Origin of the sequence: Janthinobacterium sp. BJB401 (genome assembly GCF_013372745.1) — a bacterium.
In the GTDB taxonomy this organism is placed as follows: Bacteria; Pseudomonadota; Gammaproteobacteria; order Burkholderiales; family Burkholderiaceae_D; genus Janthinobacterium; species Janthinobacterium rivuli.
The window spans coordinates 111,338-167,891 of sequence record NZ_JABXFH010000005.1 but is presented as its reverse complement, the minus strand read 5'-3'; the positions used below and the strand labels follow the sequence as shown (position 1 = coordinate 167,891).

The following is a 56,554-nucleotide window of genomic DNA, read 5'->3' as shown; positions in this document are numbered from 1 at the left end:
CCCACGGCATCCGCCTGGGCCTGCCCCTCGACGAACACGCCTGGCTGCGCCTGCAGCAGGCCCTCACCACATGGAAGCACACATGAAAATCCTGAAAATATCGCTGCTGCTGGCTGGCTTGGTCTCGCTGCAAACACACGCCGCCATCAGCGTGCGCGACGACGACGGTAACACCGTGACCGTGGAAAAGCCGGCGCAGCGGATCCTGGCGCTGGCGCCGCACGTGACGGAGCTGCTGTTCGCGGCCGGTGGCGGCGAAAAGATCGCCGGCGTCGTCAGCTACAGCGACTATCCGGAAGCGGCAAAGAAGATCACGCAAGTGGGCGACAACCGCCAGTACGACATGGAGCGCATCATCGCCATGAAGCCGGACCTGATCGTCGTGTGGATGCATGGCAGCGCCGAACGCCAGATCGCCATGCTGCGCCAGCTGAAGGTGCCGATCTATCACAGCGAACCGCGCAAGCTGGCCGACATCCCCGACAGCATGGAGCGCCTGGGCCAGTTGATGGGCACGGAGAAAACCGCCAAACCGGCAGCCGCCCAGCTGCGCGCCAAACTGGCCAGCTTGACGGCGCAATACGCGCAGCGCCCGCCCGTGCGCGTGTTTTACCAGGTGTGGGACAAACCGCTATATACCTTGAGCGGCGCGAGCATCATCAGCGACTCCATGCGCCTGTGCGGCGGCCAGAATGTGTTCGCCGCGATGAAGGTGGTGGCGCCCGTCGTCACCCCGGAAGGCGTGCTGCAGGAAGACCCGGAAGTCATCTTCGGCACCAGCGAAAAAAGCGATCCGCGCAGCGAAGGCGGCCTGGCCATGTGGCGCGCCTTCCCGTCGATGACGGCCGTGCGCAAAAATAACCTGTTCCGCCTGAATGGCGATTTGCTCAACCGCGCCGGCCCGCGCATGATCGATGGCACGGCCGCCATGTGCGAACAGCTGGAGGTGGCGCGCCAGCGCCGCACCAGCAAGGCGGCGCAATGAGCCACGCTGTGAGTCACTACCAGCGCATCGCCTGTTTGTCGACGGAAGCCGTGGAGACGCTGTATGCGCTGGGCGCGGAAGACACGATCGCGGGCATCTCCGGCTTTACCGTGCGCCCTCTCCGCGCGCGCGAGGAAAAGACCAAAATCAGCGGCTTTTCGTCCACGAACCTGGAACGTATCCTGGCAGTGAAGCCGGACCTCGTGATCGGTTTTTGCGACATGCAGGCCGATATCTGCCGCGACCTGGTCAAGGGCGGCATCGAAGTGCACCAGTTCAACCAGCGCACGGTGGAGGGCATCCTGCGCATGATCGCCGTACTGGCCGCGCTGGTGCAGCGCGAGGCAGCGGGCCAGGCATTGATCGCCAGCCTGCGCGCCGACATCGCCGCCGCCCGCACCCGCGCCGCCGCCTGGGCGCGCAAGCCCGTGATGTACTTTGAAGAGTGGAACGATCCCCTGATGAGCGGTATCGGCTGGGCGGCGGAATTGATCGAGATCGCTGGCGGCACGGACGCCTTCCCGGAATTGTCCGCGCATCCCGGCGCGAAGGAGCGCATCATCGCCGATCCTTTGGCCGTCGTGACGCGCGCGCCCGACATCATCCTCGCCAGCTGGTGCGGCAAGAAGTTCCAGCCGGCGCAGCTGGCGGCACGCACGGGCTGGGATGCGATTCCCGCCGTGAAGAACCAGATGCTGTTCGAAATCAAGTCGCCCGACATCCTGTCACCCGGCCCTGCGGCGATTACCGAAGGGCTGCGCCAGATCAGCGACATCATCGCGCAGTGGCAGGAGAATCAGAAAGAGCAGCAGGCATGAAGAGTCCCTTTCCCGCCCTGATGGTGCAAGGCACGACGTCCGACGCAGGCAAGAGCACCATCGTCGCAGCCCTGTGCCGATTATTGAAACGCCGTGGCGTGACGGTAGCGCCATTCAAGCCGCAAAACATGGCCTTGAATAGCGCCGTGACGAGCGATGGCGGCGAGATCGGCCGCGCGCAAGCACTGCAGGCGCTGGCCTGCGGCATCGCACCCCACACGGACATGAATCCGGTGCTCTTGAAACCGTCATCGAACACGGGTGCGCAAGTGATCATCCACGGCAAGGTGCGCGCCGAGATGGATGCGCGCGACTACCAGCAATATAAAACCATCGCCATGGGCGCCGTACTGGAATCGTACGCGCGCTTGCGCCAGCAGTACGACGCCGTCGTTGTCGAAGGCGCGGGCAGCCCGGCAGAAGTGAACCTGCGCGCGCGCGACATCGCCAACATGGGCTTCGCCGAAGCCGTCGACTGCCCCGTTATTTTAGTGGCCGACATCGACCGTGGCGGCGTCTTCGCACACATCATCGGCACCCTGGCGTGCCTGTCCGACAGCGAGCGGGCGCGCATCGCCGGCTTCGTCATCAACCGCTTCCGCGGCGACATCTCGCTGCTTACGCCCGGCATCGAGTGGCTCGAACAGCAGACGGGCAAACCCGTGCTGGCCGTGCTGCCCTATCTGCACGGCCTGTTTCTCGACGCGGAGGACGCCGTCGAAGCGATGCAGGCCGAACGGGGCGCCTTCAAGGTGGTGGTGCCGCAACTGCCGCGCATCAGCAACCACACGGACTTCGACGCGCTGCGCGCCCACCCCGAGGTCGACCTGCAATTCATCCAGCAAGGGCAGCCGATTCCAGCGGCCGACATGGTGATCCTGCCTGGCAGTAAAAACACGCGCGGCGACCTGGCCTGGCTGCAGCAGCAAGGCTGGCCCGCCTATCTGGCGAAACACCTGCGCTACGGCGGCAAGGTGCTGGGCATCTGCGGCGGCTTCCAGATGCTGGGGCAAAGCGTGCGCGATCCGCTGGGCGTGGAAGGCGCGGTAGGAGAGTCAACGGCGCTGGGATTGCTGGACATGGTGACGGAACTGACAAGCGAAAAACGCCTGGAACAGGTGAGCGGCCGCTGCGCGTTTGCCGGCGCGGCCGATGCGGCCGTGGCAGGCTATGAAATCCACATGGGACTTTCGCATGGCGCGGCGCTGGCGCAGCCGGCCTTTGTCATCGATGGGCGGCCGGAGGGCGCCGTGTCGGGCGACGGGCAAATCCTCGGCAGCTATTTGCACGGCATGTTCGACACGCCCGCCGCGTGTTCCGCGCTGCTGCGCTGGGCCGAGCTGGACTCCGGCCACACGGTGGACACCGCCGCTCTGCGCGAGGCCAGCCTGGAGCGGATTGCCGACGCGGCGATGCCGTTGATGGATGCGCTGGAACGGCTGCCACGCTGATGGTGGTGTCGGGTTACGCCGTACCGGCTAACCCGACCTACTCACACAGGCACGTGGCAGCACCCCTTAATTTTTCAGGCACGTGCCCATATACGAGCGGTCGGTCGAGAATTCGACCGCCATGCTCGACGACACCGGCATGAACATCGAATAATCCGCCGGCACGTCGGCGGGATCCTTGAACACGGCGATGCCATCGAAATCGACGGCCTGCGCGCCCAGGCCCAGCTTGTTGACGGTGATGGTTTCGGCGTGCGTCTTGCCAGCGGTGTTGTTGGTGATGGTGGCGATGCTGCCGGCCACGACGATCTTCGCGCTGATGCCCGGCGCCGCACAGGCGTAACTGCCGGCGATTTCGGTGCCGATCTTTTGCTGTTTGGCCGCCACGATGGTGCCCACGCGCAGCACGTTCTGCTGGTTGCGGCTGTAGCGGTCGATGAACAGCGCCAGCCCACGGTCGCCCGCGTGCACGTGCACGATGCCGAAGTCCTGGTCACCCTGGCGGGCGACGAGCAAGCCATTCTTCGCATCCTTGACCAGGGTCAGGCTGGCGTTTTCCGCTTCCAGCTGCGGCGATACCGCGGAACACACGCCTTGCGCATTGAACACGCCGCCATTGCACAGTTGCGCGCTGCCATCGGCCGCCACCTTGAGACTGCCTTTCGGATTGAAACGGTCGCCGCCGTTCGAGGCATTGCGCATGGCGCCCAGGAAAATATAGCTGCCGGCCAGCTTGGCCACGTCCGTGACGGCATAGCCGCTGCCGCTGACATTGGAATTCATGTTGCCCAGTTTCACAGTCCCTGTCAGCAAGCGCGTGCGCGCGTCGACACTCAGGCTCAGGTCGGTGCCGGCATAGGTCGTGATACTGCCGGTAGTGGTGGCGCTGAACGTGCCGCTGCGGTCGACCAGGCCGAACTGCGTCGACAGCACCTTGACGTTGAAGGTTTTTTTGGCGCTGTCGAACGTGATGCGCCACGTGTCGCCGATATCGGCGGCCACGTCATACACGCTTTCATCGGCGCTGGCGCCGGCGATGACGCTCAGGCCAGCCTGCTTGGCCACGGCTTCCGATGCCACCGTCACGCTGTCGGCGGGAACGACGGGAGGCGTGACCACGACGGGCGGTGTGACGGGTGCTTCCGGCGTGCCGCCATCGCTGCCGCCACCGCATGCGGACAGGGCCGCGCCAAACAAAACGATCGAAATTGCATTCTTCATCAGTGACCTTCCAGGATTGCGGGACAAATTGCGAATGACACAGGACTCGCAACGACAACGCTCATGCTAGATCCGCCTGGAAGTTATTACTATAGGACAATTGTTCTATGGACTTTCTACGGCAACATCTCGGTCAGCACAGTCAGCGCCGCCGCCAGCGCCGTCTTGTTGCCGACATCGAGCTTGGCATATACGCTGTGCAACTGATTCCTGACGGTGGCCGGCGATACCCCTTGTTGCCGGGCAATATCCTTGTAACTGAGGCCGGTGGCCGCCAGGCGCGCCACAGCGCTTTCGACGCCGGTCAGCGACCGCCCCGCCGGGCGCTGCGCCAGCTGGATATACAGGTAGCCGCCCAGTTCCGTCACTTGCGCCACCAGGGTTTTGCCCGTGTAGCGGCCGAGGCCGGGGCGCCGCAATTCTGCAACAAAGTCCGCCGGCAACATGGGCGGGTCCCATTCGGGCCACTCCCGCTGCAGCATGTCGGCGGCAATCGGCTCCATATATTGCAGGCAGCCGTTCAGGCTGGCCAGCAGGCGCACACTGCCAGGTGACGGCTGCGTATCCGTTGCCAGGAACAAACGGCTGTTGATCGCCTGCGCCTGGGTCAGGTGCGGCAACAGCAGGTTACCGAGCTCAGTCTCGGCAGCGGAATAGGCGCGTTCCGGCCCTGCCCGCCACAAGGCAATCAAGTCCAGGTTGGCATGGTGGGTGGCCGGTGAAATCAGCACCATGCTGTGGGCAATCGCATACTTCCTGCAGTAGGCATGCAAGTCCAGGTAGCGCCGATCGATCTCGGCCGACGCCATCGTCACGCAGCGGCCGCGCGAACGGCAGGCATCGGCCAGGATCGTGTCCGGGCTGACGAGCGCCTTGCGGTCCGCCAGTTTCTCTATCGGTTGCTGATACATGTGCAGGCTGTGCAGCGAAATCGCCATGTCAGGAGAAAAAGAGGCGGCGATGATGGCGGCGGAATCGAAGGAAAGCGCCTGCCTCAGCATGTCGAGCGCCTGTCCCTGGAACTCGCCCGTCGTGCATTCCTGCGCACTGCCATACAGATTCAGGATCAGGTGATTCAATTCTCTCATCGTACCGAGTCCGTTTTCATCCAGGAATGGCGGCATTGTGCTGCGCGGCAAGAGGCATGTCAACATAGCAATTATGGCCAAGCAGAGGGCACGGACGGCACGCCTGCGCCATTTATGTGACAATTCGTCGTACTGTCGGCTCCGTTTTTCCTCCTCAGGCTCGCATCCATGACCAGTTCCCCGATTAAAAGCTACCTTCCCTGGGTGGTCGCCACCGCCCTGTTCATGGAGCAACTCGACTCCACCATCGTCAACACCGCCATCCCCGCCATGGCTGCCAGCCTGAACGTGACGCCGCTGAGCCTGAAGGCCGTCGTCACCAGCTACATCCTGAGCCTGGCCGTGTGCATTCCCATCAGCGGCTGGATGGCCGACCGCTTCGGCACACGGCGCGTGTTTTCCGCCGCCGTTGCCATCTTTACCATCGCCTCCATCCTGTGCGGCCTGTCCGTGAATGCGCCCATGCTGGTGGCCGCGCGCCTGCTGCAAGGGGTAGGCGCGGCCATGATGATGCCGGTGGGCAGGCTCACCATCATCCGCACCTTTCCCAAGTCGCAACTGCTGGCGGCCATGAATTTCGTCATCATCCCCGCCCTGATTGGCCCCCTGCTGGGCCCCACGGTGGGCGGGCTGATCGTGCACTGGCTGTCGTGGCGCGAGATTTTCTTCGTTAACGTGCCCGTCGGCCTGGTGGCGCTGTACCTGGCGCACCGCTACATGCCCGATTATTACGGCGACAAGCCCCGTCCGCTGGACCTGATCGGCCTGGTGCTGTTCGGCACGGGCATCGCGCTGCTGTCGTGGCTGCTGGAAATCTTTGGCGAGCACCGCATCGACGGCACCTCGTTTGCCGTGCTGCTGTTCATTTCCATCAGCCTGCTGGCCGCGTATGCCTGGCATTCGAGCGAAGTGCTGCACCCGCTGCTGCGCCTGACCCTGTTCAAGATCCGCACCTTCCGCGTCTCCGTCGTGGGCGGCTTCGTCACGCGCCTGGGCGTGGGCGGCCTGCCCTTCCTCTTGCCGCTGCTGTACCAGCTGGGCCTGGGCTTGCCCGCCTGGCAATCGGGCTTGCTGATGATGCCGTCGGCCGCGGCCGCCATGGGCATGAAATTCATTTCCGCGCGCGTGCTGGCACGCTTCGGCTATCGCCAGGTACTGATCGTCAACACCGTGCTGATCGGCGTCACCATCGCCATGTTTTCACAGGTAAGCGTGGGCACGCCCCTGTACGTGATCGTCGCCATCAGCCTGTGCATGGGCTTTTTCAATTCGCTGCAGTTTTCCAGCATGAACACCATCGCGTATGCCGACGTCGACAAGAGCGATTCGAGCATGGCCAGCACCATCGCCAGCTCGATGCAGCAACTGTCGATGAGCTTTGGCCTCGCCTTCGGTTCGCTGATCACGGGCTGGTACCTGGGCGACATGCCGCAGTCGGACCGCGCCATGCTCAGCACGGCCCTGCACCATACTTTCCTGACCCTGGCCGCGCTGACGGTGCTGTCTTCGCTGACCTTCTGGACCTTGCGCCGCGACGATGGCGAAAGCATCAGCAAGGGCACGGACAGCGACGAGGACGATGCGGCCGACGTGAAGGCCCAGGCCGTTGTCCAGACGGAAGTGCAAACCACGAAAGGCTGAGCCACATCAAGCTTGCCGCCAGCGCCGCTGGCGCTTTGGCTTGCCACTGCTACCGTGACGGCAGGAGGTGCACATGGCGGCCGAGCGGCGCTTTGCGTGGAAGGGCACGGACCGCCATGGCAAGGCGGTCGATGGCGTCTTGCGCGCCGCCGACGCCAGCGCAGCCAAGGCCGCACTACGCCGCCAGGGCATCCTCGCCAAGCGGGTGCAGGCTGCGCGCAGCGCGCCCGGCAAAGCCATCACGCGCAAGGATATCGCCCTGTTCACGCGCCAGTTGTCGACCATGATGGCGGCCGGCGTGCCGCTGCTGCACGCCTTCGACATCGCCGGCAAGGGCCACGCCAAACCGGCCGTCACCGAGCTGATGCGCGACTTGCGCCACGACATCGAAGCGGGCAGCAGCCTGCAGCAGGCATTTCGCCAGTTTCCTCTGCTGTTTGACGAGCTGTACTGCAACCTGCTGGCGGCCGGCGAACAGGCGGGCATCGTGCAGGAATTGCTGGCGCGCCTGGCCACGCACCAGGAAAAAGCCATCACCCTGCGGCGGCAAGTGCGCGGCGCGCTGATGTATCCGCTCGTCATCGTACTCGTCGCCATCCTTGTCACGGCCATCATCATGAGCGTGGTCGTGCCCGCGTTCCGCCAGGTCTTCGACAGCTTCGGCGCACCGTTGCCGCTGCCTACCCTAATCGTCATGGGCGTGTCCGCCTTTGTTGTCCGCTACTGGCTGGCCTTGCTGGCGGCGCTCGTGCTCGCTTGCCTGCTGCTGCACCTGGCCTGGCGCCGCTGGCCCGCCTTGCGGCGCGACACGCAGCTGCGGGCGCTGCGCCTGCCCGTCTTCGGTCCGCTCTTGCGCAAGGCGGCAATCGCCCGCTGGACGCGCACCCTGGCGGCCATGTTCTCCGCCGGCGTGCCGCTGCTCGACTCGCTCGGCCTGGTGGGCGCCGCCTCCGGCCACCCGCTGTACCAGGAAGCGACGACGCGCATCGAACGCGAAATCCGCGCCGGCGGCAGCCTGGCCCTGGCCATGGAACACAGCGCCGTGTTTCCCCCGCTGCTGACGCAGCTGGCCCTGATCGGTGAGGAATCGGGCGCACTGGACGCCATGCTGTCGCGCGCGGCCGACATCATCGAGGCCGACATCGACGCCACCGTGGCCACCCTTTCCACGCTGCTGGAGCCGGCGCTGATGGTCGTGCTGGGCGTGCTCGTCGGTTCCCTCGTGATCGCTCTGTATTTGCCGATTTTCAAGCTGGGGGCGGTGATTTGACCATACACCCTGCGCAAAACGTCCCCATGCATCGGCAGATGTTTTACACTGCGGCAGTGCCAGGCAATGTTTGCGCGGCAACACTCATCACCTCAGACTAGTCCACCATGCTGCAAGATACCCTGCTGTTCGCCGCGCCCGGCAATCTGCCCGTCGCCCTCGTCGCCGCCCTGTTCGGCCTGATCGTCGGCAGTTTCCTCAACGTGGTGATCCACCGCGTGCCGAAAATGATGCAGCGCGAATCCGATAATTACGTGGCGGAAGAAAGCGGCTTGCCCTTGCCGCACACGGACCGCTACAACCTGATGCTGCCGCATTCGAACTGCACCGCTTGCGGCCACCGCATCACGGCCATGGAAAACATTCCCGTCCTCAGTTACCTGCTGCTGCGCGGCAAGTGCAGCGCGTGCAAGTCGCCCATCTCTGTGCGCTACCCCATGGTGGAAGTGCTGACGGGGGCCCTGTCGGCCCTGTTGATCTGGCACTTCGGCAGCGGCTGGACCGGTCTTGCCACACTCGTGTTTGCCTGGCTGCTGATCGCCATGACTTTCATCGATGCAGATACGCAAATGCTGCCCGATGACCTCACCTTCCCCCTGCTGTGGGCCGGCTTGCTGGTCAATATCAACGGCACTTTCGTGCCGCTGCAAGAGGCCGTCATCGGCGCGGTCGCCGGCTACCTGGCCCTGTGGGGCGTGTACTGGGCCTTCAAGCTGGCGACAGGCAAGGAGGGAATGGGCTATGGTGACTTCAAATTGCTGGCCGCGCTCGGTGCGTGGCTGGGCTGGACCATGCTGCCGACGATCATCCTGTTGTCGTCGCTGGTGGGCGCCGTGGTCGGCATCGGCCTGATCGTGTTCGCCAAGCGGGGACGCGACAAGCCGATTCCGTTCGGCCCCTACCTGGCCGCCGCAGGTCTCATCGCCCTGCTGTACCGCACGCCCCTGTCACAACTGACGCTGGGCCTGGCCGGCTGATGGCCTTCCTTTGGAAACATACATGCACATACAAAACTATTTCAGCGTCGGTCTCACCGGCGGCATCGGTTGCGGCAAAAGCACGGTGGCCGACATGTTCGCCGCGCGCGGCGCTTCCATCGTCGACACCGACCAGATCGCGCACAGCCTGACGGCGCCAAACGGTGCGGCCATGCCGGCCCTGGTGGCGGAGTTCGGCGCCGACTATGCGGACGCGCGCGGCGCCCTCGACCGTACCAAAATGCGCAACCTCGTGTTTTCCGACGCCGCCGCCAAGGCGAAACTGGAAGCCATCCTGCACCCGCGCATTCGCCAGGCTACCCTGGCCGCGGCCGAAGCAGCGACGGGCAGCTACGTGATCTTTGCCGTGCCCCTGCTGGTCGAGTCGGGCGGCTGGGTGGAGCGGGTCAACCGGGTGCTGGTCATCGATTGCCTGGAAAGCCTGCAAGTGTCGCGCGTGATGGCGCGCAATGGCTTATCGGAAGAACAAGTCAAAGCCATCATGGCCACGCAGGCAACGCGCGCCATGCGCCTGGCGGCGGCGGACGACGTGATCGACAACAATGGCGATTTGGCGTCCCTGGAACCGCAGATTGCCCAGTTGCACGATTTATATCTGGCATTTTCAAAAAGAATGGCCGGAATGGCCCCGCAACGTTTGTAATTTGTCGACGCTTGGTTCAAAATCACGGGATTGTTTGCAGGTCCTTACTTAAGGGAATTATTTTGATTGTCTACGAATACCCTTTCAACGAACGCATACGTACCTTGTTGCGGCTGGAAGACCTGTACGACAAATTCAAGTTCTTCATCCAGCAAGAGCATGCAATGCAGCACCATGTTGCCTTGGCAACTATTTTCGATATGCTCGAAGTGGCCGGCCGCGCCGACCTGAAGTCCGACCTGCTGCAGGAACTCGAGCGCCAGCGCCAAAGCCTGCTCGGTTACCGCAGCAATCCGAATGTGGAGCCGGAAACCCTCGATGCCATCTTGGCCGAACTCGACAGTGTCAGCGGCGCCCTGGTGGCGGCGCAAGGCAAGACGGGCCAGAATATCCGCGACAATGAATGGCTGATGAGCATCCGCGGCCGCACCATCATCCCGGGCGGCGCCTGCGAATTCGACTTGCCGTCGTATTTTGCCTGGCAAAAACGCAGCTCGGAACAGCGCCTGACCGATATCCACGCGTGGTTCGCCCCGCTGGCGCCGCTGTTCGATGCGCTGGCTCTCGTATTGCGCCTGCTGCGCGATTCCGGCGGACCCGTTAAACTGATCGCCAATGGCGGCAGCTACCAGCAGATGCTGCAAGGCAAGGTGTACCAGATGCTGCGCCTGAGCCTGGATGAAAACAGCGGCGCCATCCCGGAAATTTCCGCCAACAAATACATGCTGTGGGTACGCTTCACCACCCAAGGCGGCGACTTGAAACCCAAGCCGCTGGAAGAAGATGTCCCGTTCGAGCTCACGCTCTGTAATTTTTAACTGTTACTTATTTGCCCCATCATGACCGTCGTTAACTGCCCAACCTGTGCCGCCAAAGTCGAATGGACTGAAGCCAACAAATTCCGCCCCTTCTGCTCGGAACGCTGCAAGCAGATCGACCTGGGTGCCTGGGCCGAAGAGAAATACACGATCCCCGCCGCCGACCCGTTTGAAGATCCTCTCGCGGACGAAGACAACAAGCCGCAGTAAGCCGTAATAAGCCACGATAAGCTTCAAATAAACGGATTTTCCAGGCGCAGCCCCTGCGCCGCGAAACTGTCGAGCCTGCCGCTGACCACCGTCAAGCCATAGGCGATGCCCATCGCCGCGATCTGCCTATCGACGCCGTGCGCGTGGCCACGGCCATGCAGGCGCGCGCACACGAGCGCGCAATCGAGGTCGAATTCCAGCAAACGGGGCGCATATTCCGCCAGCACGGCTTCCAGCCAGCCTTCCAGCGCCAGTGCTTCCAGCGCCGCCTCGCGCCGCCAGCTGTACTGTATCCCTGCGCGCAATTGTGCAATCACTTGCACCGGCACATAGCGCATCTCCGGCGCCACCCGCTCGAAAAAACCGGCCACGCCTGCCGGCACGGCGCTGCCCTTGCGCGCAGCAACGATCACATCGGCATCGAGCAGATAGCCGGGCATCAGCGTGGCAATTCAGGAGCGGCGCTCGAAATCCGCATCCAGCCCCACGTCGGGCATGCTGCGCAAAATATCGTCGAGCGGGCGCTTCGGCAGGGGACGCAAGGCGCTGCGCAGGATGTCGCGGTGCTCGTCTTCGATGCTGCGCCCATGCGCGCGGGCACGCTTGTGCAAGGCGGCGATCAGCAATTCATCGGTATCGGTAAAGGTCAGTGTCAGCGGCATGCGAGACTCCCCGGTGCGTGATGAAAGCACTGTAGCGCAAAGCGCGCGCGATACAAGGAAAGTAAGAGGAAAGCTTGCGCCAGCACGCAGCATGCTGCTGCCCGCTGGCACAAGTGTGGGGATCAGGCGGGCACGAGGGATTCCCGGCGTACCTCATCTAACCATTCCAGCAGGGGAATGGTGGCCGGCAGCAGGGGTTCCACGCCGACCGTGCCCTGCCAGGCGAACGCCTGCCCTTCCAGGCTTTGCGGCTCGCCCCGCCATTCGCGGCTGATGTAGAAATGCAGGCGCACATGGGCGTGGGGATACACATATTCGACGCCGCACCAGGCTTCGGCACTGTCGATATGCAGCCCCAGCTCCTCGACAAACTCGCGTTTCAAGGCATCAAAAATGGCTTCGCCCGCTTCGACTTTACCGCCAGGGAACTCCCAATAGCCGTCATATGGCTTGCCAGCCGGGCGCTGGCCCAGCAGAACGTCGCCATTCGGCTTCATCAGGATGCCGACGGCGACGTCCACCGGTTTGATTTTCACGTCGCTCATTGCGGCATCTTTCCCGCAGGAAGTTTCCCCGCATAATCGCGCGCGAATTGCCAAGCGACACGGCCCGAACGCGAACCGCGCTGCAAGGCCCAGCGCAGGGCATCGCCGCGCGCTTGCGTGATCTGTTCCTGGGTGCAGCCGAACGAAGCGAGCCAGTGCGCCGCGATATCGAGGTAATCGTCCTGCTTGAACGGGTAGAACGACAGCCACAGGCCGAAGCGCTCGGACAGCGAGATTTTCTCTTCCACCGTCTCACCTGGATGCAGATCGCCATCATCGTCCGTCTTGTAGCTGCTGTTGTCCGACATCCGTTCCGGCATCAGGTGACGGCGGTTCGACGTGGCGTAGATCAGCACATTGTCCGATTGCGCGGCGATGCTGCCGTCGAGCGCCACTTTCAGCGCCTTGTAGCCGCTCTCGCCTTCTTCAAACGACAGGTCGTCGCAAAAGATGATGAAACGCTCGGAGCGCGCCGCCACCAGGTCGACGATGTCGGGCAAGTCGGCCAGGTCGGCCTTGTCGACTTCGATCAGGCGCAAGCCCTGGTCGGCGAACTGGTTCAGACAAGCCTTGATCAAGGAGGACTTGCCCGTGCCGCGCGCGCCCGTCAGCAGCACATTGTTGGCCGGACGGTTACTGACGAACTGGCGCGTGTTCTGCTCGATCTGCGCCTTTTGCGTGCCGATATTGTGCAAGTCATCCAACGCGATGTTCGACACGTGGGCCACGGCCTGCAAATAAGGCAGCGCGCCCTGGCGCCGGCGCCAGCGGAAGGCAAAGCTGTTCCAGTCGGTGGCCGGCAAGGCCGGCGGCAAGATCGACTCGAGGCGCGCCAGCACCCGCTCGGCGCGGATCAGGAATTGATCGAGACTGGTCATGAGCGGTAGTCGGCGTTGATCGACACGTAGTCATGCGACAGATCGCACGTCCACAGGGTGGCCGTGGCATCGCCGCGCGCCAGCTTGACGCGGATGGTGATTTCGCTTTGCTGCATCACGCGCTGGCCATCCTGCTCCTGGTAGTCGGGGTTGCGGCCGCCGTTCTTGGCCACCCACACGTCGTCCAGGTACAGATTCAGCTGGCCCACGTCCAGGTCGTCCACGCCCGCGTAGCCTATGGCGGCCAGGATACGGCCCAGGTTCGGGTCGGAGGCAAAGAAAGCCGTCTTCACCAGCGGCGAATGGGCGATGGAATAGGCGATCTTGCGGCATTCTTCCACGTTGCGGCCGTCTTCCACCGTGACCGTCATGAATTTGGTCGCGCCTTCGCCGTCGCGCACGATGGCTTGTGCGAGAAAAGTAGACAGTTCGGTGACGGCCGCCGCCAGTGCCGCGTAGTGCGGCGAATCGATGGAATCGATCACCAGGCTGCCGGCGCCCGTGGCCACCAGCATGAACGAGTCATTGGTGGAGGTGTCGCCGTCGATGGTGATGCAGTTGAACGACTTGTCGGCTGTCTGCTTCACCAGCTGGTCCAGCACCGGTTGCGCCACGGTGGCATCGAACGCCAGGAAACCGAGCATGGTGGCCATGTTCGGCTTGATCATGCCGGCGCCCTTGCTGATGCCCGTCAGGGTCACCGCGTGGCCACCGATGGTGACCGTGCGCGAACCGGCTTTCGGCTGCGTGTCGGTGGTCATGATGGCTTCGGCGGCCGAGAACCAGTTGTCCGACGTCAGCGCGGCCACGGCTTGCGGCAAGCCGGCGACCAGGCGCTGGACCGGCAAAGGTTCGAGGATCACACCCGTGGAAAACGGCAGGATTTGCTGCGGCGTGCAGCCCAGCAGCTCGGCCAGCGCGGCGCAGCTGGCCTGCGCGTCGGCCAGGCCCGATTCGCCCGTGCCCGCATTCGCGTTGCCCGTATTGACCAGCAGCGCGCGGATAGGCGCGGCGCCGGCCGTCACTGCCGCCAGGTTGGCTTTCGAAATTTGCACGGGCGCGGCGCAAAAGCGGTTCAAGGTGAACACGCCGGCCACGGTGGCCGTCGGCGCCAGTTTCAATACCAGCAAATCCTTGCGATTGGGTTTCTTGATGCCGGCTTCGGCAACACCGATTTCAATGCCGGCGACGGCTTTCAAGTCGGCGGCGACGGGCTTGGGAGAATTGACGGCCATGGTGAGTTCTTCTGCGAGGGAAAATGGAAGCGCTATTGTAGCGCCTTCGCGGCGCCGGTGAACATGCGTGCCGACAGATGCGCGCGCGTCAATTGAAACGGCATAAAAAAACGGAGACCGCGGTCTCCGTTTTTGCTCAAGCTGTCAAACCGGCTTTACGCCAATTTTCCATGACAAGCTTTGTACTTCTTGCCGCTGCCGCAAGGGCATGGGTCGTTACGGCCCACTTTGACGCCCATGCTCACGCTCATGTCGTCGACGTTGTCCATGTTGCCGCCGGCCACAGGCGCCAGCAGTTCTTCCGGCGCCGCGTTCGGGTCGAATTCAGCGTGCTGGTAGTGCACGTTTTCCACGTGCGACTGCTGCATCGCCTGTTCGGCCGCATCGACTTCTTCACGCGACTGGATGCGTACCGTCATCACGTGTTTCGTGACGTCGTTCTTGATCATGTCGAGCATCTGGCCAAACAGTTCAAACGCTTCACGCTTGTATTCCTGTTTCGGGTTCTTCTGCGCATAACCGCGCAGATGAATACCCTGGCGCAGGTGATCGAGCGCCGCCAGGTGTTCGCGCCAGTGGCTGTCCACGCTTTGCAGCATGACATTGCGTTCGAAGCCGCCAAACGATTCCTTGCCGACGATGTCGATCTTCGACTGGTACACGGCGTCGGCCGCGGCCAGCACTTTGTCCAGGATCTCTTCGTCCGTCAGGGTCGCATCGGCTTCCAGCATTTGCTGCAGCGGCAAGTCGAGCTGCCATTCGCCGGCCAGGGTGTTTTCCAGGCCCTTGATATCCCACTGCTCTTCCACCGATTCATGCGGCACGTACTCGTGCACCAGGTCGGTGAACACGCCATGGCGCAGGGAAGCGATCATGTCCGAGATATCGGTCGTTTCCAGCAGCTCGTTACGCTGCTGGTAGATGACCTTGCGCTGGTCGTTGGCGACGTCATCGTATTCCAGCAATTGCTTGCGGATGTCGAAGTTACGCGCTTCGACCTTGCGCTGGGCCGATTCGATCGAACGCGAGACGATGCCTGCCTCGATCGGTTCGCCTTCCGGCATTTTCAGGCGATCCATCACGGCGCGCACGCGGTCGCCGGCGAAGATGCGCAGCAGCGCGTCGTCGAGCGACAGGTAGAAACGCGACGAACCCGGATCACCCTGGCGGCCGGCACGGCCACGCAGCTGATTGTCGACGCGGCGCGATTCGTGGCGCTCGGTGCCGATGATGTGCAAGCCGCCCGCATTGACCACGTGGTCGTGCAGCGATTGCCATTCATCGCGCAAGGTCTGCGACTGGGCTGCCTTGTCGGCGTCGCTCAGTTCAGCATTGGCTTCGATGAACTTGATCTGGTTTTCGACGTTACCGCCCAGCACGATGTCCGTACCGCGACCGGCCATGTTGGTGGCGATGGTGATGGCTTTCGGACGGCCTGCCTGGGCGATGATTTCCGCTTCGCGCGCATGCTGCTTCGCGTTCAGCACGTTGTGCGGCAAATTGGCCTTGGTCAGGATGCCCGACAGCAGTTCCGAGTTCTCGATCGAGGTCGTACCGACCAGCACGGGCTGGCCGCGCTCGTAGCAGTCGCGGATGTCGTTCAACATCGCGTTGTATTTTTCCGCCGACGATTTGTAGACCTGATCCTGGCGGTCCTTGCGCTGCAGCGGACGGTTTTGCGGGATCACGACCGTTTCCAGGCCGTAGATTTCCTGGAATTCGTACGCTTCGGTATCGGCCGTACCGGTCATGCCGGCCAGCTTGGCGTACATGCGGAAGTAGTTCTGGAAGGTGATCGAGGCCAGCGTCTGGTTCTCGTTCTGGATCTTGACGCCTTCTTTCGCTTCGACGGCCTGGTGCAAGCCATCGGACCAGCGGCGGCCCGTCATCAGACGGCCCGTGAATTCATCGACGATCACCACTTCATTGTTCTGCACCACATAGTGCTGATCCTTGAAGTACAGCGCATGCGCGCGCAGGGCCGCATACAGGTGGTGCACCAGGGTGATGTTGGCCGAATCGTACAGCGAAGCGCCTTCCGGCAGCAGGCCCATTTCCATCAGGATGCCTTCCGCCTTTTCGTGGCCCGCTTCCGTCAGCAGCACCTGGTGCGCTTTTTCATCCTTGGTGTAGTCGCCCGGCACGTCAACCTTGCCCTTGCCGTCCGGCGTTTCTTCGCCGATCTGCAAAGTCAGGCGCGCAGGCACTTCATTGATCTTGTGATACAGGTCGGTATGGTTCTCGGCCTGGCCCGAAATGATCAATGGCGTACGCGCCTCATCGATCAGGATCGAGTCGACTTCATCGACGATGCCGAAGTTCAGGCTGCGCTGCACGCGTTCGCGCGCTTCGTAGACCATGTTGTCGCGCAAGAAATCGAAACCGAATTCATTGTTGGTGCCATACGTGATGTCGGAGTTGTACGCCTGCTGCTTGGCGCTGTGCTCCATCTGCGACATGTTCACGCCAGTCGACAGGCCCAGCCATGCATACAGACGGCCCATGGTCTCGGCATCGCGCTGCGCCAGGTAATCATTGACGGTGACGATATGCACGCCCTTGCCCGACAGGGCATTCAGGTAGGCTGGCAAAGTTGCCATCAGGGTCTTGCCCTCGCCCGTGCCCATCTCCGCGATCTTACCGAAATGCAAGACCATGCCGCCGATCATCTGCACATCGAAGTGGCGCATGCGCAGGACGCGCTTGCTGGCCTCGCGGCAGACGGCAAATGCTTCCGGCAACAAGGCATCGAGCGATTCGCCAGCGGCGATGCGTTCCTTGAAGGCAGGCGTCTTCGCTTGCAGCTCGGCATCCGACAGCTTTTCGATGGCCGGCTCGAGCGCATTGATCTCGCGTACCGTTTTTTGGTATTGCTTGAGCAGCCGCTGGTTGCGGCTACCGAAAATCTGGGTCAGTAATGACATGCTTGAATTCTTGAAAAAACGCCGTTAAAAAAAGCTCGGTAGGGAACAACGAGGGAGTAATCGCGTCACCGCACGGAGTTCGACTATGGCAAAAGACGATGATTTTATCATGCGTTCCCGACATGGTTGGGGTAATGCGCCATATAACAATAGCTTAATGACAAACAAATGGCAGAAATTGCGGACATTTTCCATACTGTAAGGCAATACGGCCCGCCCGCCGCCGCCGCACTCGTCATGCGCGGGCGAGTGTGCTATGTTTCGGCCATGCGAACTCCCACTTATTCTCCGGCGCCGCGCCGCGGCTACGGCTTTGCCCGTTCAGGCCCGGCCGTCACGGGCGCAACCGATTTTCTGCGCGGCAACGCGACGATGGCATCGCTGATGCCCACCGTCACGCGCCTGGCCGCCTTGCAAAAGGATTGCGCCAAGGCCTTGCCGGCCATGTTCGAGCATTGCGACATCCTGCAATTCGAAGGCGGCCAACTGGTGCTGGCCACACCGAACGCGGCGCTGGCGGCCAAGCTCAAGCAGCAATTGCCGAAGTTGCAAGGGGAACTGGAAAGAAAGGGCTGGCAGATTTCAGGCATCAAGCTGAAAGTGCAAGTCATCAAGAGCATCGCGCCCATCGTGCATACGCGGGCGCTGGTCTTGCCGGAAAAAGCCATGTCGGCCCTGGAAGAGCTGAGCACGGCCCTGCCCGCGTCGAAGCAGAACGAGCAATTGATCGCGGCGCTGCGCAATATGGTCCGCCACCACCGCGAACCAAAGGACTGAGAATAACGGCGCTAAATTAACGCATATCGCGTAGGTCGGATTAGGCCCTTCGGGCCGTAATCCGACAACACCACGATCAGTGCCAACATGGTTGTCGGATTACGCGGGGCGTCGCCCCGCTCATCCGACCTAGGTCAGCGACCACTCACGCTCCATCTGGCGTAAGTAGGATTGCGGCGCCGCCTCGTTGGTGGCGAACGACACGATTTCATACGCTTCCGGCTGTTCCAGCAGCGCCAGCAGCAGCTGGTTGTTCAGCGCGTGGCCCGACTTGTGCGCCGTGTAGTACGCCAGCAAGGGGTGGCCCACCAGGTACAGGTCGCCGATGGCGTCGAGGATCTTGTGGCGCACGAACTCGTCTTCATAGCGCAAGCCGTCCGCGTTCAGGATGCGGTACTCGTCCATGACGATGGCGTTTTCCAGCGAACCGCCACGGGCCAGGCCCATGCCGCGCAAGCTTTCCACGTCCTGCATGAAACCAAAGGTGCGTGCGCGGGCCACATCGTGCACGTACGACACGTCGCCGAAATCGACCGAGGCGCGCTGCATCGTGCCATCGACGGCCGGATGATTGAATTCGATGAAGAAATCGAGCTTGAAGCCGTCGTACGGCGACAGGCGCGCCCATTTCTCCGCGTCGCCCTTGCCGTGACGCACTTCCACGGGCTTGACGACCTTGATGAATTTCTTCGCCGCCTGCTGCTCTTCCACGCCAGCCTGCTGCAGCAGGTAGACGAAGGACGAGGCGGAACCGTCCATGATGGGAATTTCTTCCGCATTCACGTCGATAACCATATTGTCGACGCCCAGGCCGGCCGCAGCCGACATCAGATGTTCCACGGTAGAAACCCTGGCGCCATCCTTGATCAGCACGGAAGCCATGCGCGTGTCGCCCACGGCCATGGCGCTGGCGGGGAACTCGACGATGGGATCGAGGTCGATGCGGCGAAACACGATGCCCGTGTCGATCGCGGCAGGACGCAGGATCAGCTCGACCTTGGTGCCGGAGTGCAAACCGACACCGATGGTGCGGACCTGTTGTTTGATGGTGCGTTGTTTTAACATCTGTCGATTATATCCAGTTGCGGCGTGGAATGCTGACCGGCAAAGAAATGCTAGGGATGCTCACTTTCCACATGCACGGCCTCGCGCCGCACCAGGTAGATGCCGCTGGCGATAATGATCGCCGCGCCAAGCAAGGTATAGCGATCCGGCAGCGCCTGCCACAGCAGCCAGTCTATCGCCACGCCCCAGGCCAGCGCCGTGTACTCGAACGGCGCCACGATTGACGCCTTGCCGGTGCTGAAGGCCTTGGTGATCGCCAACTGCCCGAAGAAGCCCGACAGCGCCAGCACCATCAAGATTGAGCCATGTTCGGCACGCACAGGCACCCAGATATTCCACGCCAGCGTTACGGCGCCAACCGACATCAGCGTCAGCAGCCAGAACATCATCGCCTCGGTGCTGTCGGTGCGCGCCAGCACGCGCGCGCTGATGGCCGACACGGCGTAGCAGGCAGCTGCCACCAGAATCGCCAGCCCGCCCAGCGACAGGAAGCCGGTGCCTTCGGGGCGCAGCACCACCAGCACGCCCAGCAGGCCGACGCCAATCGCCACCCACTGCCCGCGGCCCACGTGCTCCTTCAGCACCCACACCGACAGCGCCGTGATCAAAGCCGGCGCGATAAAAAAGATCGAATATGCCTCGGCCAGCGACAGCGACTTCAGCCCGAAGGCAAAGGTGGTCAGCATGGCGATGCCGAGTGCGGCGCGCAACAGGTGCATAGGCCAGCGTATGCGCAAGATGCCCTTGAACGCACCGCGGTACAGCATGTAGCCGCACAGCAGTGGCAACGAACTGAGCGAGCGCATCGCCGTGACCTGCGTGGCGGGATAATGGGCAGACAGCAGCTTCATGGCGGTATCCATGCACGAGAACATGGCGACCGCAATCAGCATCGCATAGATGCTGTGCAGATTTTCTTGACGAGAAGACAGGGAAAGCTCCTTGACGACAGGCCCGGGGCGGACCACTGGGAACGTCATTATGGCGACGTCCGGAGCCAGCACAGCGGAGGCGCTGCCGGGATTGATTATAGCAAGCCGGCCAGCTCATCAGGGGCGACGACGAAAACAGTGCCTGGATCAAGTACCGCCGCAATCGCGGCGGCGGTGCCTGAAATGCTTGATCCACATCATCGTTTTTTTAAAAGATGTATGTAAAATGTCTGTTTATAATTTTGCAACGATGGAGAACGAGAGATGGACAGCAAGAAGATGGATACCACCAACGACACGCCGTCGAGCCGCCGCGGCTTTCTCGGCAAGAGCGCCGCACTGGGTCTGGCAGGCGTCACGCTGGGCCTGGCCGGCTGCAAGGAGGAAGCTGCCGCCGGCGGCAAGAGCGCTGCCGCACCGGCCGCACACCACGGCACCGAGATCGCGCCGGGCCAGCTGGACGACTACTATGCTTTCATCAGTTCCGGCCATTCGGGCGAAGCGCGGGTGCTCGGCCTGCCTTCCGGGCGCACGCTCAAGCGCATCCCGGTGTTCAACGTCGATTGCATGGTCGGCTGGGGTATTACCAATGAATCGAAAGCCATCATCGGCACCAAGCCCGACGGCACGCTGAAATACATCACCGGCGACACCCACCACGTCCACGGCAGCTACAAGAACGGCACGTATGACGGCCGCTGGCTGTTCATCAACGACAAGCTGCATTCACGCGTGGCGCGCATCCGCATGGACACCATGGAATGCGACAAGATCACCGAACTGCCGAATGTGGCCGGCTTCCACGGCCTGTTCCCTGACAAGCGCGATCCGGTCGACCAGAAGATTGACTACACCACCCGCGTGTTCTGCGGCGCCGAATTCCATATCCCGCTGCCGAACGACGGCCGCGACCTGGACAATCCGGACAAGTGGGGTGCGTTGTTCAGCTGCGTCAGCGCAGAGACCATGGAAGTGATGTGGCAGGTGCGCGTTGACGGCAATATGGATCTGTGCGCCACCTCGTACGACGGCAAGCTGGCCGCCTGCAACCAGTACAACGTGGAAAACGCCGCCGACCTGAACGGCATGATGGCGGCCGAGCGCGATGCCTGCGTGTTCCTGCATATCGAACGCGTCGAGGCCCTGGTCAAGGCAGGCAAGTTCACCACCATCGGCAGTTCCAAGGTCCCCGTGGTCGATGGCCGCAAGGCTGCCAATGCCGATCCGAAAAGCGCGATCTCGCTGTACGTCCCGGTCAGCAAGAACCCGCATGGCGTCAACGCCAGCCCGGACGGAAAATACTTCGTCTGCTCCGGCAAGCTGTCGCCGACCGCCACCGTGATTGAATTGAGCAAGGTGCTGCAGTGGTTCGACGGTAACGTCAAGGATCCGCGCGACACCGTGGTGGCCGAACCGGAAATCGGCCTCGGCCCGCTGCACACCGCCTTCGACGGCAGGGGCAACGCCTATACCTCGCTGTTCCTCGACAGCCAAGCCGTCAAATGGAATGTGGATGCAGCCATTGCCCAGTTCAAGGGCGACAAAAACGCCAAGGTCATCATCGAGAAGCTGGACGTGCACTACCAGCCGGGCCATAACTACTCATCGATGGGTGAGACCAGGGAAGCTGACGGCAAATACCTCAACTCCGGCAACAAGTTCTCCAAGGACCGCTTCCTGCCAGTCGGCCCGCTGCATCCTGAAACCGAACAGTTGGTCGACATCAGCGGCGCCAGCATGAAGCTGATAGCCGATCACACTGCCTACCCGGAACCGCACGATGGCATTATCGTGCGCCGCGACGTGGTCAAGACGCGCCAGATCCACACCATGACCGACTTCCCGAATGCCGTCACGCCGGAAAACGCCGGCATCGAGCGCAAGGGCAACAAGGTGCATGTGCGTCTGATGTCGCAAGCGCCGGCGTTCAGCATGCCGGTCATCAAGGTCAAAAAAGGCGATGAAGTCACGCTCACCCTGACCAACTACGACAAGGTCGAAGATTTGACCCACGGTTGCGCCATCCCGACCTACAACATCAACTTTATCGTCAATCCGCAGGAAACCAAGTCGGTCACTTTCAAGGCCGATCACGCCGGTGCGTTCTGGTTGTATTGCACGCACTTCTGCCACGCCCTGCATCTGGAAATGCGTAGCCGTTTCCTGGTTGAAGCCTGAGTTGTCCCGCAAGTCCATGCCGGCTGATGCGTCAGCCGGCATGGCATATTCTCATGACGACTACTTTAAAAACCTTGTTCAATTCTCTGGCGTCGTGCTTGATGTTACTGGCTATGCTGGCGCCGCCCATCGCCGCCGCCAACATCTACGACGCTGAACTTTCCTCCGAACTGTTGCACGGCGCCGACCTGTGCGCGCATGCCGCCTGCCGCGACGTGATGCCGCAAGCACAGCGCTTCTCGCAGCGCATGGGTTCTCCACGCTATGTGCAAGCGCTGGACGCCGGCGGCAAGCTCGTTGGCTACGTTTTCCTGTCAACCGACGTGGTGGATATTCCCGCCTATTCCGGCAAGCCGGTCATTACACTGATCGGCATGGACACCGCAGGCATCATTACCGGCGTGCGCGTGATCAAGCATTCCGAACCGATCCTGCTGGCCGGCATACCGGAATCGGCGCTGCTCAAGTTCATCGGACAATATGTCGGCCTGCGCGGTGACGCCAGGCTGGAAATTGGCCGTGGCGGCGATGGCAGCGTGGGATTGGACGCGATCAGCGGCGCCACCGTGACGGCCATCGCCGAGAACCAGGTAATTTCCCGCAGCGCCTATGAGATCGGCCGCCAGGTCGGCATCTTCACTGCGGCGGCGCGGCCGCCAGCCCGCTTCACGCCGCTCGACGAGCGCCTCAACTGGGGCAAGCTGGCCGACGAGGGCTCGGTCGGCCGCCTGACGATCACCGCGCGCGAAGTCGGCGCCGACAGCGCACGCGGCGACTACATCGATCTCTACTTCGGCTACCTCAACACGCCGACGCTGGGCAACAGCCTGCTGGGCGAGGACAACTACCAGCGCCTGATGCGCGACCTCAAGCCGGACGAGCATGCGATCTTCGTCATCGCCAGCGGCCAGACATCGTTCAAGGGCTCGGGCTTTGTGCGCGGCGGCATCTACGACCGCATCCAGGTGCGGCAAGATCCTGAAACCTACACCTTCCGCGATACCGACTATCTCAATCTGTATCACCTGCAGCCCGGCGATGTGCCCCAATACCGCGAATCGGGCATCTTCATCGTCCGCTCGAAACACTTCAATCCGGCGTGGCCCTGGACGCTGACGCTGCTGGTCAATCAGGTGGACGCCAAGGGCGCCAAGACCTTCACCCACTACGACCAGACATACTGGCTGCCGGCCCGCTATCTGGAAGGCGGCCATCCGAAAGTGGTGACGGCGCGCCCGGCGTGGCAAAACATCTGGCTGGACCGGATTGCGCAAATCGGCTTCTTCGTCGCCACCCTGTTGTTTACCGCCATCTGGTACGCACGACGCGACCGGCTGGTGCGTGCATCGACGCGCAAGCACAAGCCTTTGATCAGCTGGCCGCGGCTGGTGCTGTGGATCATCAGCGCCGGCTTCATCGGTTTCTACCTGAAGGCGCAGCCCAGCATCACGCAGATCATGACCTGGCTCCATTCGCTGATCCATCAATGGCGCTGGGAGCTGTTCCTGTCCGATCCCTTCATCTTCCTGTTCTGGTGGTTCATCATCATCACGGTGCTGATCTGGGGACGCGGCCTGTTCTGCGGCTGGTTATGTCCATTCGGCTCGCTGCAGCACCTGATGCTGAAACTCGGTTCCGCCATCGGCCTGAAACGCTGGCAGAAACTGCTGCCAAAACCACTGCACGACAAGCTGCGCTGGCTGAAGTACGCCATCTTCTTCGGCCTGATCGGCGTATCCCTGTTCTCAATGGAGACAGCCGAACATCTGGCCGAAATCGAACCCTTCAAGACCACTTTCCTGGTCGGCGTATGGAACCGCAGCTGGCCATTCTGGCTCTTTATCGGCGCCATTCTGGGCCTGTCGCTGTTCAGCGAGCGCCCCTACTGCAAATACCTGTGCCCGATGGGCGCGGGCCTGGCGCTGCCCGGCAAGTTCCGTCTGTTCGGTCTGAAGCGCAAGGCAGAATGCACCAGCTGCCACGCCTGCGCCGCCGGTTGCGGCTCGCACGCCATCGACAGCCAAGGCAAAATCGATCAGATGGAATGCATGCTGTGCCTGGACTGCATGGTGATGTACTACGACGATCACGCCTGTCCACCGCTGGTGAAAGAGCGCAAGCGGCGCGCTGCCAAGGGCGAAGCGCTGACGCGTATCGGCGCCGACGGCTACTTCCTTACGCTCGACAGCTTGCGCTCAACGCTGCCGTCGCAAGGCAAGGAAGACGCATGAGGCTGGCGCCTTCCACCCTGCTGGCGCTGATGCGCGCGCTGGTGCTGGCAGTCATACTGGCCGGCTATGGGCCGGGCCTGGCCGCCGCCGTGCTGGAAGTGGCGCCGGGCACGTCGATCAATGCGGCCATCGCCAGTGCGCAGAAAGGCGACACACTGCTGATCGCACCCGGCAGGTATAACGAACACGTGCTGGTCGACAAGGCGCTGACGCTGCAAGGGCGCAGCCATCCCACCATCAGCGGCCAAGGGCACGGCGACACCATCCGCATCACCGCCCCCGACGTCACCCTGATCGGCCTGATCGTGATCGACAGCGGCGCGGACCTCACTGCGCAGAACGCCGGCATTTATATCGTGCCTGGCGCGCATCGCGTACAGATCAACGACTGTCGACTGATCGCCAACCTGTTCGGCATCTGGCTGCAAGGCGTTGACGATGCGCGCTTGCTGAACAACACCATCACCGGCCGGCGCGACCTGCAATCGGCGCAGCGCGGCAATGGCATCCAGGTGTACGACACGCGCGGAGCGCGCGTCACCGGCAACGAAATCAGCGGCACGCGCGACGGCATCTATGTCGACGTCTCGCGCGACGCGCAATTTCGCCACAACCGCATCCACCATGTCCGCTACGGCACGCACTACATGAACACCCACCACAGTACCTGGGAAGACAACGAGGTATATCTGAGCCGGGCCGGGCTGGCGCTGATGGAGGTGCGCAGCCTGACCGTGCGCCGCAATATCGCGTGGGGCAATACCGATCACGGCATCATGCTGCGCACCATCCAGGACTCGCTGATCGAAGACAACGTGGTGGCCGGCAACGACCGTGGTTTTTTCATCTATGACGCCGAGTACAACACGCTGCGCCACAACCTGATCATCAATAACCGCACCGGCGTGCACCTGTCGGCCGGCTCGTCGAACAACCAAGTCGATGGCAACGACTTCATCGGCAACCAGGAGCAGGTGCGCTTTGTTGCCGCGCGCGATGTCGAATGGGGCAAACAGGAAGGCAACTACTGGAGCAATTACAACGGCTGGGACCAGAACGGCGACGGCCAGGGTGACGTGGCGTATGAAGCGAACGACCTGGTTGACCGTCTGAACTGGCAATACCCGCTGCTCAAGCTGCTCGGCGCCAGCCCCGCGCTGCAGACGCTGCGCTTTGCCGCGCGTCAGTTTCCGCTACTGCGCGCGCCAAGCGTAGTCGACCGCCATCCGCGCATGCGCCCGCTCTCACAGAATTGGAAGAAATGGAATGACATCGCTCCCCGCATTGAATACAACTGAAGCCGCCGTCAGCCTGCGCGGCATCCGGCATCGCTACGGCGCGCTCACGGTGCTGCAGGACGTCAGCTTTGACATCGCCCATGGCGCCATGTTCGGCCTGATCGGCCACAATGGCGCCGGCAAGAGTACGCTATTCAAGCTGATGCTCGGTCTGATCACGCCCTGCGCCGGCACGCTGCACGTACTGGGCCAGAACGCGGCCGAACCTGCCTTTCGCCAGACGCGCCGGCGCGTCGGCTATCTGCCGGAAAGTTTTCTCACCTACGACAACCTGAGTGGCCAGGAAGTACTGCACTTTTTTGCGGACTTGAAGCACATTGCGCGCGCTGCTTGCGCACCGTTGCTCGACCTGGTGGGCCTGACGCATGCCGCCGCGCGGCCGGTACAGGGGTACTCCAAGGGCATGCGCCAGCGGCTCGGCCTGGCGCAGGCTCTGCTGGGCGATCCGGACCTGATCTTCCTCGATGAGCCGACCAACGGATTGGACCCGCAAGGCATCGCCGACTTTTACGCCATCTTGCGCACCGCGCAGGACCGCGGCGCCACCATCGTCATCACCTCACACATCCTGGCAGAGATCGAGCACAGGGTCGACCAGCTGCTCATCATGCAGAGCGGCACGGTGGCCGCGCAAGGCACGCTGAGGCAGCTGCGGACGGGTACCCATGCGCCCCGGATGCTGACCATTACCGCCACGATTGCGCCTGCGCTGCAGGCGGGCGTGCGCGCGGCGCTGGCCGCGTTGCCGCTGGAGCTGGCGCTGGAGGCGCATGGCGAACAGCTGCACGTGCGCTGCGCCAGGGCCGACAAGATGGCGGTGCTGCGCCAGCTGGCCGCTTGCGCCGACGACATCGCGATTCAGGAATCGACATTGGAACAAGTATTTCTCGGCTACGGAGGCACCCATGCGCGCACGCATTGAATGGCGCCAGGTCGGCGTGCTGGCCGCAAAAGAATGGCGTGAGCGGCTGCGCAACCGCTGGGTGCTGGCCGTGGCGCTGGTGTTTGCCTTCTTCGCGCTGGCCATCGCCTACTTCGGCGCAGCCCAGCAGGGACAGGTTGGTTTCCACGGCATCGACGCCACTATCGCCAGCCTGTCCAGCCTGGTGATCTATCTGGTGCCGCTGATCGCCCTGATACTCGGCTATGACGCGATTGTCGGCGAGCGTGAGCGCGGCGCGCTGGAACTGCTGCTGTCGATGCCGGTGACGCCGCTGGAAGTGCTGCTCGGTAAATATCTCGGCCTGGCGGCGGCGCTCACCAGCGCCACCGCGATCGGCTTTGGCGCCGGCCTGCTGCCGCTGTTCTCGCAACTGACTGTGGCCGAGGGCTGGCGCTACGCCCAATTCGTCGCCAGCGCCGTGCTGATGGGACTGGCCTTCCTCAGCATTGCCATGCTGGTATCGGTCAGCACCCGCGACCGCGTCCGCGCCAGCGGCATTGCACTGGCGCTGTGGTTCCTGTTCGTGCTGGTGTTCGACCTGCTGCTGATGGGGGTGATGGTGCTCAGCCAGGGCCAGCTCGGTAGCGGCCTGTTCGCCGCCATGCTGATGCTGAACCCGGCCGACGTATTTCGCCTGCTGAACGTGTTCAGCTCGGACCAGGCGCAAGCCATGTATGGCCTGGCCACCGTGATGCCGCAAGGCTGGACCCACCCGGCGCTGCTGTCGGGCGTGATGCTAGCCTGGATTTTTTTACCGTTTTCTATCGCACTCAGGAGATTTTCATGACTATTTTCCACCTGCGCAGGAGCGCGCTGGCCGCACTGGCCACCCTTGCGCTGGCCGCCTGCACGTACAGCGCCACCAACCTGCCAGCCATTGATCCGTCCGACGAAGCCGCGTGTGCGCTGGACGGCATGCTGCTGCGCGACTTCCCCGGGCCGAAAGCGCAGGTTCGCTTCGCCGACGGCAAGACCAGCTACTTCTGTGACGTAAAAGAACTGCTCGGTGAAATGCTGGCGCCGGAACAGCGTCGCGCCACCAGCGCCTTCTACGTGCAGGACATGGGCAGCGCCAACTGGCAACAGCCGCAAGGCCACTGGATCGGGGCACACGACGCGCTCTATGTATTAGGCAGCAAGGCGCAGGGCTCGATGGGCCCGGCCATCGCCTCGTTCAGCCGGCAGGTGGACGCGGAAGCGTTTGTTCGCAAGGAAGGCGGCCGCGTGCTGCGCTTCAAGCAGATCACGCCGGCCCTGCTGAACGAAGCCAGCGGCGCCATGCCGACGCACGCCATGGCGCATTGAAGCACCACCGCCTGGGCCGGCATTGCCGTTCGGCGGAAAGCGCCGGTCCGTTTTTACCCCGGCATTTGCCGACTTACTTTTGAAAAGAGACAGACCATGAAGAAACTACTTGCACTGGCAGCAATGCTGGCAGCCATCACCTCTGCCACCAGCGCCGCCGCCGCGCCGGACGCCGCCAAGGTTGAGAAAACCTACTCCACCACCTGCCTGGCCTGCCACGGCAGCGGCATCATGGGCGCGCCCAAGGTTGGCGACAAGGCGGGATGGAAACCGCGTATCGCCAAAGGCAAGCCGGCGCTGTACCTGAGCGCCATCAACGGCGTGAAAATGATGCCGCCACGCGGCGGCAATCCAGGCCTGAAGGATGATGAAGTGAAAGCACTGGTCGACTACATGGTCGCCAAGAGCAATTAAAACTGCTGGCCGCCGCCTGCGCGCGGCGGCCACACCCGGAGACATTCCATGTTCACCCGCACGCTGCTGGCGCTACTGCTGTTCCTGACTGCTTGTTCCGGCGAGGAACGCCTCTACAAAACCCGGGGCCACGTGTTCGGCACCACGGTCGACATCACCATCTACGGTGGTTCGCAGCAGCGCGCCGACCTGCTTGGCGCCGAGGTATTGAGAGAATTCGATCGCCTGCACCGTAAATTCCACGCGTGGGAGCCAAGCATGCTCACCGCCCTCAACGACAGCATCGCCAAAGGCGAGCCAATGCGCGCCGACGCTGAAATGGTCGGCCTGCTAAAATCGGCCGAGAAGCTGTCAGTGCGTTCCGGCCTGCTGTTCAACCCCACCATTGGGCATCTGATCAGGCTGTGGGGCTTCCAGAAAAACGACATCGGCGCGCAGGGACCGCCGGCCGCCGAGATCAAGCGCTGGGTCGACGCGCGGCCATCGCTGTCCGACCTGCGCTACAACGGCAACATCATCAGCAGCGTCAACCCTGCCGTCATGATCGACCTCGGCGGCTACGCCAAAGGTTACGCGCTCGACCGCGCCGCCGCGCTGCTGCGCGAAGCGCACGTCAAGGCGGCGCTGGTCAACATCGGTGGCAACGTCATCGCCATCGGCCAGCCCGGTGAACGACCGTGGCAGGTCGGCATCCGCGATCCGCGTGGCGCCGGGACAGTTGCGCAGATCGCTTTGCGCGACAACGAAGCGATCGGCACCAGCGGTGACTATGAACGCTACTTCATGAAGGACGGCAAGCGCCGCCCGCACATCATCGACCCGCGCAGCGGCTACCCGATCGATCTGGTCGCTTCGGTCACCATCATCGCCAGCGGCGGCCGCGACCCTGGCCTGCGCTCGGACGGCCACTCCAAACCGCTGTTCATCACCGGCCCCCGAGACTGGCAAGCGATGGCGGAAAAACTCGACCTGAAAGAAGTGCTGATGGTTGACGCCCAGCGCAATGTCCACATGACAGCAGCCATGCAAGCGCGCATTGCAGGTGCAGAGCGGCACGAGCACGCCGGGACCTGGCAAGCACGCGAGTGACGTCTACGACACAGGCAACAGCATCACCAGCTTCAGTTCATGCTGGCGCGCCAGGTGCAAGGTCACCTGGTTGAAACTGAGCGCACCCTGCAGCGGATGCTGGAAGCTGCGCAAGCCGCCATCGCGCCCCAGTACTTGCTGCGCACTCCACCACAGCCGGAATTCCAGGCTGGCGCCGGTCAGTTCCGCAATCAGGCCGGCCAGTGGCGCCTGGTCTGCGTGGCGACCGATATCGGCGCGGAACTCCGCCACCAGGCGGCGCGCCCGCTCGGGCCAACCGACGACGAGCTCGCGCGCAGCCGCATCGAGGAACATGAAGCGCAGTTGGTTCGGCGCGCCCTCCCCTGCCTGCAGCCAGCCAGCAAACAAGGTGGACGCGGCCCCGTTCCACGCCACGGCGTTCCATTCCCGGTCGAGGATGTACGCGGGCGCGTCGATGGCGGACACGATGGCGGCCAGTTCGGCGCTGGCAGGCCCCCCGCCCTCGCCCGTCCCATGACTGGGGTCATGCTTATCGGCCACCTCGAACAGATAGGCGCGCTCGGCCGCGCTCAGCTGCAGCACCTGCGCCAGGCGGGCCAGCATCTTGGCCGAGGCCGACACGGGCCGCCCCTGCTCCAGCCACGTCAGCCAGGTGGGACTGACGTCGCACAGCTGCGCCAGCTCTTCGCGCCGCAAGCCCGGCGTGCGCCGCCGCCCGCCACCGGGCAAGCCAGCCATGGCGGGGGTGACGGCTTCGCGCCGGGCGCGGATGAATTCAGCGAGTTTGTTCGACATGGCAAGGCTGCATGGTAGTAAATATACCAGTATAAGTTATGGTCTTGTTACAGGATAATTTTATCCCTATTCTGCAGGAACTCACCCATCACCAGGAGAAAACCATGCAGCAGCACGATGTCGTTACCGAAGAGTTTGGCAAGACGGCCAACGCCTACCTGAGCAGCGCCGTCCACGCGCAAGGCGCCGACCTGGTGCTGATGCAGGAATGCGCGCGCCGCCACGGCAAACCGGTGGTGCTCGACCTGGGCTGCGGCGCTGGCCACGCCAGCTTTGCCGTCGCTCCCGTGGCGCAATCGGTAGTCGCCTACGACCTGGCCCAGCCCATGCTCGACGTCGTCGACCACGCGAAGGCGCAGCGCGGCTTGCACAACATCAGCACGCAGCAGGGCGACGTGGCGCGCCTGCCGTTTGCCGACGCCAGCTTCGACATGGTCGTCACGCGCTTTTCCGCGCACCACTGGAACGACGTGGCGGGAGCACTGGCGGAAGCGTGGCGCGTGCTGCGCCCGAACGGCACCTTGCTCGTGGTCGACATCGTCGCGCCCAAGACGGCCCTGTACGACAGCACCTTGCAGGCGGTGGAAATGCTGCGCGACGCGTCCCACGTGCGCGACTACCGCACCTGCGAATGGGGTGCCAAGTTCGACAACGCAGGTTTTAGCCACAGCTTGCGCAGCGTGTGGAAGCTGACGATGCAGTTCGATGAATGGGTGGCGCGCATGCGCACACCAAGCGAAAGAGTGGCGGCCATCCGCAACCTGTTCGATGGCGCGCCCGAGGAAGCGAGAACATATTTCGCGCTGCAGGACGATTATTCGTTCAGCATCGATGCGGCCATGTTCGAGGCAACAAAACCGTCGGTACAGTAAACGTCAAAACGGCGCCGATGGCGCCGTTTTGATTTACGCGTAGGTTGGATTAGCGCGTAGCGCGTAATCCAACGATGCCACAGCAAACGTGATGACAACTCAGCACGTCGGCTTACGCTGCGCTAAGCCGACCTACGCCGGCCTACACAGGCCTACCCAGCCTACGCTCTGCTTAAGCCAGCTGGCCCAGCAGCGTCTCGGCATTCGATACTTCAAACTTGCCGCCCTGCTCGACGTTCAATTGCGTCACGACGCCATTGTCGACCAGCAGCGAGTAGCGCTGCGAGCGCGTGCCCATGCCGTGCTTGGAGAAATCGGCGTCCAGGCCCAGTGCCTTGCTGTAAGCGGCATTACCGTCAGCCATCATGCGCACGATGCCGGTGGCTTTCTGATCGCGGCCCCAGGCGCCCATCACGAACGCATCGTTGACGGAGATGCACCAGATTTCATCGACGCCTTTGGCTTTCAGGTCGGCAGCGTGCTGCACGTAGCCTGGCACGTGCTGTGCGGAGCAGGTCGGGGTGTAGGCGCCTGGCAGGCCGAAGATGGCGATCTTCTTGCCCTTGACCAGGTCTTGCACGTTGAACGTGTTCGGGCCCAGTGCGCAACCTTCGGTTTCGCTTTCGATGAATTCAGCCAGGGTGCCTTCTGGCAGGGTGTCGCCGATCTTGATGGTCATGTTGACTCCTTGTGTACTGTCGGTTGAGGATGCTGCCGGCATGATGCCGACACTGCGCGATAGTATGCCTGACTTGCCGTATTTGTGCAGAAAATGGCCGGAAAGGCAAAGTCAAAAGTCAAAAACCGGCAAAAAAACGGCGACCCTCAGGCCGCCGTCATCGTTGCATACATCAAACCACCTTAGTCAGCCTGTTTGCGCAGGAAGGCTGGAATGTCGTACGTCTCCATGCCATTCTTTTCCATCGCGCGCACTTGCTCGGAAGCCGATTCGCGGCGCCATACTGCCGGCGCCTTCATGCCGTCGAAACCGGCGGCCGGCGTGGCCACGCCAACCGTCGTCGTCGCCGCCTGCGCGCTACCCATGGCAGCCGATGGGGTCAACGGGCTGTTGTGGGTACCGGTGCGCAGCACTTGCTGCGGTACCAGCTGGATGTTTTTCTTCGCACGGCCCAGACCCGTGGCCACCACGGTCACGCGGATGTCGTCGCCCATGGCGTCGTCGTAGGCGATACCCTGCGCGATCGACGCGTCCGGCGCGGCAAACGCGCGCACGGCAGCCATGACTTCCTTGATCTCTTTACCTTTCAAGCCACGGCTGGCCGTGACGTTGACCAGCACGCCGCGCGCGCCGGACAGGTCGATACCGTCCAGCAGCGGCGAAGCGACAGCCTGTTCGGCGGCGATACGCGCGCGGTCGACACCGGACGCCGTCGCCGTGCCCATCATGGCCTTGCCCTGCTCGCCCATGATGGTTTTCACGTCGTTGAAGTCGACGTTGATATGGCCAGGCACGTTGATGATCTCGGCAATGCCGGCCACCGCGTTGTTGAGCACATCATCGGCGTGCTGCATCCATTCCAGCATGCTTTCGTCTTCGTAGATCTCTTCCAGCTTTTCGTTGAGGATGATGATCAGCGAGTCGACGTGCAGGGACAGCTGCTCCAGGCCTTCGTCGGCGATGTCCATGCACTTCTGGCCTTCGTACGAGAACGGTTTCGATACCACGGCCACCGTCAGCGCGCCCAGTTCCTTGGCCACTTCGGCCACGATGGGAGCGGCGCCCGTGCCCGTGCCGCCGCCCATGCCGGCGGCGATGAAGACCATGTGCGCGCCGCGCAGCGAATCGGCGATGCGCGCGCGCGATTCTTCGGCCAACTGGCGGCCGACGGCAGGCTTCATGCCGGCGCCCAGACCGGTATCGCCGATCTGGATGATGTTATGGGCTTTCGATGTCGACAGGGCCTGTGCGTCGGTGTTGGCGGCAATGAACTCCACACCCGACATGCCTTTGTTGATCATGTGTTGGACTGCATTGCCACCCGCACCGCCGACGCCGACGACCTTGATGACGGTACCTAAAGCTGTGTTATCGACCATATCGAACTCCATGATGTGCTCCTATCAGATGCGGTTTCCAAGCGCCAGGCCTCATATTGGTAGGAGAACTGGAGATTGAAAACTGCGGTTAAATATAAAATAAAGTTATGTGTGTGTACCTGCGATGCTGCCAAAAAACCTGTACTGCCGGGCGCAAATCATGCCCTTAAAAATTCCCTAAAAACCATTCCTTCATGCGCTGCCAGACTGCCTTCACCGAGCCGTCCTGACGCGTCACGATGTGGCCGCGCAGGTATTGCTTCTTCGCTTCCAGCAGCAGGCCCAATACCGTGGCATAGCGCGGACTGCGCACCACGTCGGCCAGCTGGCCCCGATACTCGGGCGTGCCAAGGCGCGCCGGTTTCAGGAAAATGTCTTCCGCCATTTCCACCATGCCGGGCATGATGGAGGTGCCGCCCGTGAGCACGATGCCCGACGACAGCACGCCCTCGTAGCCGGATTCGCGCACCACCTGGTGCACCATGGCGAACAGTTCTTCGACGCGCGGTTCGATCACGGCCGCCAGCGCCTGGCGCGACAGGTTGCGCGGGCCGCGGTCGCCCAGTCCAGGCACTTCCAGCGATTCGCCGGGATCGGCCAGGACCTGCTTGGCCACGCCATAGCGGATCTTGATTTCTTCCGCTTCCGCGGTCGGGGTGCGCAAGGCCATGGCGATGTCGTTGGTGATCTGGTCGCCGGCGATGGGGATGACTGCCGTATGGCGGATCGCGCCATCGGAAAATACCGCCACATCGGTCGTGCCGCCGCCGATGTCGATCAGCACCACGCCCAGTTCCTTCTCGTCGGGCGTGAGCACCGCATCGGCGGACGCCATCGGCTGCAGGATCAGGTCCGATACTTCCAGGCCGCAGCGGCGCACGCACTTGACGATGTTCTGCACCGCCGACACGGCGCCGGTGACGATATGCACCTTCACCTCCAGGCGGATGCCGCTCATGCCGATAGGCTCGCGAACATCTTCCTGGCTGTCGACGATGAACTCTTGCGGCACCGTGTGCAGCAATTGCTGATCGGTCGGAATGTTAACCGCTTTTGCCGTCTCGATGACGCGCGCCACGTCGGTCGCCGTCACTTCCTTGTCCTTGATGGCCACCATGCCGCTGGAATTGAAGCTGCGGATATGGCTGCCCGCAATGCCCGCGTACACATTGCGGATCTTGCAGTCGGCCATCAGCTCGGCCTCTTCCAGCGCGCGCTGGATGGACTCCACCGTGGCCTCGATATTGACCACCACGCCTTTTTTCAGGCCCTTCGATTCGTGCTGGCCCAGCCCGATCACTTCGTGGCGCCCGTCGGACATCACTTCGGCTACCACCGCCACCACTTTCGAGGTGCCGATGTCGAGGCCGACGATCAGGTTTTTCGCGTCTTTTGTCATTTCTGTCGCCTACTGTATGGGCTATAAATTAAAATTATTCGGTTAAGTCGGTTTTTTAACCGGACTACTGTTTTTCTTCTTCATGACTGGCTTTCCATCCTTGCCTTCGGCCGGTATCACCAGGCCGGCGGAACTGAGCGCCAGGCCATTCTGGTAGCGCATATCGATCGTGTCGATATTTTCCAGCCGGCTCGCCAGTTGCGGATAGATGCCCACCAGCCGGTCGACCCGCGCCTTCAGGGTCGTATGATTCTGTTCGCGCCCCAGCGCCACGCTCATGCCGTTATCCAGTTTCACGGTCCACGCATAGCGGCTCGACAGCGACAGGGTTTCCGGCACCATCTTCAGCGGCGCAAACCACTTGGCCAGCTGCACGTAGGTGGCCAGTACTTCCTTTTCGCTGCCATCGGGGCCGGCAAACGCTGGCAATTCATGGTCGTCTTCCGCTTCGGCCACATTGGCCGTAAACACGTCGCCCTTGACCGACAGCAAACGCCCGTCCTCGCCCCAGGTGCCCAGCGCTTCGTGTTCTTCCAGCGCCACGATCAGCTGGTTCGGCCACTCGCGCCGCACGCTGGCACGGCGTACCCAGGGCACCGATTCAAACACGCCGCGCACGCTTTCCAGGTTGGTCGTGAAGAAGTTGCCCTTGATGCGGCCCAAGGTGCCGCTGCGCAGGGTCAGGTAATTCACGTGGCGCAGGCCCTTGTCGTCCGCGCTTTCCACCTTGATCGTGCGCAGGTCGAACATGGGACGCTGCGACACCCACCAGACGCCGGCCGCCACGCACACGACCAGAACCGCGGCCAGCAAGCCGTTGGCAGTCGTATTGAGGCTTTTAGCGTCATGCCACATATCAGTGCTGTCCCTTGTGCATTTTCAGACGCGCGCCAGCGACGATTTCCAGGCACAGGTCTTCATAGCTGATGCCCACCGCGCGCGCCGCCATCGGCACGAGCGAGTGACCCGTCATGCCGGGCGAGGTATTCACTTCCAGCAGGAACAGCTTGCTGTCGGCCGCGCGCATCAGCACGTCGACCCGTCCCCAGCCTTCGCAGCCGAGGGCGCGGTAGGCTGCCACGGCGATGCGTTCCATCTCCGCCACGATCGCCGGGTCCAGCTGCGGCGGGCAGAAATACTGCGTGTCATCCGTGAAGTACTTGTTCTGGTAATCGTAATTGCCTTGCGGCGCGACGATCTCAATCGGCGGCAGCGCGCGCGCCGTGGCGCCCTTGCCCAGGATCGCGACGGTGAATTCGCGGCCCGTGATGAATTCCTCGGCCAGCACCGAATCATCGAGACCGGCGGCGATATCGTAGGCTGCCTGGAAGGCCGATGCTTCGTTGACGGTGGTGATGCCGATGCTCGAACCTTCGTGCGGCGGCTTGACGATCAGCGGCAAGCCCAGTTCCGCGGCGACCTTGGCCAGGTCGGAGCTGTCATCGAGCACCGCGTACTGTGGCGTCGGCAGTTGATGCATCAGCCAGATCATCTTGGTGTAAACCTTGTCCATGCCCACCGCGCAAGCCATCACGCCGCTGCCCGTGTAGGGAATGCCCAGCTGTTCCAGCGCGCCCTGCAGGCTGCCGTCTTCGCCGAAGCGGCCGTGCAGCGCGATGAAGACGCGGTCGAATTGTTCAGCGGCCAGTTCGGCCAGGCTGCGTTCACCCGTGTCGAACGCGTGCGCGTCCACGCCACGGCTTTTCAGTGCCGCCAGCACGCCCGTGCCGGACATCAGCGACACTTCGCGCTCGGCCGAACTGCCGCCGAACAGGACGCCGACCTTGCCCAATTGTTTTACGTCGATAGCTGAAGCTTGGTTCACGTCAGGCCTTTACAGTGTTGGATGGATACGTAGTCAGTTGTTGCGGGATGCCGCTGATCGAGCCCGCGCCCATGGTCAGCACGACGTCGCCGTCGCGCGCCACGCTCATGATGGTGTCGGCCATGTCCTTCATGGATTCGACGAAAATCGGTTCGATCTTGCCGCGCGCGCGCAGCGCATGCGCCAGGGCGCGGCCGTCGGCGGCGACGATAGGCGCTTCGCCTGCCGCATACACTTCGGACAGCAGCAATACGTCGGGCGCACCGAGCACTTTCACGAAATCTTCGAACAGGTCGCGTGTGCGGCTGTAGCGGTGCGGCTGGAACGCCAGCACCAGGCGGCGGCCCGGATAGGCGGCGCGCGCGGCGGCCAGGGTCACTTCCGTTTCCACAGGGTGATGGCCGAAATCGTCGACCAGCGCGAAGCTGCCGCCGTTCGGCAGCGCCACGTCGCCGTAGCGCGTGAAGCGGCGGCCCACGCCGGAAAATTCCGCCAGGCCTTGCTGCGTGGCGCTGTCGGCGATGCCGATTTCGCGCGCGATGGCGATCGCCGAGCAGGCATTCTGCACATTGTGCATGCCCGGCTGGTTCAGCACCACGTCCAGGTCGGGATAGCCTTCCTGCAGCACCGTGAAATGCATTTCCAGGCCCACGGCACGCGCGTTGATGGCGCGCACTTGCGCGTCTTCCGCGAAACCGTAGGTGGTGACCGGCTTGGTGACGGACGGGATGATGGCGCGTACGTGCGGATCGTCGATGCACAGCATGGCGCGGCCATAGAAAGGCAAGCGGTGCGTGAACTGCACGAAGGCCTGCTTGAGCTTTTCGAAATCGTGCTCGTAGGTATCCATGTGATCGGCGTCGATATTCGTGATCACTTCGATCATCGGCGTCAGATTCAGGAACGAGGCGTCCGATTCATCGGCTTCGGCCACCAGATAGTCGCCCGAGCCCAGCTTGGCGTTCGCGCCGGCGCTGGTCAAACGGCCGCCGATGACGAAAGTAGGGTCGAGACCGCCCTGCGCCAGCACGGAGGCGACCAGGCTGGTGGTCGTCGTCTTGCCGTGCGTGCCGGCAATCGCAATGCCGCGTTTCAAACGCATCAACTCGCCGAGCATCACGGCGCGCGGCACCAGCGGAATCTTGCGCGCGCGCGCGGCCGCCACTTCCGGGTTGTCTTGCGGGACGGCGCCCGACGTCACCACCGCATCGGCGTCGCCGATGTTCTCGGCCGCGTGACCCAGCATGACGGTCGCGCCCAGGCTCGCCAGGCGCTGCGTCGCCGCATTGCTGCCCAGGTCCGAACCCGACACCTTGTAGCCGAGGTTGACCAGCACTTCGGCAATGCCGCTCATGCCGCTGCCGCCAATGCCGACAAAGTGGATATTGTTTACTTTATGCTTCACAGAGCTAACCTCATGCCAGTTTTTCCAATACGTGTGCGATCGCCTCATTGGCGTCGCGCTTGCCTGCTGCCAGCGCCGCTTGCGCCATGTGCTGGCAGGTATCCCGCGTCAAGGACGTCAGCAATGTGCTCAGCGACGCCGCGCTCATTTCCGTCTGCGGCAGATGAATCGCCGCGCCTTGTTTCGCCATCCATTGCGCGTTGTCGCGCTGGTGGCTGGTGGTCGACGCCACCAGCGGCACGAGCACGCTGGCCACGCCGGCCGCCGTCAATTCCGACAGGGTGATCGCGCCTGCGCGGCAAATCACCAGGTCGGCCTCGGTATACGCCTTGGCCATGTCGTCGATGAAGTCGACCACATTGGCTTGCACGCCCGCCTGCGCATATGCGGCATGCAGGGCGTCGATATTCTTCTTGCCCGACTGGTGCGTCACCAGCGGACGCTCGGCTTCCGGCATCAGCGCCAGCGCGGCAGGCAGATTATCATTCAGCGCTTTCGCGCCCAGGCTGCCGCCGACCACCAGGATGCGCAGCGGTCCACTGCGGCCCGCGAAGCGCGCGGCTGGCGGCGCCATGGCGAGGATCTCGGCGCGCACGGGATTGCCCGTGACGACGGCCTTGCCGGCGGCGCTGCCGAAATCGGCGGGAAAGCCGAAGCACACCTGCTGCGCCAGCGGCACCAGGGTCTTGTTCGACAACAGCAGCGCCGCGTCGGCATTGACCAGCACCAGCGGCACGCCCTTCAGGCGCGCCATCAGGCCGCCCGGCACGGTGACGTAGCCGCCCATGCCCATCACCACGTCCGGCTTGCGGCTGGCGATGAAACGGCGGATGGCAAAGAAACTGGCCAGCATTTTGAAGCCGCCCTTGAGCGTATGCGCCAGGCCCTTGCCGCGCATGCCGGAGAACGCGATGGCGTCCATGGGAATGCCGCTCTTCGGCACCAGGTCCTGCTCCATGCCATGGGTCGTGCCCAGCCAGCTCACTTCCCAGCCGCGCGCGCGCATCGTCTGCGCAATCGCCAGGCCCGGGAAAATATGGCCGCCGGTGCCGGCCGCCATGATCATCAGTCTTTTTGTCGTTTTCAAGTTCGTCACGTTGTTCATAGCCGGCCCCCGCGCATCAGGATCCGGTTTTCGTAGTCGATGCGCAGCAGGATCGCCAGGCCGATACAGTTAATCAGTACGCCCGTGCCGCCATAGCTCATCAAGGGCAAGGTCAGGCCCTTGGTCGGCAGCAGGCCCAGGTTCACGCCCATGTTGATGAAGGTCTGCACGCCGATCCAGATGGCGATGCCCTTCGCCGTCAGTCCCGCGAAGGTCTGGTCGATGGCGATCGCCTGGCGGCCGATGTCGAACGCCCGCTTGATAATCCAGTAAAACATGCCGATCACGACCAGCACGCCGACCAGGCCCAGTTCCTCGCCGATCACGGCCAGCAAGAAGTCCGTATGCGCTTCGGGCAGGTAATGCAGCTTTTCCACGCTGCCGCCCAGTCCCACGCCAAACAGCTCGCCGCGCCCGAAGGCGATCAAGGAGTGCGTCAGCTGATACGCCTTGTTCAGCGCATTGTCTTCCTGCCACGGATCGAGATACGCAAAAAACCGCTCGCGGCGGAATTTCGACAGGGCGATGATGGTGACGAAGATCGCCGTCAGCATGGCGCCGATGCCGCCGAACCAGATGGCGTTGACGCCGCCCAAAAACAGGATGCCCATGGCGATGCAGACGATCACGCCGAAAGCACCGAGGTCGGGCTCCATCAGCAGCAGCAGGCCGACGAAGCTGACGGCCAGCGCCATCGGCATGAAACCCTTGGTCAGCTTGTGCATGTATTCCTGCTTGCGCACCGTGTAGTCGGCCGCGTACAGCACCATCACCACCTTCATCAGCTCGGACGGCTGCGGCCGCAGGCCCGGCAGGTTCAGCCAGCGGCGACCGCCATTGACCGACACGCCCAGGCCCGGTATCAAGACCATCACCAGCAGCACCAGGGTGCCGATGAACAGCCACGGCGCCATCTTTTGCCAGGTGGCGACGGGGATGCGGAACACCAGCGCGCCGACAATGATCGAAATACCGATGAACAGCGCCTGGCGCACGACGAAATAATTGTTCGTGTAGGCGGCGAACTTGCGCGCATCCGACAGCGAAATCGACGCCGAATACACCATCACCATGCCCAGCAACATGAGTAGCAGAACGACCCATACCAGCGGCTTGTCATAGTCCATCATCTTCGACTGCCGCGCGCGGCTATCCAGCGGCTTGGCAGCCGAGCCGGAACCAAAGCTGAAGGGCAGTTGGAAGGCCATCAGATATCCTGTCCGTTTTCCAGGGCGATGTCGCGCACGGCGTCAACAAACACCTGCGCGCGGTGCGCATAGTTCTTGAACATGTCCAGGCTGGCGCACGCGGGAGACAGCAGCACGCAATCGCCGGCCAGCGCCAGGCTGCTGGCGCGCTTGACGGCTTCCGGCAAGCTGGCGCAGTCGACGATGTCCACGCCGGACGGTTCAAGCGCCGCGCGCAAGGCTGGCGCATCGCGCCCGATCAGCACCACGGCGCGCACGTAGCGCGACACGGGTTCGGCCAGGGGCGAGAAATCCTGCCCCTTGCCGTCGCCGCCGGCGATCAGCACCAGACGCTGTTCCGCGCCGCCAAACGCCTTGCCCAGGCCAAACAGGGCGGCTACCGTCGCGCCCACGTTCGTGCCCTTGCTGTCGTCGTAATACTCGACTTCATTGACGGCCGTGATCAGTTCCACGCGGTGCGGCTCGCCCTGGTATTCGCGCAAGCCATGCAGCAGCGGCGCGAATGGCAAGCCGATGGCGCGGCACAGGGCCAGCGCCGCCAGCGCATTCGCGGCATTGTGCTGGCCGCGGATTTTCAGCGCGTCGGCCGGCATCAGTTTTTTCGCCATCGTCGGCACCGGTTCCGGCGCCGGATCGTTCTTTCTGCGTTTTTTCTCGATCACTTCTTCGCTGGGCACGGCCTGCGCCAGCCAGAAGATGCCCCGTTCATTCACCAGGCCAAAGCTGTCGACTTCCGCCGGCTCGCCCGTGCCGAAGGTGATCGTCTCGGCCAGCGGATCGGCCATGTGCATCACAAGCGCATCGTCGCGGTTCAGGATGCGCACGGTCTGGTCGCCGAAGATGCGCGCCTTGTCGGCAGCGTAGGCCGCCATGTCGCCATGCCAGTCCAGGTGGTCCTGCGACAGATTCAAGACCGTGGCCGCATCGGCCTGCAGGCTGAACGTCGTGTGCAGCTGGAAGCTCGATAGCTCCAGGATCCACGCCTGCGGCAAGGTGCTGGCGACGGCTTCGGCGGCTTCTTCTCCTTCAGCCACAGGCTGCGGCGCCGGTTCGGCATCGAGCACTTCGCGCAGCACGTCCAGTGCGGCCGGGCTGATATTGCCGGCTACGCGCGTGAGCAATCCCGCGCGTTCGCACAGCAGGCCTACCAGGCTGGTGACGGTCGTCTTGCCATTCGTGCCAGTGATGGCGATGACTTTCGGCGCATAGCCGCGTTCCGCCTTGAGCGCGGCCAGCGCCTGCGCGAACAGTTCGATCTCGCCCCACACGGGGATATTTTTTTCAACTGCGGCCGGCGCGATTGCCGCCAGTTCGCGGCCAGGTGCCAGGCCAGGGCTGACGGCGACGAAGTCGACGCCATCGAGCAGGTCGGCCGTGAAGGCGCCGGCGATGAACTGCGCCTGCGGCACGGCGGCCTGCAAGGCTGCCAGGCGCTCCGGGGTTTCCCTTGTATCGGCTACCCGCACGGTCGCACCGCTGCGGGCCAGCCACAGGGCCATGGCCAGGCCTGACTCCCCGAGGCCCAGTACCAGTGCGGTTTTAGCGTCGTACATCATCAGCGCAGCTTCAAGGTGGTCAGGCCGAGCAGCACCAGCATCATGGTGATGATCCAGAAACGCACGACAACCTGCGTCTCCTTCCAGCCTTTTTGTTCAAAATGGTGATGCAATGGCGCCATCAGGAAGACGCGGCGGCCAACGCCAAAGCGCTTCTTGGTGTACTTGAACCAGACGACCTGGATGATCACGGACAGCGTTTCAACGACGAAGATGCCGCCCATGATGAACAGGACGATTTCCTGGCGCACGATGACGGCGACGGTACCCAATGCGCCGCCCAGTGCCAGCGCGCCCACGTCGCCCATGAACACTTTCGCGGGGTGCGTGTTATACCAGAGGAAGGCCAGGCCGGAACCGGCCAGCGCGCCGCAGAAGATCACCAGCTCGCCGGCGCCAGGAATGTGCGGGATGAACAGGTAGCGCGCATACGTGGCGTTACCCGTCAGATAGGCGAACAGGCCCAGAGCCGTGCCCACCATCACGGTTGGCATGATGGCCAGACCATCGAGGCCGTCGGTGAAATTGACGGCGTTGCTGGTGCCGACGATGACGCAATAGGTCAGCGCGATGAAGCCCCACACGCCCAGCGGATAGCTGATGGTCTTGAAGAACGGGACGATCAGATCGGCCTTCGGCGGCAAGTCCATGGCGAAGCCCGATTGCACCCAGGCGTAGATCAGATTCCACACCTGGCCGGCATTGGGCTCGGAGATGGAGACGGAAAACGCCAGGTAAAAGGCGGCGGCGAGGCCGATCAGCGACTGCCAGAAGTATTTCTCGCGCGAGCGCATGCCTTCCGGATCCTGGTGCACCACCTTGCGGTAGTCGTCGGCCCAGCCGATGGCGCCAAAGCCCAGGGTGACGATCAGCACGGGCCAGATGAAGCGGTTCGACAGGTCGGCCCACAGCAAGGTGGAAATGCCGATGGCGATGAGAATCAGCACACCGCCCATGGTGGGGGTGCCGTGTTTTTTCAGATGCGTTTGCGGGCCGTCCGTACGCACGGCCTGGCCGACCTTCATGCGCGTGAGCATGCGGATCACGGCGGGACCGGCGCACAGGCCGATCAGGATCGCCGTCAAGGTGGCGAAGACGGCGCGGAACGTGATGAAGTTAAAGACCCGCAGTGGGCCAATGTCGTCCTGGAAATAATGAGCGAGCCAGAGCAGCATGATTAGTGAGCTTCCTTGTTATTGTTGTTTGAACCAATCAAATGCTGCACGGCCCGTTCCATCTTCATGAAACGGGAGCCCTTGATTAATACTGTTGCATCCGAACGGCCGGACAAATGCGCATCGAGCGCCGCCAGCAAACCGTCGAACTGTTCGAAATACTCCACGACCGTGCCTGATTCCTGGCTCGCGGCTTCCTGCACCGGATTGACCAGATGGCGCGCCAGGCCGCCCGTCGCCAGCACGTGTTCGATGCCTTTGGCGGCGGCGTAAGCGCCGATCTCTTCGTGGAACTGCTGCCCCTGCGTGCCGACTTCGCCCATCTCGCCCAGCACCAGGATGCGCGGTGCCGCTGCCTGCGCCAGCACATCGATGGCCGCGCGCGCCGAATCGGGATTGGCGTTATACGTGTCATCGATGATGGTGGCGCCGTTGGCGGCACGTTTTTTCTGCAGGCGGCCATTCACGGGAGAAAACGCCTCCAGGCCCTGCTTGATCTGTTCTGGCGCGATGCCGGCGCCGATCGCGCATGCCACGGCCGCCAGCGCATTGCGCACGTTGTGTTCGCCGGCCGCCTGCAAGCCGACAAAGAACTGGCGCAAGCTGCCGTCCGGTGCACGTACGCTGACGAACAGGTCGCTGCCAAAATCCTCGGCCGCGCGGTGCGTGCAACTGACGTCCGCCTCTTTCGACAGGCCGAAGGTGATGACGGCGCGCGCGCCGGCCAGCTCGCGCCACACGGGCGTATATTCATCGCCATGCGGGAAGACGGCCACGCCGTCATGCGCCAGGGCTGCCAGCACCGCGCCGTTCTCGCGCGCCACGGCTTCCACCGTATGCATGAATTCCTGATGCTCGCGCTGCGCGTTGTTGACCATCGCCAGCGTCGGCGCGGCAATCGCGGCCAGGCGGGCGATCTCGCCAGGATGGTTCATGCCCATCTCGATGACGGCCGCCTTGTGCTGCTCGCTCAGGCGGAACAGGGTCAATGGCACGCCGATTTCATTATTCAGGTTGCCGCGCGTGGCCAGCCGGCCCTCTTCGCCAAAGGCCGCCGCCAGGATGGCCGAAATCATCTCCTTGACGGTGGTCTTGCCATTGCTGCCGGTGACACCGATGACGGGTAAATTGAAACGGCCGCGCCAGTGGTTGGCGATGCGGCCCAGCGCCACCAGGGTATCGGCCACCACGATGGCCGGCACCTTGCCGCTGTCCCAGCCTTCAGGCAGGCGCTCGACCACCACGGCGGCGACGCCGCGCGCGGCCACCTGGCCGAGGAAATCGTGGGCGTCGAAACTCTCGCCGCGCAGGGCGACGAACAGCGAACCGGCTGGGGCGCTGCGGCTGTCGGTGGAGACGCCGTCAAAAACGGCGTCGCCCGTCAGCTGCGCGCCTTGCAGCGATGGCATCAGTTCCGTCAGGGTCGTGCGCATCAGTTCGTCCTCATCATCGTCAGGCGCGCGGACAGGGCCAGCTGCGCATGGTCGGCATCGGAGAACGGCAGTTTCTTGCCCTTGATTTCCTGGTACGGCTCATGGCCCTTGCCCGCCAACAGGATCACGTCCGGCTTGGCGGCGTGCTTGATGGCCGACAAAATGGCGCCGGCGCGGTCTTCGATGGCTTGCGGCTGCGGACCGTCGGCACGCATGCCGGCGACGATCTGCGCGATGATGGCGTGCGGGTCTTCGCTGCGCGGATTGTCGCTGGTGACCAGCACATGATCGGCCAGCTGCGCGATGGCGCCCATCTGCGGACGCTTGCCCGGATCGCGGTCGCCGCCGCAGCCGAACACGCACCACAGCTGGCCGCCACGCTCCTGCGCCACCTGGCGCAAGGCAGCCAGGGTTTTTTCCAGCGCGTCCGGCGTATGCGCGTAATCGATGACGACCATCGGCGCTTCCTGACCGCCCACCTGCTGCATGCGGCCCGGGGCCGGCTGCAGCGATTCGATGCCGTCGATGGCGGCGCGCAGGCCGGTGCCGTGCGCCAGCAAGGCGCCCAGCACGGCCAGCGCGTTGCTGATATTGAAGTGGCCCACCAGCTGCGTCTTGATCAATGCCAAGCCCAGCGCGCATTCCAGGTGGAAGTCGGTGCCGGCATGGCGGCTGCGGAACTGGCTGGCGCGCAGCATCAGCACGCCCGGCAAATCGGGCAAGCTGGCCGCATCCTGCAAGGTGTAGCCGATGACGGGATATTCTCCGGCCAGCTTGCCGTCCACGTGGCGCGCCAGGCGCAGGCCCATGGCGTCGTCCAGGTTGATGACGGCCGTTTTCAGGCCGGGCCAGTCGAACAGTTTGACCTTGGCCGCCTCGTAGGCCGCCATGTCGCCATGGTAGTCGAGGTGGTCGCGCGTCAGATTGGTAAACATGGCGACGTCGAAATGCATGCCGGCCGCGCGGTCCTGATCCAGGCCGATCGATGACACTTCGATGGCAACGGCCTTGGCGCCGGCGTCGCGCATGGCGGCCAGTTTGCGCGCCAGCAGCACGGCGTCCGGCGTGGTGTAGCCGGTGACGTCGAATTCAATGGCGCCGCGCGGCTTGCACAGGCCCACGCCCAGGGTACCGATGACGGACGATGTTTCACCGAGGCGCGCAAGGGCTTGCGCAAGCCACAGCGCACACGAAGTCTTGCCATTCGTGCCCGTCACGCCGGCGCTGAACATGGCGCTGTCGGGCATGTCGTAAAAGGCATGCGCCACGGGGCCGGCCAGGCGTTTCAGGTCGCTGACCAGCAAGTGCGGCACGCTCCAGGCGGCGTTCCACTCCACGGCGTCATGCACGATGGCGGCGGCGCCCTGCTCGATGGCGGCTTCGATGAAATGCGTGGCGCCCGCATAGGCGAAAAACACGTCGCCGCGCTGCACGCGGCGCGAATCGGACGTCAGCTGCCCGGACGGGGCGGCCGCTTTGATCCACAAACTGATGTCTTGTATGGTCATGAGTGACTTCACATGGCCTCCGGGCCGGCATTGGCCGGGACCACGATTTCGGTAACGGAGGAATCGGGCGGTACGTTCATCGCGCGCAGCGCGTTGGTCGCAATCGCCGCGAAAGCGGGAGCGGCAACCTGGCCGCCATAGTGGGCGGGGCCGGTCGGTTCATCGATCATCACGGCAATGATGAAGCGCGGCGCCGACATTGGCACCATGCCCACGAAAGAGCCGATGTATTTGCGCGGCATCGCATAGCGGCCGTTTTCCACTTTATAGGCGGTACCCGTCTTGCCGCCCACGCGGTAGCCGGCGACCTGGGCGCGCTTGGCCGAGCCGTGCGCGCCGGAGACGACGAGTTCGAGCATGGCGCGCATTTCGGCGGCCGTCTTCGGCTTGATCACTTGCTGGCCCACGGGCAGTTCATTGACCTTCTGGAATGACAGGGGAATCGTGTCGCCATCGCGCGCGAACATCATGTAAGAACGCGCCAGCTGGATCAGCGACACGGAAATGCCGTTACCGTAGCTCATGGTCGCCTGCTCCACCGGGCGCCACGATTTATACGGACGCACCCTGCCGGCCACGGCGCCGGGGAAGCCCCATTTCGGCTGCTGGCCGAAGCCCACCTTGGTAAACATTTCCCACATTTCCTGCGACGGCATGCCCAGCGCGATTTTCGAGGTGCCGATGTTCGACGACATTTCGATGATTTCCGAGACATTGATCACGCCGTGCGGCTTGGTGTCGGTAATCGTGCGGTCGGCGATGGTGTAGCGGCCCGGGCCCGTGTCGATCAGGGTGCCCGGCTTGACCCGGCCCGTATCGAGCGCCAGCGAGACCGTGATCGGTTTCAAAGTCGAACCAGGCTCGAAGGTATCGGTCATGACGCGGTTGCGCAGCTGCTGGCCCGTGAGCTTGCGGCGGTCGTTCGGGTCGTAGCTGGGGTAATTGGCCAGGGCCAGCACTTCGCCCGTGTGCACGTCGAGCACCACGGCGCCGCCGGCCTTGGCATTGAATTTTTCCACCGCTTCCTTCAGCTGCGTGAAGGCGATGTACTGGATCTTGCTGTCGACGGACAGGGTCAGGTCCTTGCCGTCATGCGGTTCGTGGATGAAGCCGATGTCTTCGACGATGTGGCCCAGGCGGTCCTTGATCACGCGGCGGCTGCCGGTGGTGCCGACGAGGGTTTTCTGCTGCGCAAGTTCCATGCTTTCCTGGCCCACGTCTTCCACGTTGGTAAAGCCCACCACGTGGGTCATCACTTCGCCCTGTGGATAGAAGCGCTTGTATTCCTTGCGTTCGTCGATGCCGTCGATGCCCAGCTTGGAAATCTTGTCGGCCACGTCCATCTCGACCTGGCGTTTCAGGTAAACGAAGCTGCGGTCCGAATCTAGCTTCTTGCGCAATTCGTTGACGTTCATTTCCAGCAGGCCGGCCAGCGCATTGATTTTTTCGGGCGACGCCTGCAGCACGTCGTCGGGAATGGCCCAGATGGCTTTCACGGGGACGGACGAGGCGAGCACCTGGCCGTTGCGGTCGGTGATCTTGCCGCGCGTGGCCGGCAATTCCAGGGTGCGTTCATAGCGCGCCTTGCCCTGTTTTTGCAGGAACTGCGTCGACACGCCCTGCAGCCACAGGGCGCGCGCGCCCAGGCCGGCGAAAGCGAAGAACAGCAGGAACAGCACGACGCGCGAACGCCAGACGGGCAGACGCACCGCCAGTACGGGGTTCTTCGAGAATGGCACGCCTTTCGATGCCGCCACCCGGCCGTTGCTATTACCGCCCAACTTCATTATTCGCCCTCCGTCAGGTATTGCGTACGCGCCGCCGTCAGCGGCGTCATGCTCAGGTCGCGCCGCGCGATCGATTCGATGCGTTCATGCTTGCCCAAAGTGGACTGGTCCAGCTGCAGTTGCGCCCAGTCGATGTCGAGCTGGCGCGACAGCGCTTGCGCGCGCTCCAGGTCGATCAGCAGGTGGCGCGACTGGTACTGCGCGTTCACCAGCGACAGGCCGCAGCACACCAGCAGGGCCGACAGCACGACACACAGCTTGCCAGTCATCGGGCGCCGCCACTGACTGGAATGGGCAGACGCTGCGCCACGCGCATCACGGCCGAACGCGAGCGCGGGTTGCCCTCGATCTCGGCGTCGGACGGTTTCATCTTCGAAATCAGCTTCATTTTCGGCTGCGGCAAGTCGACCGCGCGGATCGGCAGGCGGCGGTCAGGCTGCTCCACGTTCGCCTTTGAGGCGAAGAAACGCTTGACCATGCGGTCTTCCAGCGAGTGAAAGCTGATCACGGCCATGCGCGCGCCGGGCGCCAGGCAGGCATACGCCTGGTTCAGGCCGATCTCGAGATCCTCGAGCTCTTTGTTAATGAAAATGCGTATGGCCTGAAAGGTGCGGGTAGCGGGGTCCTTACCCTTCTCGCGGGTCTTGACGGCGCCTGCCACGATGCCGGCAAGCTGTCGTGTGCTTGAAATTGGCTGGACTGCCCGGCCAGCAACAATCGCCTTTGCAATCTGAAAAGCAAACCGTTCTTCCCCATAATCGCGTATCACTTTCTCTAAATTCTGCTCGGTTTCCACCGCCAGCCATTCGGCTGCGGAGATGCCGCGCGTGGTATCCATGCGCATGTCCAGCGGTCCGTCATTGCGGAAGCTGAAACCGCGCGCCGCGTCGTCGACCTGTGGCGACGAGATGCCCAGGTCGAGCAAAATGCCGTCCACCTGCTGCACGCCGCGCTCGGCCAGGCTGGCCGTCATGGTGGCAAAGCTGTCATGGACGATCTGGAAACGGGGGTCGGCGATCTGTTCGGCCGTGGCGATGGCTTGCAAATCCTTGTCGAAGCCGATCAGGCGCGCGTCATCGGCCAGGCGCGACAGGATCAAGCGGCTATGGCCGCCGCGGCCAAACGTGCCGTCGACGTAAACGCCGTGCGCGCGGTCGCCCGACAGGTCGAGCGCATCGACCGCTTCATCGAGCAGCACCGTGCGATGCTGAAATTCCGGCACCGTGAGTTGTGTCATTACGGAGCCTTAGAAAGAAAAATTGGAAAGTACATCGGGGGTGCCGGCATCGATCGCCTGCTGTTCTTTTTCAGCCAACTTGGCGGCATCCCATATTTCAAAGTGGCTGCCCATGCCGATCATCATGACTTCGCGCGCCAGCCCGACGGCGTTGCGCAATTCGGGCGAGATCAGCACACGGCCGGCCGAGTCGAGCTCGACGTCGACGGCATTGCCGAGGAAGATGCGCTGCCAGGCGCGCGCCGACATGGGCCAGGCGGCGATTTGCTGGCGGTGGCTTTCCCACACGGGACGGGGGAAAAACAGCAGGCAGCCATCGGGGTGTTTGGTCAGGGTCAAACGGCCTTCGCATTGAATCGCCAGCGCGTCACGGTGCTTGGCAGGGATAGACATCCTGCCTTTGGCATCGAGATTGATTGCGGACGCGCCTTGAAACACGGAAGACCTTTTTTGAGCTTGGGTTGCGACGCTTGCGCATCATGATGAAAAGGGAAAATTTCCCACAAAAACACACTTTTTCACACAGTTGCCCACTTTAGAGGAAGCAAAGATAGTGGTCAAGCGGTTTCCGATTGGCAAAACAGGAATTTTATTAATGAAATTAAGGACTTAGCGCATATCGTTGAAGGAGTCTCAAATAAAAATATATCGATAAATTAGATACTTATGAAAGATAGTGAATGTGGTACCTCATCTGCACACATGTGTTTTCCTACCGTAAACATCGAAAAAAACGAAATCGAAAAATTGAATTTTTTACAGTTAGTTGACACATGACAATACTTTCGTCATCCGGGCACAACAGCAATCAGCCGCTGCGAAAGACTTGGTTTAAAGCAAAAAATAATCATCCATGGCGCGTACCGGCGCTGTTTTCGAGGGCTGGCCTGACGCAGGAAAACTATTTTTGCAATGCAGCAATTAATTGTAGGCGGGAAACTTTAACCAATTGCTCACTTTTAGTTGTATATACAACTTTATCTTAAGTACTATAATTTTAGAAACAAAAAAAGCCCCGTTGCGGGGGCTTTTGGGGTGGCGCGCGGCAGGCAAAGCGCCGCGGCCGGGATGCCCCCTGGCAAGCCAGGGAACGGGAATTCAAGTGAAGCAGGCCGGTAGGCCGGATTTTGTTACGGCGCCTTCCCTTGCAGGTCGGCGCTATGACAGTCATTCCTCTAGGCGCCAGATTACTCGGGCGCTCAAGCTTTCTACCCGCACGCTCCGCGAGCAGCATCATCGCGTGCCTATTTGAAATTGCACCAGGTGGAGGTTACCGCGTTTCACCGTAACTTAATACGCTCGTCTCTGTGGCCCTATTCCTCGCCTTATACCTTACGGCTTTCAGCGGACGGCCGTTAACCGTCACCCCGCTCTATGGAGTCCGGACCTTCCTCCCGCCAGCGCATTGCTGCGCCGGCCAGCGACTGTCTGGCCTGCTTCACCCGCCATTGTACCGCGCCGCAGCATGTTTCTGCAAAAGCGCGGCACGCCAGTCGGGGGATTGTGTAATTCGGTGTCGCCATTTCAAAAGCCGGGCCAAATCGGCTCACATAGAATGAGGCAAGCTGCTTGCATGCAGGCGCATGCAGGCGCATGCAAGCAGCTTGCCCCATTTCTTTGCCACCCACTAGAATATAAAGAGCCGAACATGACGCAACAATCCCGTACCGGCGGCCAGATCCTGGTCGATGCCCTGCAGATCCACGGTGTCGACACCGCCTTTGGCGTGCCTGGCGAAAGCTACCTCGACGTGCTCGACGCCCTGCACGATTCGGGCATCCGCTTCATCATCAACCGCCAGGAAGGCGGCGCCGCCTTCATGGCAGAAGCCTACGGCAAACTGACGGGCAAGCCGGGCATCTGCTTCGTCACGCGCGGACCGGGCGCCACCAACGCCTCGATCGGCGTGCACACGGCCTACCAGGATTCCACGCCGATGATCCTGCTCATCGGCCAGGTGGGCAATGATTTCGTCGACCGCGAAGCGTTCCAGGAAATCGACTACCGCCGCATGTACGGCCAGATGGCCAAGTGGGTGGCGCAGATCGACCGCGCCGAACGCATCCCCGAATACCTGGCGCGCGCCTTCCAGGTGGCCACCAGCGGGCGGCCCGGCCCCGTCGTGCTGGCCCTGCCGGAAGACATGCTCATTTCCATGGCGACTGTCGCCGACACGCGCGCCTACCAGCCGGTGCAGGCGGCGCCGTCCAGCGCCCAGCTGCAGCAGCTGCGCGGCATGCTGGCGACCGCCAGGCAGCCGCTGGTCTTGCTGGGCGGCACCACCTGGACGCCGCAAGCGTGCGCCGACCTGCAACAGTTCGCGGAAAGCAACCACCTGCCCGTCGCCTGCGCCTTCCGTTTCCAGGACTTGCTCGACAATGCCCACCCGAATTACATCGGCGACGTCGGCATCGGCATCAACCCGAAACTGGCCGCGCGCGTGAAAAATGCCGACCTCGTCATCGCCATCGGCCCGCGCCTCGGTGAAATGACGACGGGCGGCTACACCCTGTTCGACTCGCCCGTGCCGCGCCAGCGCCTGGTGCACATCCATACGGATGCCGAGGAACTGGGCAGCGTCTACCAGGCCGAACTGATGATCAACAGCGGCATGCCGCAAGTGTGCGCCATGCTGGCCGCCATGGCGCCCGTCGACGCTTCCGCATGGAAACATACGCCGGCCGAAGCGAAGGCCGAACTGGCCGCCTACCAGCAGCAGCCGCCCATCTTCCAGGATGGCCAGGCGCCGCTGGACCTGTGGCAAGTCACGCAAGAGATCATGGCGCAAGTGCCGGCCGACACCATCCTGACGAACGGCGCCGGCAATTACGCCTCGTGGGCGCACCGTTTTTATCGCTACGGCGGCCTGCGCACGCAGCTGGCGCCGACCAACGGCGCCATGGGCTACGGCGTGCCGTCCGGCGTGGCGGCGAAGATCGTGCATCCCGAGCGCACCGTGATCACCTTTGCCGGCGATGGCGAATACATGATGAATGGGCAAGAACTGGCCACCGCCGTGCAATACCAGGCGGGCGTGGTCATCATCGTCTTCAATAACCAGATGTTCGGCACCATCCGCATGCACCAGGAACGCGATTACCCGGGCCGCGTATCGGGCACGACCCTGCACAACCCGGATTTCGCGGCACTGGCGCAAGCGTATGGCGCGCATGGCGAAGTGGTGAATACGACAGAAGCGTTCGCCCCTGCCCTGCAACGGGCGCTGGCGCACGCCAGGGCGCACAATCTGCCGGCCTTGATCGAGCTGCGCTACGACGGCAATCTGATCACGCCAAACGCAACGCTCGCCACCATCCGCGCCACGGCGGAAAAGGCGCAGGCGGCAAAGTAAGCCCCTGGTAACGCTGAAAATGACAAAGGCCCGGTCAATACCGGGCCTTTGTTGTTTTTGACAGCGGTAATCGCTCAGGCAGCGGGCGCTGGCGCGCTTTCCTCGGCAGGCACTGTCTCGGCCGGCGCTTGCGGCATCGGCGGGCATGGCGTGCAATTTTTCAGGGGACGGCCGAAATCGCGCACGCGGCTCAGCTTCATGGGCATGCGCACATTGCCGCCACAGTAATCGCCTTCCAGGGTCAGGGTCTGCCCATCCTTCGAAAACTTGCCGACGATGGTGCGTTCTTCGCTGTCGGCGCCGGCGATGGTGAAGTCGAAGGCGCCCGTGGCGGCGTCCAGATTGACGTCGTTGGCCACGATGGGCCAGCTCAGGGCGCCTGCCGTGAATTCATAGATGACGGAATCGGCCTCGGCAAAACGGTGCAGGGTGACGCGCTGGCCGCCGATTTCGCCGCTATCCTTTTGCAGGCACAGGTCGGAATAGACGGCCACGCCGTAGCGTTCCAGTCCGGCCGGTTTCTTGCCCTTGACGGCGGCGACAGCGGCGCCCGTGGCGCCCGCGAGCAGCAGCGCGGCCAGCAAGGCGGCCAGGCGTGGCGAGGTGTATGAATACATGGCATTCCTTTACTTGAGTAACGGTGCCATTATAACTGGCGCCGCCAATGCAAAAACGCGCCGCCAGGACTAGCCTGGAGACGCGTTTCCTTGCTTATCAGCATCCCCGAAGGGATGCTGGCAGCGGTACTAAGCTTCGCTTGCGCGAATATTAGAACGAGTGACGAACACCAACGTTGAACGCTTGGTCGCCCGAACCAACATTGCTGTTGTTACCAACGGTGTAACCAGCGTTGTTTTTGTTCGAGATTTTAGCGTACGAAGCGTAGGTGCTGGTGCGCTTCGACAGAGCGTACGAGTAGCCCAGTGCGAACTGGTTCGCATCGGCGTTGATGCCCGATTTGTCGTTGACGTGGATAACCGAAGCCATCACGGTGCCAGCTGGACCAACTGGTACGGTTGCGCCGATCAGAGCGGTGGTGCTGTCGTCGCTAAAGCCGCCACGCGATGCGGTGTTGTAGAAATCAACATTGCCGTTGTTACGCAGCGAGCTGTTTGCACCTTTGTTGACGCCGTATGCAGCATACGCTTTCACAACGGTGAAGTCGTAGTTAGCGGCTACCAGCCAGTTACGTGCGCTGCCAGCATCGCTGATTGCGGTTTCGTTGCTGGTGGTGTTGTAAGCAACACGTGCGTTCAAAGGACCGTTGGCGTAGCCAACCGATGCGCCCATTTGGCGACCGATTTTGCTGGATACCAGGCTCTCTTGGCCGTTGTTGCCGGCGCTGTAAGCAACGTCAGCATCGAAACCGCTGAAGTTTGGCGAGGTGTACAGCACGGTGTTGCTGGTACGGGTCGTGGCTGCTGGGAACAAGTTCTTGGCGGAACCCGAGTAACCAGCTGCGAATGGATCAGCAACTTTCGACAGGGTGTTGTACCAAGGGGTGTATTGACGACCCAGGGTTACGGTACCAGCCGTTTTGCTGCTCAGGCCAACATAGGCTTGACGGCCAAACAGAGCGTCGCCTTCTTGCGAACCGGAATCAACTTTGAAACCCGATTCCAGAACGAACAGTGCCGACAGGCCGCTGCCCAGATCTTCGGTGCCTTTGAAGCCGATACGCGAAGCCGAAGCAATGCCGCTATCGATTTTGTTGACGGTGCCGGCTTTGCCGCCGCGCTCGCTGACGAAACCAGCGTCAACGGTACCGTAGATAACAACGCTCGATTGAGCTTGGGCTACGCCAGTGGCTGCTGCCAGAACTGCCAGGGTGATCAGAGTTTTTTTCATTGCGATTTCCTTTAATTTTGAAGCAAAAAGTAATACAGCCTATGCATCTCGAGCTGCGCTCTAACAGAGCGCTTTTTATGAGTGAGGGCAAGGTCTCCACCTGCCACATTGCTGTTCCGGTCAGGGGAACAATTCATATCGGTATCGGCACGCTATTGCACCGATAAGCTTGAAGGCTGCAGAGCGACCGTATTTTCATGCGCCGGTTCGGTGCTCAAAGGGCACCGGAAGCGGCACTATAACGACCGTTTCACATTCCATCAAGTTCCAACATGTTACTTCCGGTACCAGGCCGAGTGCTTTTTCAGGCATCCCGGTCATCGCCAACCGTACTACGCGATAGAGCCAGTGCCCCTTGCCAACCAATGCATTGGCCTGATTGACCATTCCATCATAGCGCATGCCTTGTCGACACCCGTTGTATTAGTGCAACAGTATCAGGCGCATGATTAAAACATCAACATGCTTTACCCATCATTTGGCCTGCATGATTTACGCGACAAAGCGCACAATTTGTCAGGCGATAATGGATAAACGGTACGAAGCATACACGGCATCGCCATTGTTTGCTGCCGGACGCCCGAAAACGGGAAATAATGCGCCCTGTTTTGGTGCGTTGCCGCATGATTCAGGGGCGTAGACGCGATTTCCGACGTCGGCATGCGCATCGAAAAAATGGGCAGAGTAGCAACACAATTACTGACTTTCCGGTAATTTAAATTGCTCACATAGAAATGTTTTTCAAGTTTTCCGGCACGCGCGCCGGGTACCGGGCGGGAACGGATGAGGACGACTCTTGCTTGCAAATTGCGCATCAGTTGAAACAATTTCTTACAATGTTGCCTTCTCAATATTTTGATATATTTGTGTCTAAAAAACGACACATTGAGCGAAATCAAGTTTTCACCGGCCCAATTCCACACAATTTACTTTTTCTTTTTCGCATTTTTTGCTTAAAAGCATCAGCAAACACGCTTAACGCTGGCTTGCGCGCCGAAGCATGCGCATGAAACCACCGAGCACGGGCAGTTTTTCATACAATTCTTCCGCCGCATCCCAATAATCGCGGTGCAATACCACCCTTCCCTGCGCATCGAAACGCAGATGTGTTGCTCCACGGATACATTGTTCGCCAGCCACCAGGCGTTTCATGCGAAAGCGAAACTCCCACGTGAGGAAGGCTTGCTGCCCCTGCCCCAGGCTTTCCAGCACGACAAACCGGGGCGCATCGACTTGCACGAACATGTGCTCGAAGATGGCCAGGATGGCGGCATGCCCCACCACCTCGTTGAACGGGTCCTTGAAATGGGCATCTGGCGCGTACACGGCGCCCAGCTGAGCCAGGCTCTCGATGCTCAGGTGCTCGTAAAACGCCACCAGACGCGCCAGCGCACCTTCCATGGTGGTGCTCATAAGCCCGTCACCTTGCGGATCAGCCAGAAATAGGCGCGGTACGGCAACAGCCGCGCCAGGCGCAGGGTATTCGTAAAGCGCTTGGGAAAGTGGATGTGGAACTGGCCCCGCTCGATGCCGTCGAGCATGGCGGCGGCCGCGTCCCGCGCTGTCATCAGGGCTGGCATGGTGAAATCGTTGTTCGCCGTCAGGGGCGTGGCGACAAAACCCGGGTTGATCTGATACACGCCGATGCCGCGCGGATGCAGGTCCAGGTACAGCGACTCCGTCAGGTTGATCAGTGCCGCCTTGCTGGCGCCGTACGCGAGCGCCTTGGGCAAGCCGCCATAACCGGCCACCGAGCCGACGATGCCGATACCGCCGCTGCCCTGGCGCAACAGCCACGGCAGGGCCTGGTCCAGGCAATTGAAGACGCCGCCCACGTTCAGGGCCAGCAAGCCCTGGGCCGCCTCAAGGTCGAAACTATCGGCGCGCATGGCCTGATAGCCGCCGGCGACCACCAATATCAGGTCGATATGCGTCCACTGCTGCTGCAATTGCGCGCTGACGGCCCGCAGCTGCGCATGTTGGGTGATATCGAGCGGCAAGGCCTGCGCCAGCGGCTGTCCCTCGCATAACCGTTCGAGACTGGCGCGGTGGCGGGCAGACAAGGCTACGCAGGCGCCCTGCTCCAGCAGCAAGGTGGCGCACGCGGCGCCGATGCCGCTGGACGCGCCGATGATCCACACGCGCTTGCCGGCCCAGCTGGTGATCTTGCGATTCATGGGGCCGCCTGTGGACGCTTGCTGAACGATAAGGTGACGGCGCCCAGGCTGAAGCCGAACTTGCTCATGGCGGCGCGGTTGAGCATGACCTTGTCATCCATCAGGAACATCCAGTCCTCGAAGTCGACGTGGTAGACCGTGCCATCGACGGGCAAGGCCAGTACGTATTGCCAGCGCAGCGCATTGCCGGCCACTTCGCCGACGGCCTCGCCG

53 protein-coding genes and 1 other RNA gene (2 of these 54 cut by a window edge) are annotated in these 56,554 nt (G+C 62.4%); 21 read left to right on the top strand and 33 right to left on the bottom strand.

The genetic code is table 11. The annotated features are described in order from the left end of the window. The 4 genes in view from cobD to HWE17_RS05945 are tightly spaced (each overlapping or abutting the next) and all read left to right on the top strand, a layout consistent with a single transcriptional unit that may run on beyond the window. Positions 1 to 86: the 3' portion of a threonine-phosphate decarboxylase CobD gene (cobD, locus tag HWE17_RS05960; protein ID WP_176388133.1), read on the top strand. Its footprint begins 901 nt before the window's first position; the window shows 86 of its 987 coding nt (coding positions 902-987); the start codon falls outside the window, past its left edge; it ends in the stop codon at positions 84 to 86. Beyond that, positions 83 to 985 (top strand): cobalamin-binding protein, encoded by a 903-nt coding sequence (locus HWE17_RS05955; protein WP_176388132.1) that lies wholly within the window; start codon positions 83 to 85, stop codon positions 983 to 985. Before cobD ends, HWE17_RS05955 begins: the two co-directional genes overlap by 4 nt. Beyond that, a complete protein-coding gene (locus HWE17_RS05950; protein WP_176388131.1) occupies positions 982 to 1,803 on the top strand; it encodes an ABC transporter substrate-binding protein in 822 nt (273 codons plus the stop codon). The genes HWE17_RS05955 and HWE17_RS05950 overlap by 4 nt, the downstream gene beginning before the upstream one ends. Then, complete coding sequence (locus tag HWE17_RS05945) at positions 1,800 to 3,254, top strand: cobyric acid synthase (protein WP_176388130.1); 1,455 nt, start codon at positions 1,800 to 1,802, stop codon at positions 3,252 to 3,254. The genes HWE17_RS05950 and HWE17_RS05945 overlap by 4 nt, the downstream gene beginning before the upstream one ends. A 66-nt stretch (positions 3,255 to 3,320) precedes the next feature. Here the strand turns inward: HWE17_RS05945 and HWE17_RS05940 are convergent, their stop codons facing one another. Continuing rightward, on the bottom strand, positions 3,321 to 4,475 hold the full coding sequence (locus HWE17_RS05940) for a hypothetical protein (protein ID WP_176388129.1): 1,155 nt from the start codon (positions 4,473 to 4,475) through the stop codon (positions 3,321 to 3,323). 116 nt (positions 4,476 to 4,591) lie between these two features. Continuing rightward, positions 4,592 to 5,563, bottom strand: coding sequence for a helix-turn-helix transcriptional regulator (locus tag HWE17_RS05935; RefSeq protein ID WP_176388128.1), 972 nt, complete (start codon positions 5,561 to 5,563; stop codon positions 4,592 to 4,594). A gap of 168 nt (positions 5,564 to 5,731) precedes the next feature. Between HWE17_RS05935 and HWE17_RS05930 the strand changes: the two genes are divergently transcribed. From HWE17_RS05930 to yacG, 6 genes are all read left to right on the top strand, one after another. Continuing rightward, the gene (locus HWE17_RS05930; RefSeq protein WP_217916705.1) at positions 5,732 to 7,204 is read left to right on the top strand and encodes a DHA2 family efflux MFS transporter permease subunit; all 1,473 of its coding nucleotides are present in this window, start codon (positions 5,732 to 5,734) and stop codon (positions 7,202 to 7,204) included. Between the two features lie 73 nt (positions 7,205 to 7,277). Next, complete coding sequence (locus HWE17_RS05925; protein ID WP_176388127.1) at positions 7,278 to 8,474, top strand: type II secretion system F family protein; 1,197 nt, start codon at positions 7,278 to 7,280, stop codon at positions 8,472 to 8,474. A 107-nt stretch (positions 8,475 to 8,581) separates the two neighbouring features. Beyond that, positions 8,582 to 9,451, top strand: a complete 870-nt coding sequence (locus HWE17_RS05920; RefSeq protein ID WP_176388126.1) for an A24 family peptidase — start codon at positions 8,582 to 8,584, stop codon at positions 9,449 to 9,451. Positions 9,452 to 9,473: 22 nt separating this feature from the next. Then, positions 9,474 to 10,115: a dephospho-CoA kinase gene (gene coaE, locus HWE17_RS05915; protein WP_176388125.1), complete on the top strand. Its 642-nt coding sequence runs from the start codon at positions 9,474 to 9,476 to the stop codon at positions 10,113 to 10,115. Positions 10,116 to 10,177: 62 nt separating this feature from the next. Beyond that, positions 10,178 to 10,933: a cell division protein ZapD gene (gene zapD, locus HWE17_RS05910; protein WP_035824877.1), complete on the top strand. Its 756-nt coding sequence runs from the start codon at positions 10,178 to 10,180 to the stop codon at positions 10,931 to 10,933. Between the two features lie 18 nt (positions 10,934 to 10,951). After that, positions 10,952 to 11,143, top strand: coding sequence for a DNA gyrase inhibitor YacG (gene yacG, locus HWE17_RS05905; protein WP_034748814.1), 192 nt, complete (start codon positions 10,952 to 10,954; stop codon positions 11,141 to 11,143). 23 nt (positions 11,144 to 11,166) lie between these two features. Here the strand turns inward: yacG and HWE17_RS05900 are convergent, their stop codons facing one another. The 6 genes from HWE17_RS05900 to secA all read right to left on the bottom strand — a co-directional run bounded on the left by HWE17_RS05900 (position 11,167) and on the right by secA (position 17,387). Further along, on the bottom strand, positions 11,167 to 11,583 hold the full coding sequence (locus HWE17_RS05900) for a VapC toxin family PIN domain ribonuclease (protein WP_176388124.1): 417 nt from the start codon (positions 11,581 to 11,583) through the stop codon (positions 11,167 to 11,169). Positions 11,584 to 11,595: 12 nt separating this feature from the next. Beyond that, positions 11,596 to 11,805, bottom strand: coding sequence for a hypothetical protein (locus tag HWE17_RS05895; RefSeq protein ID WP_035824872.1), 210 nt, complete (start codon positions 11,803 to 11,805; stop codon positions 11,596 to 11,598). A gap of 122 nt (positions 11,806 to 11,927) precedes the next feature. After that, positions 11,928 to 12,350 carry an NUDIX domain-containing protein gene (locus HWE17_RS05890; protein ID WP_099403243.1) on the bottom strand — a complete coding sequence of 141 codons (423 nt, stop codon included), beginning with the start codon at positions 12,348 to 12,350 and terminating at the stop codon, positions 11,928 to 11,930. Continuing rightward, positions 12,347 to 13,228, bottom strand: a complete 882-nt coding sequence (locus tag HWE17_RS05885; protein WP_176388123.1) for an ATP-binding protein — start codon at positions 13,226 to 13,228, stop codon at positions 12,347 to 12,349. Before HWE17_RS05885 ends, HWE17_RS05890 begins: the two co-directional genes overlap by 4 nt. Further along, on the bottom strand, positions 13,225 to 14,463 hold the full coding sequence (argJ, locus tag HWE17_RS05880) for a bifunctional glutamate N-acetyltransferase/amino-acid acetyltransferase ArgJ (protein WP_176388122.1): 1,239 nt from the start codon (positions 14,461 to 14,463) through the stop codon (positions 13,225 to 13,227). Before argJ ends, HWE17_RS05885 begins: the two co-directional genes overlap by 4 nt. 155 nt (positions 14,464 to 14,618) lie before the next feature. Further along, positions 14,619 to 17,387, bottom strand: coding sequence for a preprotein translocase subunit SecA (secA, locus tag HWE17_RS05875; protein ID WP_035824866.1), 2,769 nt, complete (start codon positions 17,385 to 17,387; stop codon positions 14,619 to 14,621). 267 nt (positions 17,388 to 17,654) lie between these two features. Between secA and HWE17_RS05870 the strand changes: the two genes are divergently transcribed. After that, positions 17,655 to 18,164 carry a DciA family protein gene (locus HWE17_RS05870; RefSeq protein ID WP_034748833.1) on the top strand — a complete coding sequence of 170 codons (510 nt, stop codon included), beginning with the start codon at positions 17,655 to 17,657 and terminating at the stop codon, positions 18,162 to 18,164. 129 nt (positions 18,165 to 18,293) lie between these two features. On the opposite strand, the gene lpxC is transcribed toward HWE17_RS05870, so the two are convergent. Beyond that, positions 18,294 to 19,229 carry a UDP-3-O-acyl-N-acetylglucosamine deacetylase gene (gene lpxC / locus HWE17_RS05865; RefSeq protein WP_035824864.1) on the bottom strand — a complete coding sequence of 312 codons (936 nt, stop codon included), beginning with the start codon at positions 19,227 to 19,229 and terminating at the stop codon, positions 18,294 to 18,296. Positions 19,230 to 19,279: 50 nt separating this feature from the next. Next, positions 19,280 to 20,122 (bottom strand): DMT family transporter, encoded by an 843-nt coding sequence (locus HWE17_RS05860; RefSeq protein WP_176388121.1) that lies wholly within the window; start codon positions 20,120 to 20,122, stop codon positions 19,280 to 19,282. Positions 20,123 to 20,425: 303 nt separating this feature from the next. On the opposite strand from HWE17_RS05860, the gene nosZ reads away from it, so the two are divergent. The 8 genes from nosZ (at position 20,426) to HWE17_RS05820 (ending at position 29,619) form a co-directional block, all read left to right on the top strand. Continuing rightward, positions 20,426 to 22,339, top strand: a complete 1,914-nt coding sequence (gene nosZ, locus HWE17_RS05855) for a TAT-dependent nitrous-oxide reductase (RefSeq protein WP_051959385.1) — start codon at positions 20,426 to 20,428, stop codon at positions 22,337 to 22,339. Positions 22,340 to 22,440: 101 nt separating this feature from the next. Beyond that, positions 22,441 to 24,570: a NosR/NirI family protein gene (locus tag HWE17_RS05850; protein WP_176388150.1), complete on the top strand. Its 2,130-nt coding sequence runs from the start codon at positions 22,441 to 22,443 to the stop codon at positions 24,568 to 24,570. Between the two features lie 29 nt (positions 24,571 to 24,599). Then, positions 24,600 to 25,868: a nitrous oxide reductase family maturation protein NosD gene (locus HWE17_RS05845; RefSeq protein ID WP_176388149.1), complete on the top strand. Its 1,269-nt coding sequence runs from the start codon at positions 24,600 to 24,602 to the stop codon at positions 25,866 to 25,868. Beyond that, positions 25,837 to 26,790 (top strand): ABC transporter ATP-binding protein, encoded by a 954-nt coding sequence (locus HWE17_RS05840; RefSeq protein WP_176388120.1) that lies wholly within the window; start codon positions 25,837 to 25,839, stop codon positions 26,788 to 26,790. Before HWE17_RS05845 ends, HWE17_RS05840 begins: the two co-directional genes overlap by 32 nt. Further along, entirely contained in the window at positions 26,774 to 27,598 is an 825-nt protein-coding gene (locus HWE17_RS05835; protein ID WP_200872998.1) for an ABC transporter permease, read from the top strand. Before HWE17_RS05840 ends, HWE17_RS05835 begins: the two co-directional genes overlap by 17 nt. Further along, positions 27,595 to 28,116, top strand: a complete 522-nt coding sequence (locus tag HWE17_RS05830; protein WP_070305655.1) for a nitrous oxide reductase accessory protein NosL — start codon at positions 27,595 to 27,597, stop codon at positions 28,114 to 28,116. The genes HWE17_RS05835 and HWE17_RS05830 overlap by 4 nt, the downstream gene beginning before the upstream one ends. A 96-nt stretch (positions 28,117 to 28,212) precedes the next feature. Further along, positions 28,213 to 28,530 carry a cytochrome c5 family protein gene (locus HWE17_RS05825; RefSeq protein ID WP_034748852.1) on the top strand — a complete coding sequence of 106 codons (318 nt, stop codon included), beginning with the start codon at positions 28,213 to 28,215 and terminating at the stop codon, positions 28,528 to 28,530. Between the two features lie 48 nt (positions 28,531 to 28,578). Continuing rightward, positions 28,579 to 29,619 carry an FAD:protein FMN transferase gene (locus HWE17_RS05820; RefSeq protein WP_100875650.1) on the top strand — a complete coding sequence of 347 codons (1,041 nt, stop codon included), beginning with the start codon at positions 28,579 to 28,581 and terminating at the stop codon, positions 29,617 to 29,619. 3 nt (positions 29,620 to 29,622) lie between these two features. Here the strand turns inward: HWE17_RS05820 and HWE17_RS05815 are convergent, their stop codons facing one another. Continuing rightward, positions 29,623 to 30,396, bottom strand: coding sequence for a helix-turn-helix transcriptional regulator (locus HWE17_RS05815; RefSeq protein WP_176388119.1), 774 nt, complete (start codon positions 30,394 to 30,396; stop codon positions 29,623 to 29,625). A gap of 104 nt (positions 30,397 to 30,500) precedes the next feature. Between HWE17_RS05815 and HWE17_RS05810 the strand changes: the two genes are divergently transcribed. Beyond that, entirely contained in the window at positions 30,501 to 31,268 is a 768-nt protein-coding gene (locus HWE17_RS05810) for a class I SAM-dependent methyltransferase (protein WP_176388118.1), read from the top strand. 172 nt (positions 31,269 to 31,440) lie between these two features. Here HWE17_RS05810 and HWE17_RS05805 read toward each other — a convergent pair whose 3' ends face one another. The 17 genes from HWE17_RS05805 to rnpB form a co-directional block, all read right to left on the bottom strand. Further along, the gene (locus HWE17_RS05805) at positions 31,441 to 31,947 is read right to left on the bottom strand and encodes a peroxiredoxin (RefSeq protein WP_176388117.1); all 507 of its coding nucleotides are present in this window, start codon (positions 31,945 to 31,947) and stop codon (positions 31,441 to 31,443) included. 182 nt (positions 31,948 to 32,129) lie between these two features. Then, positions 32,130 to 33,338: a cell division protein FtsZ gene (gene ftsZ / locus HWE17_RS05800; protein WP_034784974.1), complete on the bottom strand. Its 1,209-nt coding sequence runs from the start codon at positions 33,336 to 33,338 to the stop codon at positions 32,130 to 32,132. Positions 33,339 to 33,492: 154 nt separating this feature from the next. Further along, the gene (gene ftsA, locus HWE17_RS05795; RefSeq protein ID WP_010394955.1) at positions 33,493 to 34,725 is read right to left on the bottom strand and encodes a cell division protein FtsA; all 1,233 of its coding nucleotides are present in this window, start codon (positions 34,723 to 34,725) and stop codon (positions 33,493 to 33,495) included. A 42-nt stretch (positions 34,726 to 34,767) separates the two neighbouring features. Continuing rightward, positions 34,768 to 35,580: a cell division protein FtsQ/DivIB gene (locus HWE17_RS05790; protein ID WP_035824841.1), complete on the bottom strand. Its 813-nt coding sequence runs from the start codon at positions 35,578 to 35,580 to the stop codon at positions 34,768 to 34,770. Between the two features lies 1 nt (position 35,581). Continuing rightward, positions 35,582 to 36,550, bottom strand: coding sequence for a D-alanine--D-alanine ligase (locus HWE17_RS05785; RefSeq protein WP_369681707.1), 969 nt, complete (start codon positions 36,548 to 36,550; stop codon positions 35,582 to 35,584). 1 nt (position 36,551) lies between these two features. Continuing rightward, a complete protein-coding gene (murC, locus tag HWE17_RS05780; protein WP_034748872.1) occupies positions 36,552 to 37,955 on the bottom strand; it encodes a UDP-N-acetylmuramate--L-alanine ligase in 1,404 nt (467 codons plus the stop codon). Positions 37,956 to 37,965: 10 nt separating this feature from the next. Continuing rightward, positions 37,966 to 39,060 carry an undecaprenyldiphospho-muramoylpentapeptide beta-N-acetylglucosaminyltransferase gene (gene murG / locus HWE17_RS05775; RefSeq protein WP_176388116.1) on the bottom strand — a complete coding sequence of 365 codons (1,095 nt, stop codon included), beginning with the start codon at positions 39,058 to 39,060 and terminating at the stop codon, positions 37,966 to 37,968. Beyond that, positions 39,057 to 40,268, bottom strand: coding sequence for a putative lipid II flippase FtsW (gene ftsW, locus HWE17_RS05770; RefSeq protein ID WP_035824835.1), 1,212 nt, complete (start codon positions 40,266 to 40,268; stop codon positions 39,057 to 39,059). The genes murG and ftsW overlap by 4 nt, the downstream gene beginning before the upstream one ends. Continuing rightward, positions 40,268 to 41,824: a UDP-N-acetylmuramoyl-L-alanine--D-glutamate ligase gene (murD, locus tag HWE17_RS05765; protein ID WP_176388115.1), complete on the bottom strand. Its 1,557-nt coding sequence runs from the start codon at positions 41,822 to 41,824 to the stop codon at positions 40,268 to 40,270. Before murD ends, ftsW begins: the two co-directional genes overlap by 1 nt. Further along, positions 41,824 to 42,999 (bottom strand): phospho-N-acetylmuramoyl-pentapeptide-transferase, encoded by a 1,176-nt coding sequence (gene mraY / locus HWE17_RS05760; protein ID WP_099379770.1) that lies wholly within the window; start codon positions 42,997 to 42,999, stop codon positions 41,824 to 41,826. The genes murD and mraY overlap by 1 nt, the downstream gene beginning before the upstream one ends. Before the next feature lie 2 nt (positions 43,000 to 43,001). Continuing rightward, positions 43,002 to 44,432 (bottom strand): UDP-N-acetylmuramoyl-tripeptide--D-alanyl-D-alanine ligase, encoded by a 1,431-nt coding sequence (murF, locus tag HWE17_RS05755; protein WP_176388114.1) that lies wholly within the window; start codon positions 44,430 to 44,432, stop codon positions 43,002 to 43,004. Then, entirely contained in the window at positions 44,432 to 45,940 is a 1,509-nt protein-coding gene (locus HWE17_RS05750) for a UDP-N-acetylmuramoyl-L-alanyl-D-glutamate--2,6-diaminopimelate ligase (RefSeq protein ID WP_176388113.1), read from the bottom strand. Before HWE17_RS05750 ends, murF begins: the two co-directional genes overlap by 1 nt. An 8-nt stretch (positions 45,941 to 45,948) precedes the next feature. Beyond that, positions 45,949 to 47,727, bottom strand: a complete 1,779-nt coding sequence (locus HWE17_RS05745; protein ID WP_034748891.1) for a penicillin-binding protein 2 — start codon at positions 47,725 to 47,727, stop codon at positions 45,949 to 45,951. Next, entirely contained in the window at positions 47,727 to 47,996 is a 270-nt protein-coding gene (ftsL, locus tag HWE17_RS05740; protein ID WP_034748894.1) for a cell division protein FtsL, read from the bottom strand. Before ftsL ends, HWE17_RS05745 begins: the two co-directional genes overlap by 1 nt. After that, a complete protein-coding gene (gene rsmH / locus HWE17_RS05735; RefSeq protein WP_176388112.1) occupies positions 47,993 to 48,964 on the bottom strand; it encodes a 16S rRNA (cytosine(1402)-N(4))-methyltransferase RsmH in 972 nt (323 codons plus the stop codon). The genes ftsL and rsmH overlap by 4 nt, the downstream gene beginning before the upstream one ends. Positions 48,965 to 48,973: 9 nt before the next feature. Then, complete coding sequence (gene mraZ / locus HWE17_RS05730) at positions 48,974 to 49,402, bottom strand: division/cell wall cluster transcriptional repressor MraZ (protein WP_035824821.1); 429 nt, start codon at positions 49,400 to 49,402, stop codon at positions 48,974 to 48,976. 662 nt (positions 49,403 to 50,064) lie between these two features. Next, positions 50,065 to 50,404, bottom strand: an RNA gene (gene rnpB, locus HWE17_RS05725) — RNase P RNA component class A. A gap of 208 nt (positions 50,405 to 50,612) precedes the next feature. On the opposite strand from rnpB, the gene HWE17_RS05720 reads away from it, so the two are divergent. Further along, positions 50,613 to 52,316, top strand: a complete 1,704-nt coding sequence (locus HWE17_RS05720) for a thiamine pyrophosphate-binding protein (protein ID WP_176388111.1) — start codon at positions 50,613 to 50,615, stop codon at positions 52,314 to 52,316. A 74-nt stretch (positions 52,317 to 52,390) separates the two neighbouring features. Here the strand turns inward: HWE17_RS05720 and HWE17_RS05715 are convergent, their stop codons facing one another. From HWE17_RS05715 to HWE17_RS05695, 5 genes are all read right to left on the bottom strand, one after another. Beyond that, complete coding sequence (locus HWE17_RS05715) at positions 52,391 to 52,933, bottom strand: hypothetical protein (protein WP_176388110.1); 543 nt, start codon at positions 52,931 to 52,933, stop codon at positions 52,391 to 52,393. Between the two features lie 151 nt (positions 52,934 to 53,084). Continuing rightward, positions 53,085 to 54,164: a porin gene (locus HWE17_RS05710; RefSeq protein ID WP_099403258.1), complete on the bottom strand. Its 1,080-nt coding sequence runs from the start codon at positions 54,162 to 54,164 to the stop codon at positions 53,085 to 53,087. A 975-nt stretch (positions 54,165 to 55,139) separates the two neighbouring features. Further along, positions 55,140 to 55,577, bottom strand: coding sequence for a nuclear transport factor 2 family protein (locus HWE17_RS05705; RefSeq protein WP_176388109.1), 438 nt, complete (start codon positions 55,575 to 55,577; stop codon positions 55,140 to 55,142). Continuing rightward, positions 55,574 to 56,341, bottom strand: coding sequence for an SDR family oxidoreductase (locus HWE17_RS05700; RefSeq protein WP_176388108.1), 768 nt, complete (start codon positions 56,339 to 56,341; stop codon positions 55,574 to 55,576). The genes HWE17_RS05705 and HWE17_RS05700 overlap by 4 nt, the downstream gene beginning before the upstream one ends. Further along, a protein-coding gene (locus HWE17_RS05695; protein ID WP_152598847.1) for a DUF3833 domain-containing protein crosses the window boundary here: on the bottom strand, positions 56,338 to 56,554 show its 3' portion. 341 nt of this gene lie beyond the right edge of the window; the window shows 217 of its 558 coding nt (coding positions 342-558); the start codon falls outside the window, past its right edge; it ends in the stop codon at positions 56,338 to 56,340. Before HWE17_RS05695 ends, HWE17_RS05700 begins: the two co-directional genes overlap by 4 nt.

Excerpts from the sequence above, each read along its gene's own strand:
- HWE17_RS05955 (WP_176388132.1), top strand. The coding sequence starts at position 83 with ATGAAAATCCTGAAAATATCGCTGCTGCTGGCTGGCTTGGTCTCGCTG.
- HWE17_RS05950 (WP_176388131.1), top strand. The coding sequence starts at position 982 with ATGAGCCACGCTGTGAGTCACTACCAGCGCATCGCCTGTTTGTCGACG.
- HWE17_RS05945 (WP_176388130.1), top strand. The coding sequence starts at position 1,800 with ATGAAGAGTCCCTTTCCCGCCCTGATGGTGCAAGGCACGACGTCCGAC.
- HWE17_RS05940 (WP_176388129.1), bottom strand. The coding sequence starts at position 4,475 with ATGAAGAATGCAATTTCGATCGTTTTGTTTGGCGCGGCCCTGTCCGCA.
- HWE17_RS05935 (WP_176388128.1), bottom strand. The coding sequence starts at position 5,563 with ATGAGAGAATTGAATCACCTGATCCTGAATCTGTATGGCAGTGCGCAG.
- HWE17_RS05930 (WP_217916705.1), top strand. The coding sequence starts at position 5,732 with ATGACCAGTTCCCCGATTAAAAGCTACCTTCCCTGGGTGGTCGCCACC.
- HWE17_RS05925 (WP_176388127.1), top strand. The coding sequence starts at position 7,278 with ATGGCGGCCGAGCGGCGCTTTGCGTGGAAGGGCACGGACCGCCATGGC.
- HWE17_RS05920 (WP_176388126.1), top strand. The coding sequence starts at position 8,582 with ATGCTGCAAGATACCCTGCTGTTCGCCGCGCCCGGCAATCTGCCCGTC.
- coaE (WP_176388125.1), top strand. The coding sequence starts at position 9,474 with ATGCACATACAAAACTATTTCAGCGTCGGTCTCACCGGCGGCATCGGT.
- HWE17_RS05900 (WP_176388124.1), bottom strand. The coding sequence starts at position 11,583 with ATGCCCGGCTATCTGCTCGATGCCGATGTGATCGTTGCTGCGCGCAAG.
- HWE17_RS05895 (WP_035824872.1), bottom strand. The coding sequence starts at position 11,805 with ATGCCGCTGACACTGACCTTTACCGATACCGATGAATTGCTGATCGCC.
- HWE17_RS05890 (WP_099403243.1), bottom strand. The coding sequence starts at position 12,350 with ATGAGCGACGTGAAAATCAAACCGGTGGACGTCGCCGTCGGCATCCTG.
- HWE17_RS05885 (WP_176388123.1), bottom strand. The coding sequence starts at position 13,228 with ATGACCAGTCTCGATCAATTCCTGATCCGCGCCGAGCGGGTGCTGGCG.
- argJ (WP_176388122.1), bottom strand. The coding sequence starts at position 14,463 with ATGGCCGTCAATTCTCCCAAGCCCGTCGCCGCCGACTTGAAAGCCGTC.
- secA (WP_035824866.1), bottom strand. The coding sequence starts at position 17,387 with ATGTCATTACTGACCCAGATTTTCGGTAGCCGCAACCAGCGGCTGCTC.
- HWE17_RS05870 (WP_034748833.1), top strand. The coding sequence starts at position 17,655 with ATGCGAACTCCCACTTATTCTCCGGCGCCGCGCCGCGGCTACGGCTTT.
- lpxC (WP_035824864.1), bottom strand. The coding sequence starts at position 19,229 with ATGTTAAAACAACGCACCATCAAACAACAGGTCCGCACCATCGGTGTC.
- HWE17_RS05860 (WP_176388121.1), bottom strand. The coding sequence starts at position 20,122 with ATGCTGATTGCGGTCGCCATGTTCTCGTGCATGGATACCGCCATGAAG.
- nosZ (WP_051959385.1), top strand. The coding sequence starts at position 20,426 with ATGGACAGCAAGAAGATGGATACCACCAACGACACGCCGTCGAGCCGC.
- HWE17_RS05850 (WP_176388150.1), top strand. The coding sequence starts at position 22,441 with ATGTTACTGGCTATGCTGGCGCCGCCCATCGCCGCCGCCAACATCTAC.
- HWE17_RS05845 (WP_176388149.1), top strand. The coding sequence starts at position 24,600 with ATGCGCGCGCTGGTGCTGGCAGTCATACTGGCCGGCTATGGGCCGGGC.
- HWE17_RS05840 (WP_176388120.1), top strand. The coding sequence starts at position 25,837 with ATGACATCGCTCCCCGCATTGAATACAACTGAAGCCGCCGTCAGCCTG.
- HWE17_RS05835 (WP_200872998.1), top strand. The coding sequence starts at position 26,774 with ATGCGCGCACGCATTGAATGGCGCCAGGTCGGCGTGCTGGCCGCAAAA.
- HWE17_RS05830 (WP_070305655.1), top strand. The coding sequence starts at position 27,595 with ATGACTATTTTCCACCTGCGCAGGAGCGCGCTGGCCGCACTGGCCACC.
- HWE17_RS05825 (WP_034748852.1), top strand. The coding sequence starts at position 28,213 with ATGAAGAAACTACTTGCACTGGCAGCAATGCTGGCAGCCATCACCTCT.
- HWE17_RS05820 (WP_100875650.1), top strand. The coding sequence starts at position 28,579 with ATGTTCACCCGCACGCTGCTGGCGCTACTGCTGTTCCTGACTGCTTGT.
- HWE17_RS05815 (WP_176388119.1), bottom strand. The coding sequence starts at position 30,396 with ATGTCGAACAAACTCGCTGAATTCATCCGCGCCCGGCGCGAAGCCGTC.
- HWE17_RS05810 (WP_176388118.1), top strand. The coding sequence starts at position 30,501 with ATGCAGCAGCACGATGTCGTTACCGAAGAGTTTGGCAAGACGGCCAAC.
- HWE17_RS05805 (WP_176388117.1), bottom strand. The coding sequence starts at position 31,947 with ATGACCATCAAGATCGGCGACACCCTGCCAGAAGGCACCCTGGCTGAA.
- ftsZ (WP_034784974.1), bottom strand. The coding sequence starts at position 33,338 with ATGGAGTTCGATATGGTCGATAACACAGCTTTAGGTACCGTCATCAAG.
- ftsA (WP_010394955.1), bottom strand. The coding sequence starts at position 34,725 with ATGACAAAAGACGCGAAAAACCTGATCGTCGGCCTCGACATCGGCACC.
- HWE17_RS05790 (WP_035824841.1), bottom strand. The coding sequence starts at position 35,580 with ATGTGGCATGACGCTAAAAGCCTCAATACGACTGCCAACGGCTTGCTG.
- murG (WP_176388116.1), bottom strand. The coding sequence starts at position 39,060 with ATGAACAACGTGACGAACTTGAAAACGACAAAAAGACTGATGATCATG.
- ftsW (WP_035824835.1), bottom strand. The coding sequence starts at position 40,268 with ATGGCCTTCCAACTGCCCTTCAGCTTTGGTTCCGGCTCGGCTGCCAAG.
- murD (WP_176388115.1), bottom strand. The coding sequence starts at position 41,824 with ATGATGTACGACGCTAAAACCGCACTGGTACTGGGCCTCGGGGAGTCA.
- mraY (WP_099379770.1), bottom strand. The coding sequence starts at position 42,999 with ATGCTGCTCTGGCTCGCTCATTATTTCCAGGACGACATTGGCCCACTG.
- murF (WP_176388114.1), bottom strand. The coding sequence starts at position 44,432 with ATGCGCACGACCCTGACGGAACTGATGCCATCGCTGCAAGGCGCGCAG.
- HWE17_RS05750 (WP_176388113.1), bottom strand. The coding sequence starts at position 45,940 with ATGACCATACAAGACATCAGTTTGTGGATCAAAGCGGCCGCCCCGTCC.
- HWE17_RS05745 (WP_034748891.1), bottom strand. The coding sequence starts at position 47,727 with ATGAAGTTGGGCGGTAATAGCAACGGCCGGGTGGCGGCATCGAAAGGC.
- ftsL (WP_034748894.1), bottom strand. The coding sequence starts at position 47,996 with ATGACTGGCAAGCTGTGTGTCGTGCTGTCGGCCCTGCTGGTGTGCTGC.
- rsmH (WP_176388112.1), bottom strand. The coding sequence starts at position 48,964 with ATGACACAACTCACGGTGCCGGAATTTCAGCATCGCACGGTGCTGCTC.
- HWE17_RS05720 (WP_176388111.1), top strand. The coding sequence starts at position 50,613 with ATGACGCAACAATCCCGTACCGGCGGCCAGATCCTGGTCGATGCCCTG.
- HWE17_RS05715 (WP_176388110.1), bottom strand. The coding sequence starts at position 52,933 with ATGTATTCATACACCTCGCCACGCCTGGCCGCCTTGCTGGCCGCGCTG.
- HWE17_RS05710 (WP_099403258.1), bottom strand. The coding sequence starts at position 54,164 with ATGAAAAAAACTCTGATCACCCTGGCAGTTCTGGCAGCAGCCACTGGC.
- HWE17_RS05705 (WP_176388109.1), bottom strand. The coding sequence starts at position 55,577 with ATGAGCACCACCATGGAAGGTGCGCTGGCGCGTCTGGTGGCGTTTTAC.
- HWE17_RS05700 (WP_176388108.1), bottom strand. The coding sequence starts at position 56,341 with ATGAATCGCAAGATCACCAGCTGGGCCGGCAAGCGCGTGTGGATCATC.